Source organism: Streptomyces sp. CNB091, from assembly GCF_000377965.1.
Genome location: NZ_KB898998.1, coordinates 57,672 through 115,342 on the forward strand (window position 1 = coordinate 57,672; position 57,671 = coordinate 115,342).

At 71.7% G+C, this 57,671-nt stretch carries 49 protein-coding genes, 1 tRNA gene and 1 other RNA gene (2 of these 51 cut by a window edge); 38 read left to right on the forward strand and 13 right to left on the reverse strand.

Annotation, left to right across the window (positions count from 1 at the left end; genetic code table 11):
• From D581_RS0116990 to D581_RS1000000142125, 4 genes are all read left to right on the forward strand, one after another.
• Positions 1–1,636, forward strand: the 3' portion of a protein-coding gene (locus D581_RS0116990) for a serine/threonine-protein kinase (RefSeq protein WP_018958419.1). 65 nt of this gene lie to the left of the window's left edge; 1,636 of the gene's 1,701 nt are visible here — the last part of the coding sequence; the start codon falls outside the window, past its left edge; its stop codon occupies positions 1,634–1,636.
• Between the two features lie 271 nt (positions 1,637–1,907).
• Positions 1,908–3,152 carry a serine/threonine-protein kinase gene (locus D581_RS0116995; protein WP_018958420.1) on the forward strand — a complete coding sequence of 415 codons (1,245 nt, stop codon included), beginning with the start codon at positions 1,908–1,910 and terminating at the stop codon, positions 3,150–3,152.
• A gap of 113 nt (positions 3,153–3,265) precedes the next feature.
• Positions 3,266–4,372, forward strand: a complete 1,107-nt coding sequence (gene prfB, locus D581_RS0117000) for a peptide chain release factor 2 (RefSeq protein ID WP_026290588.1) — start codon at positions 3,266–3,268, stop codon at positions 4,370–4,372.
• 330 nt (positions 4,373–4,702) lie between these two features.
• Positions 4,703–5,485: a hypothetical protein gene (locus D581_RS1000000142125; protein WP_018958422.1), complete on the forward strand. Its 783-nt coding sequence runs from the start codon at positions 4,703–4,705 to the stop codon at positions 5,483–5,485.
• Between the two features lie 242 nt (positions 5,486–5,727).
• On the opposite strand, the gene D581_RS0117010 is transcribed toward D581_RS1000000142125, so the two are convergent.
• Positions 5,728–5,928 carry a hypothetical protein gene (locus tag D581_RS0117010; RefSeq protein ID WP_003968786.1) on the reverse strand — a complete coding sequence of 67 codons (201 nt, stop codon included), beginning with the start codon at positions 5,926–5,928 and terminating at the stop codon, positions 5,728–5,730.
• 259 nt (positions 5,929–6,187) lie between these two features.
• Between D581_RS0117010 and ftsE the strand changes: the two genes are divergently transcribed.
• The 5 genes from ftsE to ssrA all read left to right on the forward strand — a co-directional run bounded on the left by ftsE (position 6,188) and on the right by ssrA (position 10,141).
• The gene (ftsE, locus tag D581_RS0117015; RefSeq protein WP_003968787.1) at positions 6,188–6,877 is read left to right on the forward strand and encodes a cell division ATP-binding protein FtsE; all 690 of its coding nucleotides are present in this window, start codon (positions 6,188–6,190) and stop codon (positions 6,875–6,877) included.
• A gap of 54 nt (positions 6,878–6,931) precedes the next feature.
• Positions 6,932–7,849, forward strand: coding sequence for a permease-like cell division protein FtsX (gene ftsX, locus D581_RS0117020; protein WP_018958423.1), 918 nt, complete (start codon positions 6,932–6,934; stop codon positions 7,847–7,849).
• Between the two features lie 68 nt (positions 7,850–7,917).
• On the forward strand, positions 7,918–9,105 hold the full coding sequence (locus D581_RS0117025) for a S41 family peptidase (RefSeq protein WP_051114593.1): 1,188 nt from the start codon (positions 7,918–7,920) through the stop codon (positions 9,103–9,105).
• A gap of 18 nt (positions 9,106–9,123) precedes the next feature.
• Positions 9,124–9,612 (forward strand): SsrA-binding protein SmpB, encoded by a 489-nt coding sequence (gene smpB, locus D581_RS0117030; RefSeq protein WP_018958425.1) that lies wholly within the window; start codon positions 9,124–9,126, stop codon positions 9,610–9,612.
• A gap of 141 nt (positions 9,613–9,753) precedes the next feature.
• Positions 9,754–10,141: a transfer-messenger RNA gene (gene ssrA / locus D581_RS1000000139125) on the forward strand.
• A gap of 56 nt (positions 10,142–10,197) precedes the next feature.
• On the opposite strand, the gene D581_RS1000000142130 is transcribed toward ssrA, so the two are convergent.
• Together D581_RS1000000142130 and D581_RS0117040 are read right to left on the reverse strand one after the other, a co-directional pair.
• Entirely contained in the window at positions 10,198–11,292 is a 1,095-nt protein-coding gene (locus tag D581_RS1000000142130; RefSeq protein ID WP_018958426.1) for a protein kinase domain-containing protein, read from the reverse strand.
• Between the two features lie 51 nt (positions 11,293–11,343).
• Positions 11,344–12,801 (reverse strand): MFS transporter, encoded by a 1,458-nt coding sequence (locus D581_RS0117040; protein ID WP_486585842.1) that lies wholly within the window; start codon positions 12,799–12,801, stop codon positions 11,344–11,346.
• Positions 12,802–12,903: 102 nt separating this feature from the next.
• On the opposite strand from D581_RS0117040, the gene D581_RS0117045 reads away from it, so the two are divergent.
• The 7 genes from D581_RS0117045 to D581_RS0117075 all read left to right on the forward strand — a co-directional run bounded on the left by D581_RS0117045 (position 12,904) and on the right by D581_RS0117075 (position 21,759).
• Complete coding sequence (locus tag D581_RS0117045; protein ID WP_018958428.1) at positions 12,904–13,875, forward strand: LysR family transcriptional regulator; 972 nt, start codon at positions 12,904–12,906, stop codon at positions 13,873–13,875.
• A 161-nt stretch (positions 13,876–14,036) separates the two neighbouring features.
• Positions 14,037–14,768, forward strand: a complete 732-nt coding sequence (locus tag D581_RS0117050; protein WP_018958429.1) for a hypothetical protein — start codon at positions 14,037–14,039, stop codon at positions 14,766–14,768.
• Positions 14,769–16,991: a bifunctional polysaccharide deacetylase/glycosyltransferase family 2 protein gene (locus D581_RS0117055; RefSeq protein ID WP_018958430.1), complete on the forward strand. Its 2,223-nt coding sequence runs from the start codon at positions 14,769–14,771 to the stop codon at positions 16,989–16,991.
• Positions 16,988–18,196, forward strand: coding sequence for an acyltransferase family protein (locus D581_RS0117060; RefSeq protein ID WP_018958431.1), 1,209 nt, complete (start codon positions 16,988–16,990; stop codon positions 18,194–18,196). The genes D581_RS0117055 and D581_RS0117060 overlap by 4 nt, the downstream gene beginning before the upstream one ends.
• A gap of 156 nt (positions 18,197–18,352) precedes the next feature.
• Positions 18,353–19,684 carry an MFS transporter gene (locus D581_RS0117065; protein ID WP_018958432.1) on the forward strand — a complete coding sequence of 444 codons (1,332 nt, stop codon included), beginning with the start codon at positions 18,353–18,355 and terminating at the stop codon, positions 19,682–19,684.
• Between the two features lie 140 nt (positions 19,685–19,824).
• Positions 19,825–20,967 carry a uroporphyrinogen-III synthase gene (locus D581_RS0117070; RefSeq protein WP_018958433.1) on the forward strand — a complete coding sequence of 381 codons (1,143 nt, stop codon included), beginning with the start codon at positions 19,825–19,827 and terminating at the stop codon, positions 20,965–20,967.
• A gap of 228 nt (positions 20,968–21,195) precedes the next feature.
• Positions 21,196–21,759, forward strand: a complete 564-nt coding sequence (locus D581_RS0117075) for a GNAT family N-acetyltransferase (protein ID WP_018958434.1) — start codon at positions 21,196–21,198, stop codon at positions 21,757–21,759.
• Here D581_RS0117075 and D581_RS0117080 read toward each other — a convergent pair.
• On the reverse strand, positions 21,692–22,312 hold the full coding sequence (locus D581_RS0117080; protein WP_018958435.1) for a GNAT family N-acetyltransferase: 621 nt from the start codon (positions 22,310–22,312) through the stop codon (positions 21,692–21,694). The two genes, D581_RS0117075 and D581_RS0117080, sit on opposite strands and share 68 nt — an antisense overlap.
• 145 nt (positions 22,313–22,457) lie before the next feature.
• On the opposite strand from D581_RS0117080, the gene D581_RS0117085 reads away from it, so the two are divergent.
• From D581_RS0117085 to D581_RS0117100, 4 genes are all read left to right on the forward strand, one after another.
• Entirely contained in the window at positions 22,458–23,096 is a 639-nt protein-coding gene (locus D581_RS0117085; RefSeq protein WP_026290590.1) for a CGNR zinc finger domain-containing protein, read from the forward strand.
• 163 nt (positions 23,097–23,259) lie between these two features.
• Positions 23,260–25,641 (forward strand): UvrD-helicase domain-containing protein, encoded by a 2,382-nt coding sequence (locus D581_RS0117090; RefSeq protein ID WP_026290591.1) that lies wholly within the window; start codon positions 23,260–23,262, stop codon positions 25,639–25,641.
• Positions 25,642–26,165: 524 nt separating this feature from the next.
• Positions 26,166–27,602 (forward strand): NAD-dependent malic enzyme, encoded by a 1,437-nt coding sequence (locus D581_RS0117095; RefSeq protein WP_018958439.1) that lies wholly within the window; start codon positions 26,166–26,168, stop codon positions 27,600–27,602.
• A gap of 376 nt (positions 27,603–27,978) precedes the next feature.
• Entirely contained in the window at positions 27,979–28,260 is a 282-nt protein-coding gene (locus D581_RS0117100; RefSeq protein ID WP_003968811.1) for an HU family DNA-binding protein, read from the forward strand.
• A 138-nt stretch (positions 28,261–28,398) separates the two neighbouring features.
• Here the strand turns inward: D581_RS0117100 and D581_RS01000000137370 are convergent, their stop codons facing one another.
• Positions 28,399–28,929: a DUF2000 domain-containing protein gene (locus D581_RS01000000137370; protein ID WP_018958440.1), complete on the reverse strand. Its 531-nt coding sequence runs from the start codon at positions 28,927–28,929 to the stop codon at positions 28,399–28,401.
• Positions 28,930–28,978: 49 nt separating this feature from the next.
• On the opposite strand from D581_RS01000000137370, the gene D581_RS0117110 reads away from it, so the two are divergent.
• A complete protein-coding gene (locus D581_RS0117110) occupies positions 28,979–29,809 on the forward strand; it encodes a helix-turn-helix transcriptional regulator (protein ID WP_018958441.1) in 831 nt (276 codons plus the stop codon).
• 127 nt (positions 29,810–29,936) lie between these two features.
• Here D581_RS0117110 and murA read toward each other — a convergent pair whose 3' ends face one another.
• Positions 29,937–31,277 carry a UDP-N-acetylglucosamine 1-carboxyvinyltransferase gene (gene murA / locus D581_RS0117115; protein ID WP_018958442.1) on the reverse strand — a complete coding sequence of 447 codons (1,341 nt, stop codon included), beginning with the start codon at positions 31,275–31,277 and terminating at the stop codon, positions 29,937–29,939.
• A 287-nt stretch (positions 31,278–31,564) separates the two neighbouring features.
• Between murA and D581_RS0117120 the strand changes: the two genes are divergently transcribed.
• The 11 genes from D581_RS0117120 to D581_RS0117175 all read left to right on the forward strand — a co-directional run bounded on the left by D581_RS0117120 (position 31,565) and on the right by D581_RS0117175 (position 45,647).
• Positions 31,565–32,125, forward strand: a complete 561-nt coding sequence (locus D581_RS0117120) for a YqgE/AlgH family protein (RefSeq protein WP_018958443.1) — start codon at positions 31,565–31,567, stop codon at positions 32,123–32,125.
• A gap of 121 nt (positions 32,126–32,246) precedes the next feature.
• Entirely contained in the window at positions 32,247–32,543 is a 297-nt protein-coding gene (locus D581_RS0117125) for a DUF3039 domain-containing protein (RefSeq protein ID WP_006124925.1), read from the forward strand.
• A 239-nt stretch (positions 32,544–32,782) separates the two neighbouring features.
• The gene (locus D581_RS0117130; RefSeq protein WP_026290592.1) at positions 32,783–34,087 is read left to right on the forward strand and encodes an extracellular solute-binding protein; all 1,305 of its coding nucleotides are present in this window, start codon (positions 32,783–32,785) and stop codon (positions 34,085–34,087) included.
• Positions 34,088–34,089: 2 nt separating this feature from the next.
• Entirely contained in the window at positions 34,090–35,070 is a 981-nt protein-coding gene (locus D581_RS0117135) for a carbohydrate ABC transporter permease (protein ID WP_018958445.1), read from the forward strand.
• A 56-nt stretch (positions 35,071–35,126) separates the two neighbouring features.
• The gene (locus D581_RS0117140; RefSeq protein ID WP_026290593.1) at positions 35,127–35,969 is read left to right on the forward strand and encodes a carbohydrate ABC transporter permease; all 843 of its coding nucleotides are present in this window, start codon (positions 35,127–35,129) and stop codon (positions 35,967–35,969) included.
• Between the two features lie 4 nt (positions 35,970–35,973).
• On the forward strand, positions 35,974–37,644 hold the full coding sequence (locus D581_RS0117145) for a beta-N-acetylhexosaminidase (RefSeq protein ID WP_018958447.1): 1,671 nt from the start codon (positions 35,974–35,976) through the stop codon (positions 37,642–37,644).
• Positions 37,645–37,994: 350 nt separating this feature from the next.
• Positions 37,995–38,891, forward strand: coding sequence for an FAD binding domain-containing protein (locus D581_RS0117150; protein ID WP_018958448.1), 897 nt, complete (start codon positions 37,995–37,997; stop codon positions 38,889–38,891).
• Positions 38,888–40,684 (forward strand): 2Fe-2S iron-sulfur cluster-binding protein, encoded by a 1,797-nt coding sequence (locus tag D581_RS0117155; RefSeq protein ID WP_018958449.1) that lies wholly within the window; start codon positions 38,888–38,890, stop codon positions 40,682–40,684. Before D581_RS0117150 ends, D581_RS0117155 begins: the two co-directional genes overlap by 4 nt.
• Positions 40,685–40,757: 73 nt before the next feature.
• Positions 40,758–43,115: a molybdopterin cofactor-binding domain-containing protein gene (locus D581_RS0117165; RefSeq protein ID WP_018958450.1), complete on the forward strand. Its 2,358-nt coding sequence runs from the start codon at positions 40,758–40,760 to the stop codon at positions 43,113–43,115.
• 235 nt (positions 43,116–43,350) lie between these two features.
• Entirely contained in the window at positions 43,351–44,664 is a 1,314-nt protein-coding gene (locus D581_RS0117170) for a hypothetical protein (RefSeq protein WP_026290594.1), read from the forward strand.
• A 209-nt stretch (positions 44,665–44,873) separates the two neighbouring features.
• Positions 44,874–45,647 (forward strand): hypothetical protein, encoded by a 774-nt coding sequence (locus D581_RS0117175; protein ID WP_018958452.1) that lies wholly within the window; start codon positions 44,874–44,876, stop codon positions 45,645–45,647.
• A 60-nt stretch (positions 45,648–45,707) separates the two neighbouring features.
• Here the strand turns inward: D581_RS0117175 and D581_RS0117180 are convergent.
• Positions 45,708–45,782, reverse strand: a tRNA-Cys gene (locus tag D581_RS0117180).
• A gap of 240 nt (positions 45,783–46,022) precedes the next feature.
• Here D581_RS0117180 and D581_RS0117185 point away from each other — a divergent pair.
• From D581_RS0117185 to D581_RS0117200, 4 genes are all read left to right on the forward strand, one after another.
• Positions 46,023–47,528 (forward strand): MFS transporter, encoded by a 1,506-nt coding sequence (locus D581_RS0117185; RefSeq protein WP_018958453.1) that lies wholly within the window; start codon positions 46,023–46,025, stop codon positions 47,526–47,528.
• Between the two features lie 39 nt (positions 47,529–47,567).
• Positions 47,568–47,768 carry a ribbon-helix-helix protein, CopG family gene (locus D581_RS0117190; RefSeq protein WP_026290595.1) on the forward strand — a complete coding sequence of 67 codons (201 nt, stop codon included), beginning with the start codon at positions 47,568–47,570 and terminating at the stop codon, positions 47,766–47,768.
• Positions 47,765–48,154 (forward strand): type II toxin-antitoxin system death-on-curing family toxin, encoded by a 390-nt coding sequence (locus D581_RS0117195; protein WP_018958455.1) that lies wholly within the window; start codon positions 47,765–47,767, stop codon positions 48,152–48,154. Before D581_RS0117190 ends, D581_RS0117195 begins: the two co-directional genes overlap by 4 nt.
• 157 nt (positions 48,155–48,311) lie before the next feature.
• Positions 48,312–50,096, forward strand: a complete 1,785-nt coding sequence (locus D581_RS0117200; protein WP_018958456.1) for a DEAD/DEAH box helicase — start codon at positions 48,312–48,314, stop codon at positions 50,094–50,096.
• Between the two features lie 78 nt (positions 50,097–50,174).
• On the opposite strand, the gene D581_RS1000000141305 is transcribed toward D581_RS0117200, so the two are convergent.
• The 3 genes from D581_RS1000000141305 to D581_RS0117215 are packed head-to-tail and all read right to left on the reverse strand — an operon-like array spanning position 50,175 to position 53,626.
• Positions 50,175–50,873, reverse strand: a complete 699-nt coding sequence (locus D581_RS1000000141305; protein ID WP_158688609.1) for a hypothetical protein — start codon at positions 50,871–50,873, stop codon at positions 50,175–50,177.
• A 3-nt stretch (positions 50,874–50,876) separates the two neighbouring features.
• A complete protein-coding gene (locus D581_RS0117210) occupies positions 50,877–53,174 on the reverse strand; it encodes a DUF6571 family protein (RefSeq protein ID WP_018958458.1) in 2,298 nt (765 codons plus the stop codon).
• A complete protein-coding gene (locus D581_RS0117215) occupies positions 53,174–53,626 on the reverse strand; it encodes a hypothetical protein (protein WP_018958459.1) in 453 nt (150 codons plus the stop codon). Before D581_RS0117215 ends, D581_RS0117210 begins: the two co-directional genes overlap by 1 nt.
• A gap of 530 nt (positions 53,627–54,156) precedes the next feature.
• Here D581_RS0117215 and D581_RS0117220 point away from each other — a divergent pair.
• On the forward strand, positions 54,157–54,801 hold the full coding sequence (locus tag D581_RS0117220; protein ID WP_018958460.1) for an IclR family transcriptional regulator: 645 nt from the start codon (positions 54,157–54,159) through the stop codon (positions 54,799–54,801).
• Positions 54,802–54,986: 185 nt separating this feature from the next.
• Positions 54,987–55,775: a S16 family serine protease gene (locus D581_RS1000000140760; RefSeq protein WP_018958461.1), complete on the forward strand. Its 789-nt coding sequence runs from the start codon at positions 54,987–54,989 to the stop codon at positions 55,773–55,775.
• Here D581_RS1000000140760 and D581_RS0117230 read toward each other — a convergent pair.
• The 3 genes in view from D581_RS0117230 to D581_RS0117240 are tightly spaced (at most 55 nt apart) and all read right to left on the reverse strand, a layout consistent with a single transcriptional unit that may run on beyond the window.
• Positions 55,735–57,060 (reverse strand): MFS transporter, encoded by a 1,326-nt coding sequence (locus D581_RS0117230; protein ID WP_018958462.1) that lies wholly within the window; start codon positions 57,058–57,060, stop codon positions 55,735–55,737. The two genes, D581_RS1000000140760 and D581_RS0117230, sit on opposite strands and share 41 nt — an antisense overlap.
• Before the next feature lie 55 nt (positions 57,061–57,115).
• Complete coding sequence (locus tag D581_RS0117235; RefSeq protein ID WP_018958463.1) at positions 57,116–57,310, reverse strand: hypothetical protein; 195 nt, start codon at positions 57,308–57,310, stop codon at positions 57,116–57,118.
• 43 nt (positions 57,311–57,353) lie between these two features.
• Positions 57,354–57,671, reverse strand: the 3' portion of a protein-coding gene (locus D581_RS0117240) for a winged helix-turn-helix domain-containing protein (RefSeq protein WP_018958464.1). Its footprint extends 297 nt past the window's final position; 318 of the gene's 615 nt are visible here — the last part of the coding sequence; its start codon lies off the right edge, out of view; it ends in the stop codon at positions 57,354–57,356.

Below are 57,671 nucleotides of genomic sequence, written 5' to 3' on the forward strand. Positions count from 1 at the left end.
CTGGCGAGCCCGCCAGCGGGAGACCGCGGGCGCCGAGGCAGCCGTCGCGGGTCAGCCCGGCGAGACCGTGGCCATCAAGGTCCTCAAGGAGGAGCTGGCCAACGACGCCGACGTCGTGATGCGGTTCCTGCGGGAGCGCTCCGTCCTGCTGCGGCTCACGCACCCCAACATCGTGCGCACCCGGGACCTCGTCGTCGAGGGCGATCTCCTCGCCCTGGTGATGGACCTGATCGACGGCCCCGACCTGCACCGCTACCTCCGCGAGAACGGCCCGCTCACCCCGGTCGCCGCTTCCCTGCTCACCGCGCAGATCGCGGACGCGCTCGCCGCCAGCCACGCCGACGGCGTCGTCCACCGTGACCTCAAGCCGGCCAACGTGCTGGTCGACGAGCGCGACGGCCAGATGCACCCGATGCTCACCGACTTCGGCATCGCGCGCCTGGCCGACTCCCCGGGCCTGACCCGGACCCACGAGTTCGTCGGCACCCCCGCCTATGTGGCGCCGGAGTCCGCCGAAGGCCGCCCGCAGACCTCCGCCGTCGACATCTACGGCGCGGGCATCCTGCTGTACGAGCTGGTCACGGGCCGCCCGCCGTTCGCCGGGGGCACCGCCCTCGAAGTCCTGCACCGGCACCTCAGCGAGGAGCCCCGCCGCCCCTCCAACGTCCCGGCCCCGCTGTGGACGGTCATAGAGCGCTGCCTGAGCAAGGACCCGGACCGGCGGCCCAGCGCCGAGAACCTGGCCCGCGGTCTGCGTACGGTCGCCTCGGGCATCGGCGTCCACGCGAACTCCGCCCAGATCGCCGCCGCCGAAGGGGTGGGCGCCCTGCTCGCCCCCGACCCGGCGCCCACCGCCGTCACGGACACCCCGGGCGCGGCCGACCCCACGCAGGTGCTGCCGAGCAACGCGGGCTCCTACGACCCCGCCGCGCCCACCAGCGTCTTCCAGCAGACCGGCGGCCCGGGCGGCCAGGGCCCCGGCGGCGGCAACGCCGACCCGACGTCCGTCATGCCACCCGTGCCGCAGCGCCCCGACGGGCCCCCGCAGCCGGACGGGCCGCACCCCTGGCAGTCGCAGCTCCAGGCGGCCCGCGACCGCAACGAGCAGACCCAGGTCCAGTACCTGGACCCGAGCCAGGACCCGCTGCGCCGCCGCCCCCAGCGCCAGCAGCCGCCGCAGCAGCCCCATCAGCAGCAGCCGCCCCAGCGCCGCCAGCCGCCTCCGCAGCACCAGCAGTACCCGCCACAACACCAGCAGCAGCAACACCAGCCACAGCATCAGCCGCAGCGCTACCAGCAGCCGCAGCCGCCCCAGCAGCCCCAGCGGCAGCAGTACGCGCCCCCGCAGCCGCAGCAGCCCCAGCAGCCGGCCCCGCGCCCGCCGCGCGAGCCGCGTCCGCCGAGGCAGCGCGGCGCCAACCCGATGCGCATCCCCGGACTCGGCTGCCTCAAGGGCTGCCTGTTCACCGTGGTGCTCCTGATCGTCGCCGGCTGGCTCATCTGGGAGCTGACCCCGCTCCAGGACTGGGTCGCCCAGGGCAAGGGCTACTGGGAGGCGATCGGCGACGCGATCGGCACGGTCACCGGCTGGATCTCCGAGCTCGGCGACAGCACGGGCAACTCGGGCGGGACCTGACCTGAAACCGCCGGGCGGCGCCCGACGCGTAACGGTCGAGCGACATCCGAGGTGCAACGGTCGAGCGGCACCCGACCGCGTAACGGTCGGGCGAGGTCCGGCCCGTATCGGCCGGGCGAGGTCCGGCACGTAACCCTGTCCCTTTGTCGACTTCCCCGGGCCTATTTGGCCCGGAGAAGTGAAGGTCGGTGCCATCCAGGGCACGTGACACCCCGAACGCCGCGTAACTTTGTCGACCGGGGGTCCACCGCCAGCCGCTGAGGGAGCAGTCTTGGCACGGAATATCGGCAGCCGGTACACGGCCCACCAGATCCTGGGGCGCGGCAGCGCCGGCACGGTATGGCTCGGCGAAGGGCCCGAGGGCCCGGTCGCCATCAAGCTGCTCCGTGAGGACCTCGCGTCCGACCAGGAGCTCGTGGGCCGCTTCGTGCAGGAGCGCACAGCCCTGCTCGGACTCGTCCACCCGCACGTGGTCGCCGTCCGGGATCTCGTCGTGGACGGCAACGACCTGGCCCTGGTCATGACCCTCGTCCGCGGCACCGACCTGCGCACCCGCCTCGACCGCGAACGCCGCCTCGCCCCCGAGGCCGCCGTCGCGATCATCGCGGACGTCGCCGACGGGCTCGCCGCCGCGCACAAGGCCCACGTGGTCCACCGGGACGTCAAGCCGGAGAACATCCTGCTCGACATGGAGGGCCCGCTCGGCCCCGGCGGCGCGCACCCGGCCCTGCTCACCGACTTCGGCGTCGCCAAGCTGATCGACACCCCGCGCCGCACCAAGGCCACGAAGATCATCGGCACGCCGGACTACCTGGCCCCCGAGATCGTCGAGGGCCTCCCGCCGCGCGCCGCCGTCGACATCTACGCCCTGGCGACCGTGCTCTACGAGCTGCTCGCCGGATTCACCCCCTTCGGCGGCGGCCACCCGGGCGCGGTCCTGCGCCGGCACGTCACCGAGACCGTCGTCCCGCTCCCCGGCATCCCCGAGGAGCTCTGGCAGCTCCTGGTCCAGTGTCTGGCCAAGGCCCCCGCCTCCCGGCTGCGCGCCTCGGAGCTCGCCGTACGGCTGCGCGACCTGCTGCCCCTGCTGGCGGGGATACCCCCGCTGGAGGTGGACGAGCCGGGCCCGGAGGAGAGCGACCAGCAGCCCGCCGCCTACGACGAGCAGCAGTACACCCCGGCCGCCGAGGAGCCCCGCCGCCGCGGCGCGGTCCCGCTGGTGCCCGGCTCCGCTCCCGACTCCAACCGGGACACCCACACGAGCATGCGCGTCCCCGCCCCGGACGAACTGGCGGGCGGCCCCCTCGGGACGGCCCGCGCCCCCCGCGCCCCGGGCAGGCCCCGGCCCGGCTCCGCCCGCAACAAGTCGGCGGCCGTCCGCAAGCGCCGCATCACCCTCGGTGTCGCCGCCCTCGCCGTCTGTGCGGCAGCTGTGGTCGGCGGCTTGCTGGTCGGCGGCGACGAAGGGGGCCCGGCGCCCCAGGACAGCGAGAACTCGGCGCCGGCGACCCCGTAGGAGACGTGGGAAGGCCCTGGCAGAGCCGCCGGGAACCCTCGCCCCGGTCCGGGACCGGCAACCGGTTTCCGGGCGAGGGCCAGCTTCATCCGCCCAGCCGTTACGCTGGACCCGTGGCAGTCGTCGATATTTCCGAAGAGCTGAAGTCCCTCTCCTCGACCATGGGGTCGATCGAGGCCGTCCTGGACCTGGATGCGCTGAGGGCGGACATCGCCGCGCTCGAGGAGCAGGCTGCGGCGCCGTCCCTGTGGGACGACCCGGAGGCGGCCCAGAAGATCACCAGTAAGCTTTCCCACCTCCAGGCCGAGGTCCGCAAGGCCGAGACCCTGCGCGGCCGCATCGACGACCTCGAAGTCCTCTTCGAGCTCGCCGCCGACGAGAGCGACGCCGACGCCCAGGCGGAGGCCGAGACCGAGCTGGAGTCGGTGAAGAAGGCGCTGGACGAGATGGAGGTCCGCACGCTCCTCTCCGGCGAGTACGACGCGCGCGAGGCCCTGGTCACCATCCGGGCCGAGGCCGGCGGCGTCGACGCCGCCGACTTCGCCGAGAAGCTCCAGCGCATGTACATCCGCTGGGCCGAGCGGCACAACTACAAGACCGAGGTCTACGAGACCGCGTACGCGGAAGAGGCCGGCATCAAGTCGACCACCTTCGCCGTCCAGGTCCCGTACGCCTACGGCACGCTCTCCGTCGAGCAGGGCACCCACCGCCTGGTCCGCATCTCGCCCTTCGACAACCAGGGCCGCCGCCAGACGTCCTTCGCGGGCGTCGAGGTGCTCCCGGTCGTCGAGCAGACCGACCACATCGAGATCGACGAGTCCGAGCTGCGCGTGGACGTGTACCGCTCCTCGGGCCCCGGCGGACAGGGCGTCAACACCACGGACTCCGCGGTCCGTCTGACCCACCTGCCTTCCGGCATCGTCGTCTCCTGCCAGAACGAGCGCTCGCAGATCCAGAACAAGGCGTCCGCGATGAACGTCCTCCAGGCGAAGCTCCTTGAGCGCCGCCGCCAGGAGGAGCAGGCGAAGATGAACGCGCTCAAGGGCGACGGCGGCAACTCCTGGGGCAACCAGATGCGTTCGTACGTCCTGCACCCGTACCAGATGGTCAAGGACCTGCGTACGGAGTTCGAAATGGGCAACCCCGAAGCGGTCTTCAACGGCGAGATCGACGGCTTCGTCGAAGCGGGCATCCGCTGGCGCAAGCAGAGCGAGAAGTAGCCTCGGCGGTACGGAGATCGGGCCCGGACAGGTGACTGTCCGGGCCGCCCTTCGTTATGGAGGGCCGGTGCCCGACGCGTCACAGTCCGGCTTCCGAATAACCGTCAAGAACCCCCATATGGGTGCCTAGTGCACGGAACGGCCTTGACGTAGTCCTTAACTCTGGCCAGGGTGCTAGAGCAGCATGCGTATGTCTGGGACGGGTGTGAACCGGGGGGCTGGCGAGGTGACCACGACACGACGTGGACTCGCCGAGAGCGATTCCCCGCAGGGCCACGGCCCACATATGGCTGCTCCAATGACGAGATCGGCTACTGGGGGTAGCAACACATGACGAAGAAGACGCGTATTCGCGTCGCTCGGATCGCCGCTGGTGCGGTGATCGCTGCAGGTGCCTCGCTGACCGCGGCCGGTGCGGCGCAGGCGCTTGACTTCGGCGGCGACACCGAGGTCGCCGGCGTCCAGGTCCAGACAGGTCTGCTGGGCGGGGGCGACGACCCGACCGAGCCGGAAGACCCGAACAACCCGGGCGGCCCGCTCGACCCGACGGACCCGACGGACCCGACGGATCCCACGGACCCGACGGACCCGACGGATCCCACGGACCCGACGGACCCGACGGATCCCACGGACCCGACGGATCCCACGGACCCGACCGACCCGACGGATCCCACGGACCCGACGGACCCCACGGACCCGACCGACCCGACGGATCCCACGGACCCGACGGACCCCACGGACCCGACCGACCCCACGGACCCGACCGACCCCACGGACCCGACCGACCCCACGGACCCGAAGGACCCCACGGACCCGAAGGACCCCACGGACCCGAAGGACCCCACGGACCCGAAGGACCCGTCTTCCCCGGTCCCTGACGGTGGCGCCGGTGGCTGCGTCGTCGACTCCGACGGCGCCCAGTGCACCGATAACACGGACACCGACAGCGTCGGCAACAAGCCGGTCGAGCAGAGCAAGGGCAAGGAAGAGCTCGCCGAGACCGGTGCGGCCGAGACGACCTTCCTGGTCATCGGCGCCGCGACGATGATCGCGGGCGGCATCGGCTTCCGTATCCTGCCCCGCCTGGTCGGCGGCGGTCGCACGGTCGCCTAGTCCCGTAACGGACCGTGGTCGACCCATACCGGCGTGTAGAGGGCGCAGGTCCGGTCCGGTCGCGGCCCCGACGTGAGACGGCACAGATGCAGAAGGGCCCGGGAGGGCGTACAACGCCTCCCGGGCCCTTCTGTGCGTCCGAACCGCTCAGGCGGCCGTACGCATACGTCTGTCGGCCCCGAAGAGGCTGCGAGGGGCGGCCCGGAGGGTCGTGTGGGGCCGGAGGGCCGCGCGGGGCCGGATCAGGCCGCTTGGTGCGCCAGCAGCGCGAGCGCGGTCAGCAGCACCACCATCAGGGCGATCAGCATGGCCGGGCTCATCCCGGCCAGCGGGCCCTGGCCCTGCTCCTCCAGCATCTGCTGCCGCACGGCACGGCAGACACGGCACCGGCCCTCGCTGACGGGGGACGCGCAGTTCGCGCACACCAGTCGGTCATAGGTCATGCGCATTCCTCCTCCCGCGCGGCGGAGCCGCTTACCTGCTTCTCTCCGCACAACGCTCACGGAAACGCAACCGTTCCCCCCACCACTGTGCCAGCTCGCGGAGATTTCGGCGCGGCCCGCCGGACAAGGTCCGGCACGACCCGTTTCGTTCCAGGCGCTGATCCGCCATAAAACGCCCATTGGCGGACGCCGCCTGCACGCGTGAGCCCGGTTCGCGTATGGTCACGCTCACCTACTCCCGGCCGACCGTGGTGCATCCGTGATCCGATTCGACAACGTCTCCAAGACCTACCCGAAGCAGACCCGACCGGCTCTGCGCGATGTCTCGTTGGACATCGAGAAGGGTGAGTTCGTCTTCCTGGTGGGGTCCTCCGGCTCCGGCAAGTCGACCTTCATGCGACTGATCCTGCGCGAGGAGCGCGCCAGCACGGGCATGGTCCATGTGCTCGGCAAGGATCTCGCGCGGCTGTCCAACTGGAAGGTGCCGCAGATGCGTCGCCAGCTGGGGACGGTCTTCCAGGACTTCCGCCTGCTGCCGAACAAGACGGTCGCGGAGAACGTGGCCTTCGCGCAGGAGGTCATCGGCAAGCCCCGCGGCGAGATCCGCAAGGCCGTGCCCCAGGTCCTCGACCTCGTCGGCCTCGGCGGCAAGGAGGAGCGGATGCCCGGTGAGCTCTCCGGTGGTGAGCAGCAGCGCGTGGCCATCGCCCGCGCCTTCGTGAACCGCCCCATGCTGCTGATCGCGGACGAGCCGACCGGCAACCTCGACCCGCAGACCTCGGTGGGCATCATGAAGCTGCTGGACCGGATCAACCGGACCGGCACCACCGTGATCATGGCGACCCACGACCAGAACATCGTCGACCAGATGCGCAAGCGCGTCATCGAGCTCGAGCAGGGCCGTCTCGTACGCGACCAGGCACGCGGCGTCTACGGCTACCAGCACTGACCGAGGGGCTCCGGCCCCTCGTGCATTTCGAGCATCGAGTACTGAAAGGACGCCATGCGCGCCCAGTTCGTCCTGTCGGAGATCGGCGTCGGTCTCCGCCGCAACCTCACGATGACCTTCGCGGTCGTGGTCTCCGTCGCCCTCTCGCTCGCCCTGTTCGGCGGTGCGCTGCTGATGCGCGAGCAGGTCAGCACGATGAAGGACTACTGGTACGACAAGGTCAACGTCTCGATCTTCCTCTGCAACAAGAACGACGCCAAGGACATGCCCAAGTGCGCCAAGGGGGCTGTCACCAAGGAGCAGAAGGACCAGATCGAGGCCGACCTGAAGAAGATGGACGCCGTCGAGACGGTCCACTTCGAGACGGTCGACGAGGCGTACAAGCACTACCAGGAGCAGTTCGGCGACTCCCCGATGGCGGGCAACATCACGCCCGACCAGATGCAGGAGTCCTTCCGGGTCAAGCTGGACGACCCGCAGAAGTACAAGGTCGTCGCGACGGCCTTCGCCGGGCGGGACGGGGTGCAGTCCGTCCAGGACCAGCGGTCCATCCTGGACCAGCTCTTCGAGCTGATGAACGGCATGAACGCCGTCGCGGTCTACGTGATGATCCTGATGCTGGTCATCGCGCTGATCCTGATCGTCAACACCGTGCGCGTCTCCGCGTTCAGCCGGAGACGTGAAACGGGCATCATGCGCCTCGTGGGAGCCTCCGGCTTCTACATCCAGGCCCCCTTCATCATGGAAGCTGCCGTCGCCGGCCTGATCGGCGGCGTGCTGGCCTGCGCCATGCTGCTCGGCGGACGGTACTTCCTGATCGACGGCGGCCTCGCGCTCCAGGAGAAGCTGAACCTGATCAACTTCATCGGCTGGGACGCGGTCCTCACCAAGCTCCCGCTGGTGCTCGCGATCGGTCTGCTGATGCCCGCCGTCGCCGCTCTGTTCGCGCTGCGCAAGTACCTGAAGGTGTGACATGTGCCCCCTGGGGCGCACGGGCGAGTGCCCGTGCGCCCCAGGGGGCTTGTCCTAGACTCGGCGCCATGTCGGGTTGTTCGCACCGCTTCCGGCCCCGCGGCCTCTGCCGCGGGGCGGCCCTGACATTGGTCTTCGGGTGTGCTCTCGCCACCGCCGCCGCGACCGGATCCCTGCCGCAGGACCCTGATTCCGGTTCCGGTACGCAGACCCGTGCCGTCTCCTCCACCGTCGCCCCGGTCGACCGCGACGAGATCGAGGACGCAGCCGCCGAGGCCGCGGCGGACGGGAAGTCCGTGAAGGACGCCGCGGAGGAGGTCGTCAGCCGTAGTGGCGATCGCTGGGGCGCGGTCTACGACGAGCGGGAGTACGAGGAGTTCGAGCAGGCGCTGGACGGCTCCTACACCGGCGTCGGGCTCTCCGCCCGGCGCACCGACCGCGGTCACGTCACCGTGTCCCGCGTGCAGGCCGGCGGCCCCGCCGACCGGGCCGGCATCCGCGCCGGCGACCTGCTGCGCACCCTGGACGGCCGCGCGGTCGGTAAGCGCCCCGTCGCGGAGGTCGTCGCGTTACTGCGCGGCGACGGTACCGGGGCGGCCGAGGGCAGCAGGGTGGAGCTCGGCCTGGTGCGGGAGGGCCGGGGCTGGACCGAGACGCTCCGGCGGGCCCGGCTGACCACCGAGGCGGTCACCGTGCGGCAGCTGGGGGCCGAGCCGTCGTCGGCTGTCCTGATCAAGGTCGCCGCGTTCACCAAGGGCGCCGGGGCCGAGGTCCGGGAAGCGGTCCGTGAGGCTCCCGACGGGGCCGGAATCCTGCTCGACCTGCGTGCCAACTCCGGCGGACTCGTCACCGAGGCCGTCGTCGCCGCCTCCGCCTTCCTGGACGGCGGCCTGGTCGCGACGTACGACGTACGCGGGGAGGAGCAGGCCCTGTACGCCGATCCGGGCGGTGACATGGACCGCCCGCTCGTCGTCCTGGTCGACGGCGGCACGATGAGCGCCGCCGAGCTGCTGACCGGTGCGCTCCAGGACCGGAGCCGTGCGGTCACCGTGGGCTCGCCCACCTTCGGCAAGGGCTCCGTGCAGATGCCCAGTGAGCTGCCGGGCGGTTCGGTGGCCGAGCTGACCGTCGGCCACTACCGCACGCCGACCGGCCGGAACGTCGACGGCAGGGGCATCACACCCGACCTCGTGGTGGCGGAGAGGGCCCAGCAGCGGGCCGAGACGGTATTGAGTGGCCTCGGGGGTGGGTCGTAGTGCGAAAATGACCGCACTATGGCGAAGGAAAAAGACACCGGGCGCAAGATGATCGCGCAGAACAAGAAGGCGCGGCACGACTACACGATCCTCGACACCTACGAGTGCGGCCTCGTCCTCATGGGTACGGAGGTCAAGTCCCTGCGCATGGGACGGGCCTCCCTGGTCGACGGCTTCGTCCAGATCGACGACCACGAGGCCTGGCTCCACAACATCCACGTACCCGAGTACGTCCAGGGCACCTGGACCAACCACACGGCCAAGCGGAAGCGGAAGCTGCTGCTGCACCGGGCCGAGATCGACAAGCTGGAGTCGAAGTCGCAGGAGTCGGGCCACACGATCGTGCCGCTCGCGCTGTACTTCAAGGACGGCCGGGTCAAGGTCGAGATCGCGCTCGCGAAGGGCAAGAAGGAGTACGACAAGCGGCAGACGCTCCGCGAGAAGCAGGACACGCGGGAGACGAACCGCGCCATCTCGGCGGCCCGCCGGCGGCAGCGCAGCGCCTGAGCGGGGCCTGAGCGGGGCCCGAGCGGGACGTGCCCCGGCGGGGCCGGCGGCCGGGCAGGAATACAGTGGCATCGTCCGGCGTTGGTCACGTACGATGGGCCGTGCACCTCAGCGAAGGTGCGCGTTTTGAAAAATCAACATGGGGATGATCGGTTTCGACAGCGGATGTCGAAGCAGGGGAAGCGAGTCGAGGAAGCGGCAATGATCTCGTAAACCATATGTCGCAAACAATAATCGCCAATTCCAAGCGCGATTCCTCCGCCTTCGCCCTCGCTGCCTAATTAGCAGCTAAGCGAAGACTCTGCGGAGTGTCAGCCCGGGGGTGATCCCGACCCGGATCCTGGCATCAACTAGGGATCTAAACTTCTCGGTCCGGCCACGGGGCCGAGAAGGAAATCAAACAGTGGCTGGGCCTGTCGGAGGCTTGTTCGCGTGACCTCCGGGGCCGAGAAAAGCGCAGCGAACTGCACTCGGAGAAGCCCTGGTTCCGCACCGTTGGACGCGGGTTCGATTCCCGCCATCTCCACCACCCCATGTAAGCCTCCGCCCCGCGAGTTCACTCGCGGGGCGGAGGCTTTTCCTCTGTCAGTCCTCTGTCTGCTCGAAGCAGGGCAGGCGCCTGGTCAGCGCCGTTTCGTAAGCGCGGGTGTTCAGGACGGCCGGTCCGGTGTCCCATGCGGAGCCGTCCACCGGCGTCAGTGCCGTCAGGGACTGGGGCTCCCTCGCGGAGGGCTCCGAAGAGGGCGTCGCGTCCGGAGTGCCGGACGGGTCGGCCGTCGGCGTATCGGGTGTTTCCGACGGGGTGCTGGGCTCGGGGCTCGGACCGGTCGTGGGGCTCTCCACGGCCGTGCCCGTCGCCCCCGGGCGCTTGCCGGACGCGGTGTCGCCGTCGTCGGAGGCCAGCTGGGAGCCCAGGATCGCGCCCGTCACCAGCAGGACCACGGCGGCCGCGGTGCCCAGCGGCAGCAGGTACTTCGGGCGGGACCGCCCCGGGCCGGGAACCGTCGCGGGCGGTTGCGCCGGCGGCGGCTGCGGCGCGACGTAGTGCGGGCGCGCGGAGGGGGCGGCCCCGGGCGGCGGGGCCGCCGGCCGGGGAGGGGTCGTGGCGGTGCGGGCGCGGGACGTCGTCGTGACCACCGCCGGGCGCAACTGCCGTACCCAGCCGGTCAGCGACTCCGGACGGCGGGCCGGGGCGGCGTCGTACAGCTGGAGCAGGGCGGCCCGCCGGTCGGGCGGCAGGCCGGTGAGCTCGGGCAGCGCGGTGAACCGCTCGCGCAGCTGTTCCGGAGCCGTGGGCGGGGTCTCACCGCTGAGCAGGAAGTAGGCGATGGCGCCGAACGCGTACCGGTCGGCCGCCGGGGAACGCACGCCTTCGTGCACTTCCGGTGCCGCGAACCCCGGGGTGAACCAGACCTCGGTCGTGCGGTGTTCGGGGGCGAGCTTGCTCAGCCCGAAGTCGACCAGGGTGGCCTGTCCGTCGGCGTCGACCATCACATTGCCGGGCGACAGGTCGCCGTGCACCACCACGCGGCCCGACGGGGTGGCGGTGCCCGAGTGGAGACGGTCCAGCACCTCGGCCAGTTGCTCCAGGCAGCGGACGGCCTCGCGCCGCTCGGCGGGCGTCTCCAGGGTGCGGTCGGCCCGCCAGTCCCGTAGGTCCAGCCCCTCCACATGGTTCATCACCAGGTAGAGACAGCGGCCGGATCAGCCTCCCTCGGCCATCGGCCCAGGTCAACTCCCCTTTGGTGTTGTCGCCTTGGCCCGCGGCCCGGGGTGGGCCGAAGCCGTTGCGACCGCCCCCGCTCCCGCGATGACCAGGGCGAGGGCCGCCGCGGACATCGGGGCCGCGTAGCCGGTGACCGTGCCCGCGTGCTCGACCAGCCAGCCGCCGGCCGCCGCCCCGGCCGCGATGCCTCCCAGCAGCGCGGTCACCGCGAGCGTCATGCCCTCGTTCAGCTGCTCCGGGTGCGTGGACCGCTGGACCAGCGTCATGCCGGTGACCATCGTCGGCGCGGTCGCCGCCCCCGCCACCAGCAGGCAGAGCGCCAGGACCGGCAGGGAGGCGGAGACGGTGGCCGCCAGCAGCGGCAGGAACATCAGCGCAGTCATCCCGGCCAGGCACAGCAGGAGCCTGAGGCGGACGTTCCGGGCCGGCCGCAGCGCGCCGTATACCAGGCCCGCCGCGCAGGACCCGGCCGCCTGGAGCGCCAGGATCGCGCCCCCGGCGTGGGCGATGGAGACCACCTCCAGCGCCCCGAACACCGCCCCCGTGGCGAGGAAGACCGCCAGCAGCGCGGGCACCCCCGGTGTGCGCAGGGGCGAGGCCACGGTCCTCGTACGGGGGGTGACGGGCGGTTCCGTGGCGCGCTGGGCGGCGAAGACCAGGACGCCGCTCATCAGGAGCACCGCCCCCACCAGGGTGCCCGCCTCGGGGAACAGCGCCCCGCAGAGCGTCGCGGCGAGCACCGGGCCCAGCATGAAGCACAGCTCGTCGGCGGCCTGTTCGAAGGAGTTCGCGGTGTGCAGGGCCGCCGGGTCGCCCCGGTGCAGATGCGCCCAGCGGGCCCGCGACATCCCGCCGGTGTTCGGGGTCGTCGCCGTCGCGGCGTACGCGACGAACAGCGTCCAGGCCGGGGCCCCGTAGTGCACGCAGAGAACCAGGGCCAGTGATCCCAGCACGGCGAGCGCGGTGGCGGGCACCGCGATCCGCGCCTGTCCGTAGCGGTCCACGAGCCGGGCGGTGAAGGGCGCGACGACCGCCGTCGCGGCCAGCCCGGTCGCCGTGACGGCCCCGGCCAGGGTGTACGACCCCCGGGACCCGGCGATCATGATGACCGCGCTGACGCTGAACATCCCCATCGGCAGCCTGGCGATCAGGTTGCCCGCCGTGAACGCCCGCGCCCCTGGCGTGGCCAGCAGCCGGAGGTACGGGTTCGACGACCGCCGGCGCCCGGAGCCCCCGGTCCGCCCGGCGTCTCCGGTCCGCCCCGGCTCGGAGCGAGGGGCCGCGACCAACTGGCCGCCGGCGACGGTGAGCAGGGGAGTGAACGGCGGTGCGACGGCCCGGTCCGGGCGGGCGGCGGGGACGGGCCGGGGAGCGGACTGGGGGTGGGGCACAGCCGCCGGGCGGGGAGCGGACTCCGGTCGGGGAGCGGGCTCCTGGCGGGAGGCGGCGGGCGGTATCGGCATACGGACAGGCTGACCGTGGACCGATGCCCGGGTCCAACACCTTCTCCGCGCCGATTCACGCGTCTGTGTTGTGAATGGCGTCCCGCGCGGTAGATTCGCGCTGTGCCTCCCGCCGACATCGATCCCCGTCTCCTGCGCGCCTTCCTCGCCGTCGCCGACGAACTGCACTTCACCCGGGCCGCCGCCCGCCTCTTCGTCGCTCAGCAGGCGCTGAGCCGGGACGTCCGGCGGCTGGAGCGCGAGCTGGGTGCCGAGCTGTTCGTCCGTACGACCCGGCAGGTCGTGCTCACCCCGGACGGGGAACGTCTTCTTCCGTACGCCCGCCGGGTGCTCGACGCGCACGCCGAACTGTCCGGGGCCTTCAGCGGTGCGCCCGCCAGGCCGCTGCTCGTCGACCTGAACAGCGACGGCGCCACCGCCGCCCGGGTGCTGGCGCGCGCCCGCGAACTGCTGCCGGAGTGCGAGCTGATGGCCCGCTTCGAGTCCGGCCTCACCTGGGCCGCCGGCGAGATCCTGGCCGGCCGGCTCGACGCCTCCTTCGGCCGGGCCGCCGGCCTGGCCCCCGCGGTGCGCGCGGGACTTTCCGTCCACCCCGTGCGGTACGAGCCGATGGCCCTGATGCTCCCCGTCTCCCATCCCCTCGCCGGGCGGGAGGCCGTCGCCCTGGCCGAGCTGGCCGGAGAGACCGTCTACGCGGGGGCCGGCAACGAGCGGACGCGGGAGTGGACGGACCTCGCCGCGCTGCTGTTCGCCGAGTGGGGCATCACCATGGCCCCGCCCGTTCCGCTCGCCGTGGGCGTGGCCGAATTCCAGCGGGTCATGTCGAAGGGCGGGCACCCCGTGCTCGCCGTCGTCGACTTCCCGGCGATGCCCGGAACGGTGCTGCGCCCGCTCGTCGACCCGATTCCGCTTTCGCCGCTGGCGCTGGTCTGGCGCAAGGGGCTGAACCACCCCGGCGTGGATGCGCTGCGGAGCGCTACGGACCAGTTGGCCCTTGCTGAAGGATGGATGGTCCCACCCCCCGGCTCCTGGCTTCCCGAGGGCGATCGGTCACTGATGCGCAACCGTGCCTGACTAACTCCGCTCAGGGCCACTTGAGCGTCAACGTCGTGCGCTACATTCATCGTCCGGGTGCAGGAAGGCCGGGTTCATGGACGGGTGGGGGCCCAGTCCGACAGTAAAGAACCAGTCAATTTCGTGCGCCTGATTCCTGAGTGGGGGATGGGGCCGCACCTGTGGACGATTGGCGCGAAGGCCGGAGAACCTGGCACACGCACGAGCCCGACGACGCGACGATCCAGCTCGACGGGCTGGGCCGTCAGCTCGCCGAACTGCCCGGCGAACCCGCCCCGCCGGACGGCGCCGACGGTCCCGTGTTCGTGGACGAGAGCGGTCGCCGCGGCAAGACCTTCCGACGGCTCGGCTGGGTCCTGGCCTCGGTCTGCGTCGCCTACGCCGTGACGCTGGTCCTCGCCCTCCTCGGCGGCAGCTCCAGCGCCCCCTGGCTGCCCCTGTCCGAGACAGGGGAGAAGGCGGAGGCGGAGCAGGCCGAGGAGGCCCCGGTGCCCGACGACACCGCGGGCGGCCCGTTCGGGGACGACCCGGAGCCGGGGCCCAGCGCCTCGGGCCCCGCGGCGACCGAGGAGTCCGGCACGCCCGACGACGCGACCCCGTCGCCCACCTCCGTGCTGGTGCCCGCCGGATCGGCCGGCACTCCCTCCGTGTCGGTCTCCGCCGCCCCGTCCCGTACCACCGGCGCGGGCGGTACGGGCGGTACGGGCAGTACGGGCGGTACGGGCGGTACGGGCGGTACGGGCGGTGCCACGAAACCGGACCCCACGACCTCGACCGCCAAGCCACCGGCCGACCCCTCACCGCCGTCCCCCGAGCCGAAGCCGTCCGACCCGACGACGACCGCTCCCGCCGAGACTCCCGACCAGCCGGTGCAAGAAGAGAGCGCCCCGTAGATGAACTCCCCCGCCACGCGGGGCAGGAACGGCAGACCGAGGAGAGCGCCACGTGGCCGGAGCCGGTACAGGCTCCCCATCCGCTACCTCCTGCCGACGACGTTCCTCGTCGCCCTGCTCGCGATGCTGATGCTGCGCGGATACGTGCACAACGAGATCCTCGCCGACCACCGGGTCAGCGACGCCGACTCCCGGACCCGGGTGCCGAAGGACGTCCGCGACGGCGGGCCCGTCATCGACGCCCGCTCCGGTGACGCGAAGACCCTGCGCGTACCCGACCGCAGGATCGTCCTGACCTTCGACGACGGCCCGGACCCGGTCTGGACGCCGAAGGTGCTCGACAAGCTGAAGGAGTACGACGCCCACGGCGTCTTCTTCGTCACCGGCAACATGGCCGCCCGGTACCCCGGACTGGTCGAGCGGATGGTCGCCGAGGGGCACGAGATCGGGCTGCACACCTTCAACCACCCCGACCTCTCCTACCAGTCCACCGAACGCATCGACTGGGAGCTGTCGCAGAACCAGCTGGCGCTGGCGGGCGCGGCCGGCATCCGCACCTCGCTCTTCCGGCCGCCGTACTCCTCCTTCTCGTACGCCATGGACAACACGTCCTGGCCGGTCACGGAGTACATCGGCAGCCGCGGCTACCTCACCGTCGTCAACGACACCGACAGTGAGGACTGGAAGCGCCCCGGGGTCCGCGCCATCGTCGAGCGGGCCACGCCGAAGGACGGCAAGGGCGCGATCATCCTGATGCACGACTCCGGCGGCGACCGCTCGCAGACCGTGGCCGCGCTCGACGCCCTGCTGCCGGACCTCAAGGAGCGGGGCTACAGCTTCACCCGGCTCACCACCGCTCTCGACGCCCCCAGCGCGCACACCCCGGTCACCGGGTTCGCGCTGTGGAAGGGCAAGGCGTTCGTCGGCGCCGTCGCCGTGTCCGAGCGGATCACCGGCGTCCTGGTCGTCGGCCTCGCCGTCATCGGCGTCCTGGTCCTCGCCCGCTTCGGGCTGATGCTGCTGCTCTCCTTCCTGCACGCCCGCAAGGTCCGCCGCAGGAGCTTCAGCTGGGGCCCGCCCGTCACCCGCCCGGTCTCCGTCCTGGTCCCCGCGTACAACGAAAGCGCGTGCATCGAGGCGACCGTGCGCTCCCTGGCCGCCAGTGAGCACCGAATCGAGATCATCGTCATCGACGACGGCTCGACGGACGCCACCGCCGACCTCGTCGAGGCGATGCGGCTGCCCCGCGTACGGGTCGTGCGCCAGCGGAACGCGGGCAAACCCGCCGCCCTCAACAACGGCATCCGGCACGCCCGCTACGACATCGTCGTGATGATGGACGGCGACACCGTCTTCGAACCGTCCACCGTCCGCGAGCTGGTCCAGCCCTTCGGGGACCCCCGGGTCGGAGCCGTCGCAGGCAACGCCAAGGTCGGCAACCGCGACTCCCTCATCGGTGCCTGGCAGCACATCGAGTACGTGATGGGCTTCAACCTGGACCGCCGGATGTACGACGTCCTCGGCTGCATGCCTACCATCCCCGGGGCGGTCGGCGCGTTCCGCCGCGAGGCCCTGGACCGGGTCGGCGGAATGAGCGAGGACACCCTCGCCGAGGACACCGACGTCACCATGGCCCTGCACCGGGATGGCTGGCGCGTGGTCTACGCGGAGAACGCCCGCGCCTGGACCGAGGCCCCGGAGTCCGTGCAGCAGCTGTGGTCGCAGCGCTACCGGTGGAGTTACGGCACCATGCAGGCCATCTGGAAGCACCGTCGCGCGGTCGTCGAACGCGGACCCTCGGGCCGCTTCGGACGGGTCGGGCTGCCGTTCGTCTCCCTCTTCATGGTGTTCGCCCCGCTCCTCGCGCCCCTGATCGACGTGTTCCTGCTGTACGGGCTGGTCTTCGGCCCGACCGGCAAGACCGTCGCCGCGTGGTTCGGCGTCCTGGTCGTCCAGGCGGTCTGCGCCGCCTACGCGTTCCGGCTGGACAAGGAGCGCATGACGCACCTGATCTCGCTGCCGCTCCAGCAGATCCTCTACCGCCAGCTCATGTACGTCGTCCTGCTCCAGTCCTGGATCACCGCGCTCACCGGCGGCCGGCTGCGGTGGCAGAAGCTGCGGCGCACGGGCGCGGTGGAGGCTCCCGGCGGCTCGTCCGGTCGGCGGCCCGCCGACACCGGGGCCGTCAGCGCCGGCAGCCCGGACCGGAGGCCCTACGTATGACCGCCCCGCCCCTGCCGATGACCGTCACCCCGGACCACGCGGCCCCGCCGGACCACGCGGTTCCGCCGGATCACGCGGTTCCGCCGCCGCCCGCCCCCGTAGAACCCGCCCGCGACCGGTACTTCGACCTGCTGCGGGCTCTTGCCCTCTTCCGCGTCGTCCTCTACCACCTGACCGGCTGGGCCTGGCTGCCCGTCGTCTTCCCGTCGATGGGCGTCATGTTCGCCCTGGCCGGGACGCTGATGGCGCGCTCGCTGAAGCGGCCGGCCGTCCAGGTGATCCGGGGCCGCGTCCGCCGGCTCCTGCCGCCGCTGTGGCTGCTCGGCGCGATCGGCGTCACCGGCATGGCCGCCCAGGGCTGGGGCCCGGACGCCGAGGGCCACCCCGGCTGGTGGTGGCAGCACCTCGTGTACTGGGTGCTGCCGCTCAGCGATCCGCCCTACGCGTACGACGTGGCGGGCATCGACGGATTCCTCGGGGCGAGCTGGCCGGAGGAGCTGGCCGGGCCGCTCTGGTACATCCGGGCCTACCTGTGGTTCGTCCTGTTCTCCCCGCTGCTCCTGCGCGGCCTGCGCAGGCTGCTCTGGCCGACGCTGCTCGCGCCGCTCGCCCTGGCCGTAGTCATGCGGCTGGAGATGTTCTCCACCACCGAACGCCTCGACTCCGCGATCACCGACTTCTCCACCTTCGGCGCCTGCTGGGTCCTCGGCATGGCCCACCAGGAGGGCGTCCTGAAACGGCTGCCCGCCTACGTCGTGCCGTCGATCGCCCCGCTCCTCGCGGGCGCGGGGCTGTGGTGGGCGAGCCACGAGGGCTTCCGCAGCGGCTTCGACCTGGACTCCATCCCGCTCGCCCAGGCCCTGTGGTCCTTCGGCTGCGTCCTGCTCCTGCTGCACCTCAGCCCCACCTGGACCGCGTGGCCGAAGCGGCTGCGGCCCTTCGCCCGGCCCGTCGCCCTGCTCAACTCGCGGGCGGTGACCGTCTACCTCTGGCACAACGTCTGCATCCTGACGGCCGCCACGCTCTACGACCGGCTCTGGTCCGTGGACGCTCTCAGCGAGAACGTGCCCTGGCTGCTGGAGAGCTGGGTGCCCATGCTGCTGATCGCCTGGGCCCTCATCGCGCTCTGCGTCCTCGCCTTCGGCTGGGCCGAGGACGTCGCCGCCAGGCGCCGGCCGCGGCTCTGGCCGGACGGCGGGCGGTAGCGGACACCGCATCTCACCGGGTCGTTCCCGGCCCGGTGAGAGCAAGGTTGCCCACCGGTCACCTCACGGCACCACGCCGAAACGCGGGCTCCCTAGCGTCGGGACGACACCCCGAAGCGACGGGGACACCACCCCGACCCCCTGTGGAGGCGCGTGATGGCAGGCCGCTGGATCGAGACCTGGGAGCCGGAGGACGAGACGTTCTGGCGGGAGAAGGGCGCACGCGTCGCCCGCCGCAACCTGTGGTTCTCCGTGCTCTCCGAGCACATCGGATTCTCCATCTGGACCCTCTGGTCGGTGATGGTCCTGTTCATGGGACCGGAGTACGGCATCGACCCGGCCGGGAAGTTCTTCCTCATCTCGACCGCCACCCTCGTCGGCGCCCTGGTGCGGGTGCCGTACACCTTCGCCGTCGCCCGGTTCGGCGGCCGCAACTGGACGGTCTTCAGCGCGGTGAGCCTGCTCGTCCCGACCCTGGCCGCGTTCTGGGTGATGGAGCCCGGCACCTCGTACGCCACCTTCGTCGTGGTCGCGGCGCTGACCGGGATCGGCGGCGGTAACTTCGCCTCGTCGATGACCAACATCAACGCCTTCTTCCCGCTGCGCGAGAAGGGCTGGGCGCTCGGCCTGAACGCGGGCGGCGGCAACATCGGCGTCCCCGTCGTCCAGCTCGTCGGCCTGCTCGTCATCGGCACGCTGGGGGCCGCGCACCCCCGGATCGTCCTCGGCGTGTACCTCCCGCTGATCGTCCTGGCCGCCGTCTGCGCCGCCCTGTACATGGACAACCTCCGGCCCGTGAAGAACGACACCGGGGCCGCGCTGGAAGCCGCCCGCGACCCGCACACCTGGATCATGGCGGTCCTCTACATCGGCACCTTCGGCTCGTTCATCGGCTACAGCTTCGCCTTCGGCCTGGTGCTCCAGACCCAGTTCGGCCGGACCCCGCTCCAGGCCGCCTCGCTCACCTTCATCGGCCCGCTGCTGGGCTCCCTGATCCGGCCCGTCGGGGGCCGGCTCGCCGACCGGTACGGCGGCGCGCGCATCACCCTGGCCACCTTCGCCGCGATGGCCGCCGCCACCGGCGTCGTCATCCACGCCTCGGGGAACGCCTCGCTGCCCGTCTTCCTCACCGGCTTCACCGCCCTGTTCGTCCTGACGGGCCTCGGCAACGGATCGACGTACAAGATGATCCCCGGCATCTTCCACGCCAAGGCCCTCGCCCGGGGGCTCGACGCGGAGTCCGCCGCCGCCCACGGACGACGGCTCTCCGGCGCGGCCATGGGCCTCATCGGGGCCGTCGGCGCGCTCGGCGGCCTGGCCATCAACCTCGCCTTCCGCCAGTCCTTCCAGGCCTCCGGCGCCGGAACCGCGGCCTTCTGGTCCTTCCTCGCCTTCTACGGGGTGTGCACCACGCTCACCTGGGCGGTATACCTTCGCCGTCCCGCGCCCGTGCCCACACGGGGCCGGCTCGGCTACGCGGAGGTGTAGAGGGCCACCGAACCGCATCCCGGCGTCGTACGACGTAACGGCCGGGAAATACGGGGGAACCGAGCCTGTCACGCGTCATTGACAGTCTCGGGCCTTCGCACCTCGCGTACCAGCGGAACCACGGGAGCCGGGAACACGCCATGCAGGACGACGACACAACGCACGGCCCCCTCGCGGGCTTCACCGTCGGGGTGACCGCCGCCCGCCGCGCCGAGGAGCTCGCCACCCTCCTCAAACGCCGCGGGGCCGCCGTCCTGCACGCCCCCGCCCTGCGGATCGTGCAGCTCGCCGACGACAGTGAACTCCTCGCCGCCACCAAGCAGCTGATCGGCCACGCCCCCGACGTGGCGGTCGCCACCACCGCGATCGGTTTCCGCGGCTGGATCGAGGCGGCCGACGGCTGGGGCGTCGGCGACGCCCTGCTGAAGACGTTGAGCGGGGTCGAACTCCTCGCCCGGGGCCCCAAGGTCAAGGGCGCCATCCGGGCCGCCGGGCTGACCGAGGCCTGGTCGCCCGGGTCCGAATCGATGGCCGAGGTCCTCGACCGGCTCCTGGCCGAAGGCGTCGCCGGCCGCCGGATCGCCCTCCAGCTGCACGGCGAACCGCTGCCCGGCTTCGTCGAGTCCCTGACCGCCGCCGGCGCCGACGTCGTCGTCGTCCCCGTCTACCGCTGGATGCCCCCGCAGGACATCGCCCCGCTCGACCGGATGCTCGACGTCACGGCCGCCCGGGGCCTGGACGCGATCACCTTCACCAGCGCCCCCGCCGCCGCCTCGTTCCTGGGCCGCGCCGAGACCCGCGGGCTGCTCCCGGAGATCCTCGGCGCCCTCCGCGACGACGTGCTGGTCGCCTGCGTCGGACCGGTCACCGCCCTCCCGCTCCAGGCCCGGGGCATCGACACCCTCCAGCCGGAACGCTTCCGGCTCGGCCCCCTCGTCCAGCTGATGTGCGCCCGGCTCCCGCTCGCCGCCCGCACCCTGCCCGTCGCCGGCCACCGGGTCGAGATCCGGGGCCACGCCGTCCTCGTCGACGACGAGCTGCGCGCGGTGCCGCCCGCGGGCATGGCCCTCCTGCACGCGCTGGCCCGCCGCCCCGGCTGGGTGGTGGCCCGTGCCGACCTGCTGCGGGTCCTGCCCGGCAGCGGCAGCGACGAGCACGCGGTGGAGACCGCGATGGCCCGGCTGCGCACGGCGCTGGGCGCGCCCCGGCTGATCCAGACGGTCGTCAAGCGCGGCTACCGGCTGGCGCTGGACCCGTCGGCGGACACGAAGTACGACCGCTGAGGGGCCCGCTGCCGAGGGCCCGGAGCGACGTCGTACGGACGGCCGGTGAAGGGCCCGCTGCCGAGGGCGGCGCGGTACCTCGCCGCGTTGCCGAAACGCCCTGCCCTGGCCCGGAACACCGCCGTACGGCCGCTGAGGGGCCTGCTGCCGACGGCCCGGAACGCCGCCGTACGGCCACCGAGGGCCCCGGAGCGTCACCGCCGACGGGGCAGCGCTTAGCGTGACCCGATGACCGATCACCTCCACCGGATCGCCCCGGACGTGGCCTTCCGCCCCGTCGCGATCACCGACGCGCCCGCCTTCGCCGCGGCCCTCACCCGCAACCGCGCGTACATGCGCCCCTGGGAACCCGTACGCCCCGAGACCTTCTACACCGCCGAGGGCCAGACCGCCCGGCTCAGGGCCCTGCTGGCCGACCGGGACGCCGGGCGGTCCATGCCCTGGGCGCTCGCGGACGACGACGGCCGGGTGATCGGCGCCTTCACGCTCTCCGGAATCGAGCGGGGCCCCTACCGCAACGCCCGCCTCGGCTACTGGGTCGACGCGGACCACGCCGGACGCGGTCTCGCCACCGCCGCCGTCGGCGCGGTCTGCGACGCCGCCCGCGACCGGCTGGGCCTGCACCGCGTCGAGGCGGCGACCGTCACCGACAACGCCCCTTCCCAACGGGTGCTCGCCAAGGCCGGGTTCGAGCGGATCGGCACCGCGCCGGGGTATCTGCACATCAACGGGCGCTGGCGCGACCACCACCTGTTCCAGCGGCTTCTGCACGACGACCCGCCGGCCGGATGAGCGCCGCCGAGGGGGCCTCGCGCGCATGCACATGGCCGTCCAGCGGATAGTCGGGCGGCAGCGCCGGGATCACCCGCGCCAGCGCGTAACCGCACTTCTCCGCCACCCGGCACGAGGCCTCGTTGTCCACCTGGTGAAGCAACTCCAGCCTGGTCAGGCCCTGTTCGGCGAACTCCGTGAACGCCCAGTCGGTCAGCGCCGTCAGGGCCCGTGACGCCACGCCCCGGCCGCGCGCCGCGGCCGTCGTCCAGTAGCCCACCTCCGCGCGGTCGTTGCCCGGGTCCGGCCGCTTCAGCACGATGTTGCCGAGCGGTTCGCCGTCCCGCCCGCCCTCGGTCACGGCGAAGGCGAAGCGGGTGCCCGTCGCCCACCCCGTGCGCTGCGCCTCCAGCCAGCCGGCCGCCGAGTCCGCCCCGGAGACCTGGGTGGCCAGCCACCGCCGCATCGCCGGGTCCTCGTACGCCTCCAGCAGCGCCGGCAGGTCCTCCTCGCGCCACCGGCGCAGCCGCAGCCCACCGGGGCCGAGCACGGCGCTGCCGTCCCGGTGGTCCATGGGTGTCTCCCCCTCGTGATCCATGGCCGCCACGGTACGGGGGCGGGTCCCGCACCGAGGTGGCGGCGGGGGTTCCGGCCGGGCCCGGACCGGGGCACTCTGGGGGGTGGCCGTTCGACCGGTGACCCAAGGTGGTGACAGGAGCATGGCAGCGGGCAGAGGTGCGCGGATGTGGCGGTTCGGCACGGGCCGGGTCTGCCTCGACCTGGTGGCCACGGAGCCAGCGGGCGGGGCGCCCGGGGGCTGCGAACAGCTCGACGGGCCCGCGCGTCTGGCTCGGTGGCTGACCGACGCCCGGCTCGTCCCGCCGGGCACCGTACTGACGGCGCTGGACGACACCTGGGTGGCCCGCTTCCATGAACTGCGCTCCGCCGTCAGCCGCCTGATGGCGGCTCAGCTAGGCGGCCCCGAGGCCGACGGGGCGCTGGAGCGGGTCAACTCCCTGGCCTCCGGTGCGCCCCCGGGGCCCCGGGCGGTGCGCGGTGCGGACGGCGGCCTGGTGCGGGCCCTGAGCACGGCGCCCGACTGCGCGGGGCTCCTCGCCGTCGTCGCCCGGGACGCCGTGGACCTGCTCACCGACCCGGCCGCGCGGGCGGCCCTGCGCCGCTGCCAGGGCGAGGACTGCCACCGGCTCTACCTGGACACCTCGCGCGGGGGACGGCGCCGCTGGTGCTCCGGCGAGGTCTGCGGCAACCGCGAACGGGTCGCCCGCCACCGGCGCAGGACCATGGAAGCGGCCGACGGGCGCGGTCCGGGGAAGGAGATTCCGCCCGGCGTCGAGTGAACCGGGCCCCGTCGGACATGACGCGCGATCGGCCCCGCCCGACGCGACGGGAGATCGGCCCCGGTCGACGCGACGCGCGGTCGGCCCCGGTCGACAGGTGCGCTCGGGGCCCCCTTCGCTATAGGGTTGACGGCTGCCCAGTGCACGTCAGAAGGGGGCCTCGGTGGCCGCGCAGGATGCCGCTGTCGAATCGCTGCGGGACCGGGAAATCGGTGTCGAGCAGAAGCATCTCGACCGTGTTTATCACCGCCTCGAAGAGAAGATCCACGAGGCGGAATTTCTTATGGACGACGCCGTCAAGCGCGGCCAGGTCGGTACCCCCGGCGCGCTCGCGGAGCGGGACGCCCAGGTGTTCCGGGCGGGGATCCACCTCAACCGGCTGAACAGCGAGTTCGAGGACTTCCTCTTCGGGAGGATCGACCTGCTGCTCGGCAAGGACGGGGAGCGCGGCCCGGACGGCGCGTTCACCTCCGTCGAGCCGGCCGACGACACCGTACGGGAGGACGCCACAGCCGATATCGCGGAGACGCTCCACATCGGCCGGATCGGGGTCCTGGACTCCGACTACGCTCCGCTGGTGATCGACTGGCGCGCCCCGGCCGCCGCGCCGTTCTACCGCTCCACCCCGAAGGAGCCGGGCCGCGTCGTACGCCGCCGGGTCATCCGCTCCAAGGGCCGCAAGGTCCTCGGGGTCGAGGACGACCTGATGCGCCCGGAGCTGACGGCGTTCCTGGACGGCGAGAAGCTGCCGGTGATCGGGGACGGCGCGCTGATGGCCGCGCTCGGCCAGGCCCGCAGCCACACCATGCGGGACATCGTCTCCTCCATCCAGGCCGAACAGGACCTGGTCATCCGGGCCCCCGCCGCCTCCGTCACCGAGGTCACCGGCGGCCCCGGCACCGGCAAGACCGCGGTCGCCCTGCACCGGGCGGCGTATCTGCTCTACCAGGACCGGCGGCGGTACGCGGGCGGCATCCTGATCGTCTCGCCCACCCCGCTCCTCGTCGCGTACACCGAAGGGGTGCTGCCCTCGCTCGGCGAGGAGGGCCAGGTCGCGATCCGCGCGGTCGGCTCGCTGTCCGACGACGCGGCGGGCCTCCAGGGCGCGACCACCTATGACGAACCGGCCGTGGCCCGGATCAAGGGCTCCTCCCGGATGCTCCACGTGCTGCGCAAGGCCGCCCGGGGCGCGCTGGAACAGGGCCGGCCCGCGGCGCCGCGCGAAGAGGCGGGCCAGCTCTCCTTCGGCGAGGAGCCCGAGCAGGGCGCTGCGGCGACGACCCCGAACCGGCTGCGCGTCGTCGCCTTCGGGGCCCGGGTCGAGCTGGAGGCCGACGAGCTCCAGCGCATCCGGCACAACGTGCTGGGCGGCACCGCCCCAGTCAACCTGCTGCGCCCGCGTGCCCGGAAGCTGCTGCTGGACGCCCTGTGGAGCAAGTCCTCCGGACGGGGCAGGTACACCGACCCCCAGCTGGTGGCGGAGCTGCGCTCGTCGTTCGACGAGGACGTCTCCACCGAGACCCCGTTCCTGGAGTTCCTCGACGCCTGGTGGCCCGAACTGACGCCGTGCCGGGTGCTGGCCGCGATGGCCGACGAGCGACGCCTCGGCCGCTGGTCCCGGCGCATCCTCAACCAGGGTGAGGTGCGCCGCCTGGCCCGGTCGCTGAAGCGCCTCGACGCGGACGGCAGCGGGCCGCTCTCCGTCCACGACGTGGCGCTCCTGGACGAGCTCCAGGCGCTGCTCGGCACCCCGAACCGGCCCCGCCGCAAGCGCGAGGCGGACCCGCTGGACCAGCTCACCGGTCTGGAGGAGCTGATGCCGCAGCGCGAGGAGACCCAGTGGGAGCGGGCCGAGCGGCTCGCGGCGGAGCGCACCGAGTACGCGCATGTCATCGTCGACGAGGCGCAGGACCTCACGCCGATGCAGTGGCGCATGGTCGGCCGCCGGGGCCGCCACGCCACCTGGACGATCGTCGGCGACCCGGCCCAGTCCTCCTGGTCCGACCCGGACGAGGCGGGCGCAGCCCGGGACGAGGCGCTCGGCTCCCGGCCGCGCCGCCGCTTCACCCTCACCGTCAACTACCGCAACCCGGCGGAGATCGCGGAGCTGGCCGCGAAGGTGCTGGCGCTGGCGATGCCCGGCACGGAGTCCCCGGCGGCGGTGCGCTCGACCGGGGTGGTGCCGCGCTTCGAGCCCGTGCGCGGCGGGGACCTGGCCGGCACGGTCCGCGAGGAGGCCGCGCGGCTGCTCGCGGAGGTGGACGGCACGGTCGGCGTGGTCGTCGCGATGGACCGGCGCGCCCAGGCCCGCGAGTGGCTCGCGGAGCTGGGGGAGCGGGTGGTGGCGCTGGGCAGCCTGGAGGCCAAGGGGCTGGAGTACGACGCCACGGTGGTCGTCTCGCCCGCGGAGATCGCGGACGAGTCCCCGGCCGGTCTGCGGGTGCTGTACGTGGCGCTGACCCGGGCGACCCAGCAGCTCACGGTGGTCTCGGGGGAGCGGGACATGCCGGACGAGGACGGGGTGCCGGACCTGTTGAGGGACTGACGCCGAAGGCGCTCGGCGAGTCAACCCCGCGCGCGGGAATCACTTCTCGGGGGTCTTTGTTACCTTGGTAGTGGCACCGGCTCGATCCAAGCCCCCGGGCCCAACCTTCGTCGCTTCGAGCGACCACTTGCCGCGAGGCGAGCATGGCGGGCCGGTGCCACCCAACCGAAGAAGACAGACCCGCGTCACCTGCTGGTGGCGCGGGTCTGTTCTTGTTTCCCCGCGCGCTGCCCCCGCGCGCTGCCCCCGTCGCTTCCGCTGCTCCCGTCGCTCCCGTCGCTCCCGTTTGCCGGGCTCTCTTCCTGTTTCCCGGGCTCCGTTCCCTGTTTCACGGGCCATCCGGCAGGTTCGGTCCCGTTGGGGGTTCCGCCGAACGGGTAGTTTCTCGTATGGTGGAAACTACTTTCCGAAAGGCGGCAGTCATTACCGGCTACCAGCCGGTAGGTGCGACGATCGGGGAGCGTGTCCGGAACGCGGGTTCCGGATGTGCGGCAATGAAGCTAAGGAAAGCGAAGGACTCGGCCATGGCAACGGCGCCCAGCGTCTCGTACTCGATGACGGTCAGGCTGGAGGTGCCCGCGAGCGGCACCGCGGTCTCCCAGCTCACCACGGCCGTGGAGTCCTCCGGGGGCTCGGTCACCGGCCTCGACGTGACCGCCTCAGGTCACGAGATGCTGCGGATCGACGTCACCATCGCCGCCAGCTCGACCTCGCACGCGGACGAGATCGTCGAAGGCCTGCGCGACATCGTGGGTGTCACGCTGGGCAAGGTCTCCGACCGTACGTTCCTCATGCACCTCGGCGGCAAGATCGAGATGGCGTCCAAGCACCCCATCCGCAACCGTGACGACCTGTCGATGATCTACACCCCCGGCGTCGCCCGGGTCTGCATGGCCATCGCCGAGAACCCCGAGGACGCGCGCCGCCTCACCATCAAGCGCAACTCCGTCGCAGTTGTGACGGACGGCTCCGCGGTGCTCGGCCTCGGCAACATCGGCCCGATGGCCGCGCTGCCCGTCATGGAGGGCAAGGCGGCCCTCTTCAAGCGCTTCGCCGGCATCGACGCCTGGCCGATCTGCCTGGACACCCAGGACACCGACGAGATCGTCGCCATCGTCAAGGCCATCGCCCCCGGCTTCGCGGGCATCAACCTGGAGGACATCTCCGCGCCGCGCTGCTTCGAGATCGAGGCCCGGCTGCGCGAGGCCCTCGACATCCCCGTCTTCCACGACGACCAGCACGGCACCGCGATCGTCGTGCTGGCCTCCCTGACCAACGCCCTGCGCGTGGTGGGCAAGAACATCGGGGACGTACGGGTCGTCATGTCCGGCGCGGGAGCGGCCGGCACGGCCATCCTGAAGCTGCTCATCGCCGCCGGCGTCAAGCACGCCGTCGTCGCCGACATCCACGGTGTGGTGCACGCCGGACGCGAGGACCTGGTCGCGGCCGACCCCGACTCCCCGCTGCGCTGGATCGCCGACAACACCAACCCGGAGGGTGTCACCGGCACCCTCAAGGAGGCCGTGGTCGGCGCCGACGTCTTCATCGGCGTCTCCGCCCCGAACGTGCTGAACGGCGACGACGTCGCCGCGATGGCGGACGGCGCGATCGTGTTCGCGCTCGCGAACCCGGACCCCGAGGTCGACCCCGCGGTCGCCCGTCAGACGGCGGCGGTCGTCGCCACCGGCCGCTCGGACTTCCCCAACCAGATCAACAACGTGCTGGTCTTCCCGGGTGTTTTCCGCGGCCTGCTGGACGCCCAGTCCCGCACCGTCAACACGGAGATGATGCTCGCCGCGGCCGGCGCCCTGGCCGACGTGGTCGCCGAGGACGAGATCAACGCGAACTACATCATCCCCTCGGTCTTCAACGACAAGGTGGCGGGCGCGGTCGCCGGAGCCGTCCGGGCCGCCGCGAAGGCCGCCGCGGGCGCCGGGACAGCCCCCTCCGCCTCCGTCTGACCCCACCGTTTCGGGGGCCCCTCACGGGGCACTCGCAGGACACCCCGGGCCGCACCCGCCCGTGCCGTACGGCGCGTCGCGGGTCGCGGCGCCCCAAACGCCCCTTTAGGGTGGGCGGGCAGTGGGCCCCGCGGGGCCCGGCATCCGCTGCGGTCCGCTCGGCCAAGTCGACGGAGCGTCACCACGAGCGAACCGTGGCGCTTTTCATTGACCCCGAAGGGTTCCGGATTGGCTTTCCCGCCGCTGGTGGGGGCAGGATGCGTAATCGGGCGAGAGGGTCTGACATCAGACCCGGGTCCGGGGACTGTCAGAGGGCCCTGGCAGCATCGGCTTCGATCTCACGCCTCACAGGCAAGAAGAACACGGGAGTAACAACATGAACCGCAGTGAGCTGGTGGCCGCCCTGGCCGACCGCGCCGAGGTGACTCGCAAGGACGCCGACGCCGTGCTGGCCGCGCTCGCCGAGACCGTCGGTGAGATCGTCGCCAAGGGCGACGAGAAGGTCACCATCCCCGGCTTCCTGACCTTCGAGCGCACCCACCGTGCCGCTCGCACCGCTCGCAACCCGCAGACCGGCGACCCGATCAACATCCCCGCCGGCTACAGCGTGAAGGTCTCCGCGGGCTCGAAGCTCAAGGAAGCCGCCAAGGGCAAGTAACCCTCAACGGCGCAACAGAGGGCGGCCACTCCCGACCAGGAGTGGCCGCCCTCGCGCATGCCCGAGGCACATGCGCCCCGCAGGAGCCCCCGCACCGTGCCCGGGGCACGCGAGGGCTCCCACGAGCGTGCGGAGGACTCAGGGGTGCATCCGGGCCCCCTTGAGGACCTTGTCCACGGCGTTGCGCGGCCCGTACACGGCGAGGCCCACCAGATCCAGGGCATCCCGCCCCACCGCCCGTACGGCCGCCCGGTTGTCCCGGTCGTTCCCCGTGCCGAAGAGGTCCGCGGTGAACACGGCCGTCGCCAGCGACCGGGACAGCGCCCTGGCGTGCGCGGTGGTCACCGTCTCCTTCGCCCCCTCGAAGACCAGCACGGGCTGCCGGAGCATCGGCAGATACGTGGTGGAGTCGGCGTCCTCGTAGGGTTCGCCGATCACCTCGGGCACCGCCGTCCCCAGGCCGCTGACCAGAAAGGCGGTCACGTTCAGGCGCTGCCAGGACTCCAGGTCGTCACGGAGCAGCACAGCGACCTTCGTGTCGAAGCGGACGGGTACGCTCCCGGCCGCCGTGGTCCCGCGCTCGGTCCCGCGCTCGGTTCCGCGCTCGGTCTCGCTCCGGGTCTCGCTCTGGGTCCCGCTCCGGGTTTCGGTCTCGTGCGTGATTCTCATGGTTCGAGACTGGCCGGTGGACCCGGGCGCGGTCTTGTACGTTCTTGGCGTGGCGCCGCGGCAGGAGATCAGGGACGTCGCGGCCTGGCGTCCGGCCGTCGCCGGCGTCGTGGAGGTCTTCCACGCCCGCTTCACCGAGCACGCCTACCCCATGCACGTCCACGACGCCTGGACGCTCCTGATCGTCGACGACGGCGCCGTCCGCTACGACCTGGACCGCCACGAGCGCTCCACCCCGGACGGCACGGTGAGCCTGCTGCCGCCCGGCGTCCCGCACAACGGCTCACCCGCGACCACCGACGGCTTCCGCAAACGGGTGCTCTACCTGGACATGACGCACCTCGACGCGGGCCTCGTCGGTCCCGCCGTGGACGCCCCGGATCTCGCCGACCCGCTCCTGCGCACCCGCGTCGGCCGGCTGCACACCGCCCTCGCGGACCCGGGCGACGCGTTCGAGGCGGAGAGCCGCCTGGCGTTCGTCGGCGAGCGGCTGCGGGGGCACCTGCGCCCCGGGGGCCTCCCGACGGGCCCGCCGCCCGGGCGGGGCGTCGCACGGGATCTGCGCGAGCTCCTCGACGAGCGGCTGCGCGAGGGCGTCACCCTGGCCGGGGCCGCCCGGCTGCTGCACGCGCACCCCACCCATCTCGTACGGGCCTTCAGCGCGGCGTACGCCATCGCGCCGCACCAGTACGTGACGTCCCGCCGCGTCGACCGGGCCCGCCGTCTGCTGCTCGACGGGATGCCGCCCGGCGAGGCGGCCGCCGCCGTCGGCTTCCACGACCAGTCCCACCTCACCCGGCACTTCAAGCGGATCGCCGGCACCACCCCGGGGCGCTATGCCCGCCATGCCCGCTCACGCGGCCTTCAGGGGCCCTTCTGACGCCCGACAGCCCGCCGCCCCGGCTCCGAGTACGGAACCGGGGCGGCGGGCCGCTCACGCGGGAACCGCGCGGTGCGCAGTGCTGTGTGCGGCAGCACTGTGCGGCCTTCACGGCGCACGGGGACGGTCAGACGAGCGAACCGCCCGGCAGTTCGACCTTCGCGCCGAGCTTCTCCAGCTTCTCCATGAAGTTCTCGTAACCGCGGTTGATCAGGTCGATGCCGTGCACCCGGGAGGTGCCCTGCGCCGCCAGTGCCGCGATCAGGTACGAGAAGCCGCCCCGGAGGTCCGGGATGACCAGGTCGGCGCCCTGGAGCCTGGTCGGTCCGGAGACGACCGCCGAGTGCAGGAAGTTGCGCTGGCCGAAGCGGCAGTCCGAGCCGCCGAGGCACTCGCGGTACAGCTGGATGTGCGCGCCCATCTGGTTGAGCGCTGAGGTGAAGCCGAGCCGCGACTCGTACACCGTCTCGTGGACGATCGACAGGCCCGCGGCCTGCGTCAGCGCGACCACCAGGGGCTGCTGCCAGTCCGTCTGGAAGCCGGGGTGCACGTCCGTCTCCAGCGCGATGGCGTTCAGCGCGCCGCCCGGGTGCCAGAAGCGGATGCCCTCGTCGTCGATCTCGAAGGCCCCGCCGACCCGGCGGAAGGTGTTCAGGAAGGTCATCATCGAGCGCTGCTGCGCGCCGCGCACATAGATGTTGCCCTCGGTCGCCAGCGCCGCCGACGCCCAGGAAGCCGCCTCCAGGCGGTCCGGGATCGCCCGGTGGGTGTAACCGTCGAGCTTGTCGACACCGGTGATCCGGATGGTCCGGTCGGTGTCCACGGAGATGATCGCGCCCATCTTCTGCAGTACGCAGATGAGGTCCTCGATCTCCGGCTCGACGGCCGCGTTGGACAGCTCGGTGACGCCCTCGGCGAGGACGGCGGTGAGCAGCACCTGCTCGGTGGAGCCCACCGAGGGGTACGGCAGCCGGATCTTGGTGCCGCGCAGCCGCTGCGGGGCCTCCAGGTACTGGCCGTCCGCCCGCTTCTCGATGGTCGCGCCGAACTGGCGCAGCACCTCGAAGTGGAAGTCGATCGGCCGGCCGCCGATGTCGCAGCCGCCCAGGCCCGGGATGAAGGCGTGGCCGAGGCGATGCAGCAGTGGGCCGCAGAACAGGATCGGAATGCGCGAAGACCCCGCGTGGGCATCGATGTCGGCGACGTTCGCCGACTCGACGTGCGAGGGGTCGAGGATCAGTTCGCCGGGCTCGTCGCCGGGCCGGACGGTGACGCCGTGGAGCTGGAGGAGCCCCCGGACCACCCGTACGTCACGGATGTCGGGAACGTTGCGGAGGCGGCTGGGCCCGCTGCCGAGCAGCGCGGCGACCATGGCCTTCGGCACCAGGTTCTTGGCGCCTCGGACGCGGATCTCGCCCTCCAGCGGGGTTCCGCCGTGGACAAGCAGGACATCGTCTGTGCCGGTCATGTATCTCGCGTTCCGGAGTGGTCGGGCAGGGGGCCAAAGAAAAGGGTAATGGCCTCCTACCCCCCTTCCGTAAGGCGAAGGGGGGTGTACGAACGTCATGAAACGGCCACAACACCCTCCGCGCACCCGATCTTGCGGAGGGTTACCGTCCGGATGGCCCACCGCGCCGCCGCCCCACGGTGCGCTCCCCGTGCCTCCGTGCGCCCTGAGCTGCGCTCGCTCTCCTGAGGGCGGCATCACGGTCACTCACCCCCCGTGGAGGGTGAAGATGCGGGATCATTCCTGCCATGACGGAGGTGTCCTCGCTCACAGGGCGGCTGCTCGTGGCCGCGCCCGCCCTCACGGACCCGAATTTCGACCGGGCGGTGGTGCTGCTCCTCGACCACGACGAGGAGGGCTCCCTCGGCGTGGTCCTCAACCGCCCGACCCCGGTCGGCGTCGGCGACATCCTCGCGTCCTGGGCGAGTCTGACCGGCGAGCCGGACGTCGTCTTCCAGGGCGGCCCGGTCTCGCTCGACTCCGCGCTCGGCGTGGCGGTGATCCCCGGCGACGAGGGCCCGCTCGGCTGGCGGCGGGTGCACGGGGCGATCGGCCTGGTCGATCTGGAGACCCCGCCGGAGCTGCTTGGCCCCGCCCTCGGTTCGCTGCGGATCTTCGCCGGATACGCGGGCTGGGGCCCCGGTCAACTGGAGGGCGAGCTGAACGAGGGCGCGTGGTACGTGGTCGAGTCGGAGCCCGGCGACGTCTCCTCCCCGCGCCCCGAACGGCTCTGGCGCGCGGTGCTCCGCCGCCAGCGCAGCGAGCTCGCGATGATCGCCACGTATCCGGACGACCCTTCGCTCAACTGAGCGACGAACCGTCGCTCGCGCAGGGGGCGGCCCGTCGTTCACCTGAGGGACGAACCTCCGCTCGACCGGGGGTGACCCTTCCCTCAACCGGAGGCCGCCTCTTTCAGTACCCTTGGCGGTTATGAGCACTCTTGAGCCCGATCGCGGGGCAGGTACGGGGACCCTCGTCGAGCCGACGCCGCAGGTGTCGAGGGGCGACGGCGACCACGAGCGCTACGCCCATTACGTCCAGAAGGACAAGATCATGGCGAGTGCCCTGGAGGGCACTCCCGTGGTCGCGTTGTGCGGGAAGGTCTGGGTGCCGGGGCGCGACCCCAAGAAGTACCCGGTCTGTCCCATGTGCAAGGAGATCTACGAGTCCATGGGCGCCGGCGGCGACAAGGACAAGGGCAAGGGCGGCGGCAAGGACAAGAAGTAGGTCCGGAGCTCACTTGCCGGAAGGCCCCCGGGGCGTGCGACACCGCACGCCCCGGGGGCCTTCCGCCTTCCCGGTCACCCTCGGTGACCGAGCGCTCGCGTTGCACGGGCTGCACCCGCTGGTCACAGAGTGGTCGAGACCACTTGTCGTCGCCGGAACGCGGATCTACTCTCCTGCCAGTTGTGCAGAACGAAACGCACGTTGCACATGATGCAACGCATGACCGGTAGGGGTTCCGGATGAAGCTTTCTGCCCGAATTGCCGCCCCGGCTGCGGCGCTTGTGCTGGCCGGCCTCACCGCCACCGCCTGCGCGCCGCAGACCTCCGACACCAGTGCGAAGGGTGACGAGAAGAGCGGCACGCTCCGTGTCTGGCTCTTCCAGGAGGTCGGCAACAAGCCCAAGGAGAAGGTCGTCGACTCGGCCGTCGCCGCGTTCGAGAAGGCCCACAAGGGCGCGAAGGTCGAGGTCGAGTACATACCGGTCGACACCCGCGCACAGCGGATCAAGGCCGCGTTCAACGACCCCAAGAGCGCCCCGGACCTCATCGAGTACGGCAACTCCGACACCGCCGGATACGTCAAGGACGGCGGACTCGCTGACATCACCGAGGAGTTCGGCGCCTGGGACGAGGCCAAGGACACCGACCCCATCGCCAAGCAGTCGGTCACCGTCGGCGACAAGATCTACGGCGCGCCCTTCTTCGTCGGCGTCCGGGCCCTCTACTACCGCACCGACGTCTTCGAGGACCTCGGCATCGAGGCCCCCAAGTCGCAGGCCGAGCTGATCTCCACCGCCAAGAAGATCCGCAAGGCCAAGCCCGACCTCTACGGCCTCGCGGTCGGCGGCGCGTACACCTACGGCGCGATGCCCTTCATCTGGGCCAACGGCGGCGAGCTCGCGGGCGAGACCGGCGGGACGTACAAGTCGGGCATCAACAGCGAGAAGTCCCGCAAGGGCATCGAGGCCTACACCTCCCTCTTCGGCGACGACAACTGCCCGGCCGCCAAGTGCGCCTCCATGGGCGGCAACGCCACCGTGACCGCCTTCGCCTCCGGCAAGGCGGCCATGGCCATCGGCGGCGACTTCAGCCACGCGGCCGTCGAGGCGGGCGCGGTCAAGGGCAAGTACGCCGTCGTCCCGCTGCCCGGCGTCGCCAAGAACTCCATCGCCCCCGCCTTCGCCGGCGGCAACAACCTCGGCATCCTCAAGAGCAGTTCGCACCGCACCCTCGCCGTCGACCTGATGAAGTCGCTCAGCGGCAAGAAGGCCCAGGCCGAGATGTTCGACGCGATGGGCTTCCTGCCCACCTACACCGACGTCCTGGACAACGCCGCGAAGAAGGAGCCCTTCGTCGCCCCGTTCGTCGAGACCCTGGGCGCGGGCGCCAAGTTCGTCCCCGCCTCGCCCGCCTGGGGCCAGATCGACGCCTCGCTGGTCCTGCCGACGATGTTCCAGGAGATCGTCTCCGGCCGTAAGGACGTGGCCGAGGCCTCGGACGACGCGGCGAAGAAGATGGACACGGCCTTCACCGACGCGGGCTGACGATGACCACGCACACCACCCCGCTCAAGGCGCCGCCCGCGGCCGGGAAGGGCGGCGGCACCCCGGCCGCCCGCCCGCCCCGGCGCGGCCGGTCCGTCTCGCCCGCGAACCGCGCCGGCTGGACCCCGTGGCTCTACCTTCTGCCGGCGCTCGTCCTGCTCGCCGGGCTGCTGGTCTACCCGATCTACCAACTCGGCCTGATCTCGTTCCTGGAGTACACCCAGGCCCAGGTCAGCGGCGGCGAGCCCACCACCTTCCAGGGCTTCGGCAACTACGCCACCCTCTTCAACGACAGCCAGTTCTGGCAGGTCCTCCTCGCCACCGTGGTCTTCGCCGCGGCCTGCGTGGTGTCCACCCTGATCGTCGGCTGCGCACTGGCCGTCCTGCTCACCCGCGTCCGCGCCGTGCCCCGGCTCGCGCTGATGATGGCCGCGCTCGGCGCCTGGGCCACCCCCGCGATCACCGGCTCCACCGTCTGGGTCTTCCTCTTCGACCCCGACTTCGGACCGGTCAACAAGATGCTGGGACTCGGCGACTTCTCCTGGATGTACGGGCGCTACAGCGCCTTCGCCGTGGTGCTCTTCGCGGTCCTGTGGTGCTCGTTCCCGTTCGTGATGGTCACCGTGTACGCGGGCATCCGGGCCATCCCGACCGAAGTGCTGGAGGCCGCCTCGCTGGACGGCGCGTCCCAGTGGCGGATCTGGCGCACCATCATGGCGCCGATGCTCAAGCCCATCCTGATCGTCGTCACCATCCAGTCGATCATCTGGGACTTCAAGGTCTTCACCCAGATCTACGTCATGACCAGCGGCGGCGGCATCGCCGGCCAGAACCTGGTGCTCAACGTGTACGCGTACCAGAAGGCGTTCGCGTCCTCGCAGTACAGCCTCGGATCCGCGATCGGCGTCGTGATGCTGGTGATCCTGCTGGCCGTCACGCTGGTCTATCTGCGCCTGGTGAGGCGCCAGGGGGAGGAACTGTGAGCGCGACGACCGACAGTCCCGTACGCGGTCCCGCGAAGGGCACGCGCGGCGGCGGCATCGCCAGGCTGCTGCGCGTCAAGCGGCCCGGCAGGCTGGCCGCTGAGGCCGCCGCCCTGCTGATCGCGGTGGCGGTCGCCTTCCCCCTCTACTGGATGGTGCTCTCCGCCTTCAAACCGGCCGGGGAGATCCAGTCCACCGAGGCCCGCCCCTGGACGCTGTCCCCCTCGCTCGACTCGTTCCGCCGGGTCTTCGAACAGCAGGACTTCGGCCGCTACTTCCTCAACAGCCTGCTGGTGGCGGGCACGGTCGTCATCCTCTCCGCGCTGATCGCCTTCCTCGCCGCCACCGCCGTGACCCGCTTCCGCTTCAAGTTCCGCACCACGCTGCTGATCATGTTCCTGGTCGCGCAGATGGTGCCGGTGGAGGCGCTGACCATCCCGCTGTTCTTCCTGATGCGGGACTTCGGCCAGCTGAACACGCTCGGCTCGCTGATCCTGCCGCACCTCGCCTTCTCGCTGCCGTTCGCCATCTGGATGCTGCGCGGCTTCGTCAAGGCCGTCCCCGAAGCCCTGGAGGAGGCCGCCTACATCGACGGGGCCAGCCGCACCCGCTTCCTCTGGCAGATCCTCTTCCCGCTGGTCTTCCCGGGCCTCGTGGCGACCAGCGTCTTCTCCTTCATCACCACCTGGAACGACTTCCTGTTCGCGAAGTCGTTCATCATCAGCGACACCTCCCAGTCGACGCTGCCCATGGCGTTGCTGGTCTTCTTCAAACCGGACGAGAACGACTGGGGAGGGATCATGGCAGCCTCGACGGTGATGACCATTCCCGTACTGGTCTTCTTCGTACTCGTACAGCGACGCCTCGTCTCCGGACTGGGCGGAGCGGTAAAGGACTGATGGCATGACACCCGAGGACTCCCTCTCCACGGGCGCCGTGGACGCCGCGGCTCTCGGCCTGATCCCGGCCCCGCGCACCCTGACGGCGGCCCCCTCCGGGCGGCCGTACCCGCTGGGCCACGAGACCCCGCTGAGCGCCGCGCCGGGCACGGAGGGCGTCGCCCGCTGGCTGCGCACCACGCTCGGCGCGGCCACCGGACTGCCCCTGGCCGAGGGCACGGGCGAGCGCGGCATCGTGCTCGCCCTCGACGAGGAACTGGCCCCCGAGGCCTACCGTCTCGCCGTCGGAACCGATGCCGTACGCCTCACGGGCGGCAGCGCCGCGGGCGTCTTCCGGGGAGCGCAGACCCTCCGTCAGCTCCTCGGCCCGGACGCCTTCCGGCGCGCGCCCCTCGCCGCGAGCCGCGCCTGGGAGGTCCCGGCGGTCGTCGTCGAGGACGAACCCCGCTTCGGCTGGCGCGGCATGATGCTCGACGTCTGCCGGCACTTCCTGCCCAAGGACGACGTCCTGCGCTACCTGGACCTGCTGGCCGCCCACAAGCTGAACGTCTTCCACTTCCACCTCACCGACGACCAGGGCTGGCGCATCGAGATCAAGCGCTACCCCCGGCTGACCGAGGTCGGCTCCTGGCGATCACGCACCAAATACGGCCACCGGGCCTCCGACCTGTGGGACGAGACCCCCTACGGCGGCTTCTACACCCAGGACGACATCCGCGAGATCGTCGCCTACGCCGCCGAGCGGCACATCCGGGTCGTCCCCGAGATCGACATCCCGGGCCACTCGCAGGCGGCCATCAGCGCCTACCCCGAACTGGGCAACACCGACGTCATCGACACCACCGCCCTGACCGTCTGGGACACCTGGGGCGTCAACCCGAACGTACTCGCCCCCACCGACGACACCCTGCGCTTCTTCGAAGGCGTCCTGGAGGAGGTGCTCGAACTCTTCCCCGCCGAGACCTCCCCGTTCGTCCACATGGGCGGCGACGAGTGCCCCAAGGGGCAGTGGAAGGAGTCCCCGCTCGCCCAGGCCCGGATCGCCGAACTCGGCGTGAAGGACGAGGACGGGCTCCAGTCCTGGTTCATCCGGCACTTCGACGCCTGGCTCACCGGGCGGGGCCGCCGCCTCATCGGCTGGGACGAGATCCTCGAAGGGGGCCTCGCCGAAGGGGCCGTGGTCTCCTCCTGGCGCGGTTACGGCGGCGGCATCGCGGCCGCCGAGGCCGGCCACGACGTCGTGATGTGCCCCGAGCAGCAGGTGTATCTGGACCACCGTCAGGACGGCGGCCCCGACGAGCCGATGCCCATCGGGTATGTCCGCAGCCTGGAGGACGTCTACCGCTTCGAGCCCGTCCCGCCGGGCCTCAGCGAGGAGGCGGCCGGTCACATCCTGGGCACCCAGGCCAACGTCTGGACCGAGGTCATGCAGAACCGGGCCCGCGTCGACTACCAGGTCTTCCCGCGCCTCGCCGCCTTCGCCGAGGTCGCCTGGTCCGTCCTGCCCGCCCCGGCCGACCGGGACTTCGCGGCGTTCGACGCCCGGATGACGGCCCATTACGCCCGGCTCGACGCCCTCGGCGTGGACTACCGCCCGCCGGGCGGCCCATATCCCCGGCAGCAGCGCCCCGGCGTCCTCGGCTTCCCGCGCGAGGGAGCTCCGCCCGTGGTGTGACCCCGCACCGCACCGCCCGGCCGCGGCCGTCCTCCGGGACCGCCGCGGCCGGCGCGCGTCCGGGCCCCACAGCCCTGACGGCACACGCCCAAGACCCCGCCCCACGCATCGAAGTGAGGACGCGAACCGCAATAAGTCGTACAAGCCTCGCTGAAGAGTGCCAATTCACCCTCCCCGCCGAAGAAGGACGAAACCCGGCCATCTCGCAGGTCAGGGACGGATCCACCCTTCGCGGACCCTCGCGACGGTCCGATCCGAAGATGTGCCAGAGTTGCCACGTCCGGGCTGTGAACACGTACCGTACGGCGGAACAGGCGGGACAGCCGGGAGACCGGGAAGGGGCAGCTGGGTTGACCACGCACGCACCGCAGGCGATGCAGACGGTGACGCTGCCGGCCTCGTTGGACGAGGCCGTGGCGGCACTCGGCGCCATGCCCGCAGCCGTTCCGGTCGCGGGGGGCACGGACCTGATGGCGGCCGTCAACAAGGGGCTCCTGCGCCCCTCGGGGCTGGTCGGCCTCGGCCGGATCAGCGAGCTGCGCGGCTGGCACTACCAGGACGGCCACGCCCTCCTCGGCGCCGGCCTCACCCACGCCCGCATGGGGCGGCCCGACTTCGCCGCCCTGATCCCCGCCCTCGCCGCCTCCGCCCGCGCCGCGGGACCACCGCAGATCCGCAACGCCGGCACGCTCGGCGGCAACATCGTCACCTCCGCGCCCACCGGCGACGCCCTGCCGGTGCTGGCCGCGCTGGAGGCCGAGCTGGTCATCGCGGGCCCCGACGGAGCCCGCCGCGAGATCCCCGTCTCCCACCTGCTGGCGGGCCGTGAACTGCTGGAGCCCGCGGAGCTGATCGGCTTCGTCCGCGTACCGCTGCTGCACGCCCCGCAGGTGTTCCTGAAGGCCACCGGCCGCACCGGCCCGGGCCGCGCCACCGCCTCGGTCGCCATCGTCCTGGACCCGGCCCGCCGGGGCGTGCGCTGCGCGGTCGGCGCCATCGCCCCGATGCCGCTGCGCCCGCTGGAGGCGGAGCGCTGGATCGCCTCGCTGATCGACTGGGACGGCGAGCGGGGCCTGGCCCCCGACGCGCTGGCCGCCTTCGGCGAGTACGTCGCCGCGGCCTGCATCCCCGACCACGCACCACCCGCCGACGGAACAGAGGCCCCGCCGCTGTCCCCGGCCGTACTGCACCTGCGGCGCACCGTCGCCGCGCTCGCCCGACGCGCGCTGGGGAGGGCACTGTCGTGAGCAATGAGGAATTCCCCGACCAGCACGGGCGGCAGGGCCACCCCGAGGGCCCGGACCCCCGTTACGGCGGCTGGGAGCCGACGCCGCAGGGCGACGGGTTCGACGCCGACGCCACCGCGTTCGTCCACCTCCCGCCGGAGGACCTGGCGAACATTCCCCTGGCCGCTCCCGGCCAGGGGTACGTCCCGCCGATGATCCTGCCGCTGACCCCGGCCGCGGGTCTGGACCCGGCGGCGACGGGCAGCTGGGTGCTCCAGACGCCGAGCCAGCAGGCACAGGCCGAGCAGCGCGCCCAGGAGGCCGCCGCCGCCCGGGAGTCCGCCGCCCAGGGGCCCGGCGCGGTCCACTGGCCGGACCCGAACCAGCAGGGCGGGCAGGGCGGCTACCCGGGCCCGTACCAGGACACGTCGCACGCCACGGCCCAGTGGAACTTCACCGAGGCGTTCGGCGGGCCGCCGACCCCGCAGACGGCGGCGGCCCCGGAGGGCGGACACCCCGGCCACGACGACCGGGCGGACCACGCCGGCCGGGCGGACCACGGTGACCACGGTGACCACGGTGACCACGCCGGTCAGGTGGACCACACCGGCCAGTCCGGTCACACCGGCCAGTCCGGTCACACCGGCCAGTCCGGTCACACCGGCCAGTCCGGCCAGTCCGGTCAGTCCGGCCAGTCCGGCCAGTCCGGTCAGTCCGGTCAGTCCGGTCACACCGGCCAGTGGACGATTCCGGTGGCGGACGGGGACCTCCCGGACGAATCGGGCGAGTTCCTGGCTTCGGCGCAGGCGCCGCAGTGGTACGCGGACAGCGCCCGCCCGGCCACGCTCCCCGGCGGCGCCCCCGCCCCCTGGGCCACCCCGGAGCCGGAGCCGGAGCCGGTGGCCGACGCCGTACCCGTGGCGGAGCAGGTCCCGGAAGCGGAACCGGCGACGGACGGACCGGCGCGGGACGAACCGGCACAGCGAACAGCCCGGGCGGCGGACGCGGAGCCCGCCACCGAAACCGAGGCCCCCGCCGCCGAGGAGCCCGAGACGGCGCCCGCTCCCGAGGCCGAAGCGGACACGGCCCCGGACACGGCCCCGGACACAGTCCCGGACGGAGCCCCGGACGCGGCGCAGGACGCGACTTTGGACGACGCGGCCCCGGAAGCCGACGTCATCTCCGCCTCGGCCCCCGCCCCCGCCCTCCTCGACGCACCGAGCGAGCACCCGTCCGCGTCCTACCTGCTCCATGTGAACGGCGTGGACCGCCCGGTCAGCGACGCCTGGATCGGCGAGTCCCTGCTCTACGTGCTCCGCGAGCGCCTCGGTCTGGCCGGGGCCAAGGACGGCTGCTCGCAGGGCGAGTGCGGCGCCTGCAACGTCCAGGTCGACGGCCGGCTGGTCGCCTCCTGCCTGGTCCCCGCGGCCACGGCGGCGGGCAGCGAGGTGCGTACGGTCGAGGGCCTCGCCGTGGACGGCGAGCCGTCCGACGTCCAGCGCGCCCTGTCCGCCTGCGGAGCCGTCCAGTGCGGCTTCTGCATCCCCGGCATGGCGATGACCGTCCACGACCTCCTGGAGGGCAACCACGCCCCCAGCGAGCTGGAGACCCGCCAGGCACTCTGCGGCAACCTCTGCCGCTGTTCCGGCTACCGGGGCGTGCTCGACGCCGTCGCGGACGTCGTCGCGGCCCGCGAGGCGAGCGCCGATGCGGCCACGGCGGCCCAGGACGAGGCCCGCATCCCGCACCAGGCAGAGCCGGGCGCCGGCGGCGTGCAGCAGGGACCCCACCCGCACGAGGGAGGGGCGCTGTGAGGCACGCCCGCGGCCCCGCCGCACAGCAGCGGCACACGCAACACCAGCACCAGGCGATCGACAAGGAGGCGGCGTGAGCAGCGACGCGGCCACTGCGGCCAACGCGACCAGCACCAGCCTGCCCAGGATCGACGCGCTGAGCGGCGGACCCGGAGGCGGACCGGACCAGGAGCTGCCCCGGATGGGCCTGGGGGCGTCGCTCCCCGCCGCCGACGCCCGCGCGAAGACCGAGGGCACCTTCCCGTACGCGGCGGACCTCTGGGCCGAGGGCCTGCTGTGGGCGGCCGTGCTGCGCTCCCCGCACCCGCACGCGCGGATCCTGTCCATCGACACCTCGGGCGCCGAGGAGATGCCCGGGGTGCGCGCGGTCGTCACGCACGAGGACGTGCCGGGGGACAGCAACTACGGCCGCCACGTCGTGGACCGCCCGGTGTTCGCGTCCGACCTGGTCCGCCACCACGGCGAGCCGATCGCCGCCGTCGCCGCCGACCACCCGGACACCGCACGGCTGGCCGCCGCCGCCATCGCCGTACGGTACGAGGTGCTGGAGCCGGTCACGGACCCGGAGAAGGCGTTCGCGGCGGAGCCCCTGCACCCCGACGGCAACCTGATCCGCCACATCCCGCTGCGCTACGGCGACGCGGAGGCGACGGGCGAGGTCGTCGTCGAGGGCCTCTACCGCATCGGCCGCCAGGACCCGGCCCCGATCGGCGCGGAGGCCGGCCTCGCCGTGCCCCGCCCGGACGGCGGCGTGGAGATCTACACCGCCTCCACCGACCCGCACACCGACCGCGACCTGATCGCCGCCTGCTTCGGCCTGGAACCGGACCGGGTCAAGGTCGTCGTGACCGGGGTGCCGGGCGCGACCGGCGACCGCGAGGACCCGGGCTTCCAGATCCCCCTCGGCCTCCTCGCGCTGCGCACCGGCTGCCCGGTGAAGCTCGCCGCGAGCCGCGAGGAGTCCTTCCTCGGCCACACCCACCGCCACCCCACGCTCCTGCGCTACCGCCACCACGCGGACGCGGAGGGCCGGCTGGTCAAGGTGGAGGCCCAGATCCTCCTGGACGCGGGCGCGTACGCCGACGCCTCCTCGGAGTCCCTGGCGGCCGCCGTGGCCTTCGCCTGCGGGCCGTACGTCGTCCCGCACGCCTTCATCGAGGGCTGGGCGGTCCGGACGAACAACCCGCCGTCGGGCCACGTGCGCGGCGAGGGCGCGATGCAGGTCTGCGCGGCGTACGAGGGCCAGATGGACAAGCTGGCCGCGAAGCTGGGCATCGACCCGGCCGAACTGCGCCTGCGCAACACGCTCTCCACGGGCGACATCCTGCCCACGGGCCAGACGGTGACCTGCCCGGCCCCGGTGGCCGAACTGCTCCAGGCGGTCCGCGACTTCCCCCTCCCCTCCCTCCCCAAGGACGCCCCGGAGGACGACTGGCTGCTGCCGGGCGGCCCCGAGGGCGCGGGGGAGCCCGGCGCGGTGCGCCGGGGCGTGGGCTACGGCCTGGGCATGGTCCACATGCTGGGGGCCGAGGGCAAGGACGAGGTCTCGACCGCCACGGTCCGGGTGCACGACGGCGTGGCCACGGTGATCTGCGCGGCCGTGGAGACGGGCCAGGGCTTCACCACGCTGGCCCGCCAGATCGTCCAGGAGACCCTGGGCATCGAAGAGGTCCACGTGGCCGCCGTCGACACCGACCAGCCCCCGGCGGGCCCGGCGACGCACGGCCGCCACACCTGGGTGTCGGGCGGGGCGGTGGAGCGCGCGGCGAAGATGGTCCGCACCCAGCTGCTCCAGCCGCTGGCCCACAAGTTCGGCATGTCCACGGAACTGCTCCAGATCGCCGACGGCAAGATCACGTCGTACGACGGTGTGCTGTCCACGACGGTCACCGAGGAGTTGGACGGCAAGGAACTCTGGGCCACCGCCCAGTGCCGTCCCCACCCCACGGAACCGCTGGACGAGTCCGGCCAGGGCGACGCGTTCGTCGGCCTCGCGTTCTGCGCGGTACGGGCGGTGGTCGACGTCGACATCGAGCTCGGCTCCGTCCGCGTGGTCGAGATGGCGGTCGCCCAGGACGTCGGCCGCGTCCTGAACCCGGCCCAGCTGGCGATCCGCATCGAGGCGGGCATCACCCAGGGCATCGGCGCGGCCCTCACGGAGAACCTCCGCACCGCCCGCGGCCTCATCCGCCACCCCGACCTGACCGGCTACGCGCTCCCGACCTCGCTGGACGCCCCGGACATCCGCATCGTGAAACTGGTCGAGGAACGCGACGTGGTGGCCCCCTTCGGCGCGAAGCCGGCCTCGGCCGTCCCGGTCGTCACGGCCCCCGCGGCGGTCGCCTCGGCAGTCCGCTCGGCGACGGGCCGCCCGGTGAACCGCCTGCCGATCAGGCCGCAGGCGGCGGTGGCGACGCCTCCCAAGGGTTGACGCGTACCCCGGCGACGGCCCCGCTCAGCAGGCGCCGTCGCCACGGTGGCGGTGAGGTCGTACCGGGGCCCGACGAGAGCGACGAACACGACCCCGACGCGGCCGTGGCCCGGGAGAAATAGGCCCCTCCCCGTAATTCCTGGCTAGTTCGGGTCTCACTCCGGCACCCCCTGTGGCCGCTACATTCACCTCTGTTCGGTCCGGGCCGTCACGACCAGGGGGGAATCAGACAGTCATGCGTCCCACAGAAACCAGGAGTCTCACCGGCAGATCACTCATGGCGGTGACCGTCCACGCGGTCGCCGCCTTGGGCCTCGCCGCCTCACCCGCTACCGCGGTACCGACCGCCACGGCGGCACCCCAGCTCGGCGGCGCCTGCACCGCGGCCGACCTCGGCACCCGCCATCCGTACATCAAGAACACCGAAGTGTCCCCGACGATCACCCACTTCAAGGGCTGGTACGTCACCGAGGGCAGCACCGGCAACCACACCGTCGTCACCAGCACCGAGACGGTCATCACGGTCTCCGTCGGCCTCACCGGCGGCGTCGAGGGCGGTTTCGCCGTCGCGACCCTCGAAGCGGCCAAAGCGAGCCTCGGTCTGGAGGTGAAGGTCGACTACGCCTCCACCAGCAGCGAGTCGAACACGGTTGTGTGGAGCTTCAACCAGCCCGGCTACTACGGCGTCTACAAGGGCACGAAGAAGGTCACCGGTACCTACGGAAGCCTCAACTGCAACCGCTCCCAGCAGAGCGACGGAAGCTGGGCGCTGAAGTGGGCCGAGGGGCCCGGCGGTGGCAGCTTCACCACCTACACCACCCTTGAGGAAGGCGCGGTGCGCTGCCAGGACACGGTGCCCGCGGGCAGCATCATGGCCAAGGCGCAGGGGCTCCTCGACTGCGGCTCGCCCGCCGCGAAGGCCGAGCGCCCAGCGGGCGCGGTGGCACCGACGGCGAAGCCTGCGCAGAAGCAGGACCAGGACCGGGAGCAGGACCAGGAGCACAAGCAGGAACAGGACCGCCTCGCGCAGCCTCCGGCCCGCACCGGCGGCACGCCCGCCGAACAGCCCGGGGCCACCGATAGCGGCGCGCGGGCCGCTCTCGACTGCCAGACCCAGGTCTACAAGATCGCCGTGCCCGGAAAGCCCCTGTCCTGGGGTGCGCCGGTCCTGGCAAGCGACGGTGTCCGCCTGCGACCCTCGACGATCTTCAGCGCCCACCTGGACCACTGGCGCCTGTGCAACGTGACGGAGAGCAACGGGGTCATCGAGGCGACCCTGTGGAACTGGGGCAACGGCGGGTGCGCGACCATCACCGCGCCGGACGCGGCCACCGACCGGGCGGTCCTGAGGACGGTCACGTGCGCGGAGGACGATCTCCAGCGGTTCTTCATCTACCGCGACGTACCCGGCAGTTCGAAGATCGGTGTGCAGAACAAGTACACCGGGTCCATGATGGGCCACGACCGGTACGCGGACGGGGAGTTCGTCCGCCAGTACTCCAGCGGCAGGCAGGACGGTACGGGTACGTACTTCCTGGACGCCGTCTGACGGCCCACGCGCGTTGAGCGGCCCCGCACGCGAACCCTCGGCTTCCGGGTTCCGTGCGGGGCCTTCGCGTCCCCGCCGGAGCGAGAGGCTCTCCGAGCGACGGGGGCACCCGGACACTTCCGGGCCGGCCCGGATAGCCGGAGAATGCCGCGAAGGGCCGAACCCGGCCAAAGGTTCGTACCGTTGTCCGAACAAGGGAGAGCCCGCACGTGATCACTGAACCGGAACTGGTGGGCGGGCCCGGGGCGGATGCGCCCCCGGACGTGGTGAGCGGGTTCGATCCGGGGCAGGAGCTCCCGGCCGGCGGCCGGCGCCGGGCGCGGCCGCTGCTGTGGGCCGTCGCCGGAGCGGTGGTGGCGTCGGCGGTGTGGGCGACGGCGGTCTTCGCGTACGGGATCGGCGGCGACCGGAAACCCGACCCGCGCGGCTACCGCGTGGAGTCCGACTCCTGCGCGGCGGTGGAGCTGAAGGCGCTCGGCAAGGCGGTGGGGGAGCCGGCGGCCGAGCCGTCGACCGAAATGGACGGCATCGAGCACCCCGCCCTCCATCGCATCCGCTGCACCGTCGACTTCACGGCGGCGGCGGTTCGAGCGCCGGACGGCGATGAGGCCTCGGGCTGGTCCACCGGCTATCAGGCGTCCCTCACGGCCGAGTTGCACAAGGAGACCGACCCGCGCCCCGAGTTCGAGGCGAGCAGCACGCTGACGGAGATCGACGGCACGGGCGTGGACCGGGTGGAGCGCGTACCGGACCTCGGCGACCTGGCATATCTGCTGATCATGGAGGACGCATCCCTGCGCGTGCGGGTGGTGGAAGGCGGTTTCGTCGCGACGCTCGCCCTGTCCTCCTGGATGTCTCCTCCGGACATCGACAACGGAACGGACAGTCTGCCCGACGTGGTGGACCAGCCGGAGATGCTCGTCTACCGGGCCGATCTGATCAGCGACACCCGTGAGGTGATGAAAGCCCTGAAGGCCGGCTGACCGACCGCCCGGCGCAAGCCGAACCGGCCGCTCCCTGTCGTGGGGACGGCCGGTTCGCGATGGAGACCGTGACCGGATTCGAACCGGTGTAACTCGAGTTGCAGTCGAGCCCCTGAGCCTCTCGGGCACACGGTCGGGTGTGGTGCGTGGTGCTGCGGTGCGTGGTGCTGCGGTGCGGTGTCGTGCTCCTTGCTGTCCATGACGGTACGGGTCTCCGCCCGCCGCCTCAAGGCATCCGACGGGCCCGCAACGCGACTGCCATACGCCGTTCACACCCGGGTCCGGGCCCGGGGCCCGGGACCTACGACCAAGGGCCGAGTGCGGTGCCGCACATGGACAGGGTTCAAACCGCTCCATGCCCCTTACGCTGGGCCCATGACCGCCCTCGAACCGCGTGACGGCACCGATGCCGCACGCCTCGCGCCGCCCGCGACCGACGATCACTCCTCGGACCCGCTGTCCGACATCCCCCTCGCAGCCGTCGAAGGGGTCCTCGGGCGCACCTACCGGGCGCTCAGCATCGGCATCGTCTCCGTGGTGTTCCTCATCGCGTTCGAGGCCACGGCGGTCGGCACGGCCATGCCGGTCGCCGCGCGTGAGCTGAACGGGATCCCTCTCTACGCCTTCGCCTTCTCCGCGTACTTCACCACCAGCCTGTTCGCCATGGTCCTCTCCGGGCAGTGGGCCGACCGGCGCGGGCCGCTCCAGCCGCTCGCCACCGGGATCACCGCGTTCGGCGTCGGCCTGCTGCTCTCCGGGGCGGCCACCAGCATGTGGGTCTTCATCGCGGGCCGGGCGGTCCAGGGACTCGGCGGCGGGCTGGTGATCGTCGCCCTGTACGTGGTCATCGGGCGGGCCTACCCCGAGCGCATCCGGCCCGCGATCCTGGCGGCCTTCGCCGCGAGCTGGGTGATCCCCTCCGTCGTCGGGCCGCTCGCCTCCGGGACGGTGACCGAGCACCTCGGCTGGCGCTGGGTCTTCGTCGGCATCCCGGCCCTCATCGTGATCCCGCTCGTCCTGGCCCTCCCGGCGATCCGGCGGACGGCCTCCGGGCCCGCGGACCCGGCCGCCGCCACGGAGCCGTACGACCGCCGCCGGATCCGGCTCGCGCTGGGGATCTCGGCCGGGGCGGGGCTGCTCCAGTACGCGGGGCAGGAGCTGAACTGGCTCGCCCTTCTGCCGGCCGCCCTCGGCACCGCCCTGCTGGTGCCCGCCATCCGCGGACTGCTGCCCACCGGGACCGTGCGGGCGGGGCGCGGGCTGCCCTCGGTGGTCCTGCTGCGCGGGGTCGCCGCCGGGTCGTTCGTCGCCGCCGAGTCCTTCGTACCGCTGATGCTGGTCACCCAGCGCGGGCTCTCCCCGACGATGGCCGGGCTCTCGCTGGCCGTGGGCGGGGCGACCTGGGCTCTCGGTTCGTTCGTACAGTCCCGGCCCCGCATGGAGCCCCACCGGGAGCGGCTGATGGTCAGCGGCATGGTGCTGGTCGCCGCCTCGATCGCGGTGGCGCCCTCCGTGCTGATCGAGGGGGTCCCGGTCTGGACCGTCGCCGTCGCCTGGGCCTTCGGCTGCTTCGGGATGGGCATGGTGATCGCCTCCACCAGCGTGCTGCTGCTGAAGCTGTCGGCCCCGGAGGAGGCGGGCTCCAACTCCGCCGCCCTCCAGATCTCCGACGGGCTCTCCAACGTGCTGCTCCTGGCCGGCGGCGGCGCGGCCTTCGCCGCGCTCGGCGGCGGGGCGGTGGGCGCGGCCGCGCACGGGGCGGTGGAGGCCGGAGCCGCCGGCTCGCACCCGGGCGCGTTCGCCGCCGTGTTCCTTCCGATGGCGGGCGTGGCGTTGGTGGGGGCCTGGGTGGCTACCCGGGTCGTCGTGCGGGAGACGTAGCGGTACCACTCTGACCCCATCCGCTGGTACCGTTCTGGTATGGCTATGAACCTGCGTCTCCGTGACGACCAGACCGAAGCCCTCAAGCAGCGTGCCGAGCAGGAGGGCACCAGCATGCACGCCATACTGCTCCAGGCCGTGGACGACTACCTCGCCAGGACCGCGCAGCAGGCCATCGTCCGCAAGACGGCCAAGGAGCAGGCGGCCAAGTGGAGCGAGCTGATGGAGCGACTGAAGTGAGCTGTGTCTATCTGAGCTCCGAGGACATCCTCGTGATCGCCGAGCACGCCTGCGACGACATGCAGATCGTCCTTCGGGACGCAGGACTGCTGGAGTCGGCGGCACACCGCCCCTCCGCCGCCATGTTCGGCGAGGAGGCCTATCCCGAGCTGATCGACAAGGCGGCGGCACTCCTCCAGTCCCTGGCGGTCAACCACCCCCTTTTCGACGGCAACAAAAGGACTGCCTGGCTGTCCTGTGTCACGTTTCTGGCCATGAACGGCGTCGAGCTGCGTCCGGACATCGACGCGGCGGAACGGCTGGTCATCGATGTCGCCACGGGGTCGACGGACGAGATCAAGGCGATCTCCCAGGGGCTGCGGGATCTGGTCCTCGACGCGATGTGAGCACGGTCTCGTCGGGCCCCGGCGCGGCTCGTTCGTACCGGGTTTCAACCGGGCCCCCGGTAGGGTGGCCCGGTTGTCGTATCGCGGGCCGTGCCGATCAGGGCCGGGTCCGGTGCGGACAGCGCCCCACGTACCCGAGAGCCCCGAACCGGAGACCGTGACTACTACCACCGCCTCCCACCACCTCTCACCCGCCTTTCCCGGCCGCGCCCCCTGGGGCACCGCCGGCAAGCTGCGAGCCTGGCAGCAGGGCGCCATGGAGAGGTACATCCAGGAGCAGCCGCGCGACTTCCTCGCCGTCGCGACGCCCGGCGCCGGCAAGACCACGTTCGCGCTGACCCTCGCGTCGTGGCTGCTGCACCACCATGTCGTGCAGCAGATCACCGTCGTCGCCCCGACCGAGCACCTCAAGAAGCAGTGGGCGGAGGCGGCCGCCCGGATAGGGATCAAGCTCGACCCCGACTACAGCGCCGGCCCACTGAGCAAGGAGTACCACGGGGTCGCCGTGACGTACGCCGGTGTCGGGGTCCGTCCGATGCTGCACCGCAACCGCTGCGAGCAGCGCAAGACGCTCGTGATCCTCGACGAGATCCACCACGCCGGTGACTCGAAGTCCTGGGGCGAGGCCTGCCAGGAGGCGTTCGACCCGGCGACCCGGCGGCTCGCGCTGACCGGTACGCCGTTCCGTTCGGACACCAACCCGATCCCGTTCGTGGCGTACGAGGAGGGCAACGACGGCATCCGCCGCTCCTCCGCCGACTACACCTACGGCTACGGCAACGCGCTCGCCGACGGTGTCGTCCGCCCGGTCATCTTCCTCAGCTACAGCGGCAACATGCGCTGGCGCACCAAGGCCGGCGACGAGATCGCCGCGCGGCTCGGCGAGCCGATGACCAAGGACGCCATCGGGCAGGCCTGGCGCACCGCGCTGGCGCCCACCGGCGAGTGGATCCCCAACGTGCTCACCGCCGCCGACAAGCGGCTCACCGAGGTCCGCAAGGGCATTCCCGACGCGGGTGGCCTCGTCATCGCGACCGACCAGGAGTCGGCGCGCGCGTACGCCAAGATCCTCAAGAAGGTCACCGGCGAGACGCCGACCGTGGTCCTCTCCGACGAGAAGGCCGCCTCGAAGAAGATCGACAAGTTCAGCGCGGACGAGTCGCGCTGGATGGTCGCCGTGCGCATGGTGTCCGAGGGTGTCGACGTGCCCCGCCTCGCTGTCGGCGTCTACGCGACGACCATCTCCACGCCGCTCTTCTTCGCCCAGGCCGTCGGCCGCTTCGTGCGGTCCCGCAGGCGCGGCGAGACGGCCTCCGTCTTCGTACCGACGATCCCGATGCTCCTCGACTTCGCCAACGAGATGGAGGTCGAGCGCGACCACGTGCTCGACAAGCCGAAGAAGGGCAGCGACGAGGAGAACCCGTTCTCGGAGGAGGACAAGCTCCTCGCGGACGCGGAGAGGCTGGAGGACGAGGAGACCGAGGAGCAGCTGCCCTTCGAGGCGCTGGAGTCCGACGCCGTCTTCGACCGGGTGCTGTACGACGGCGCCGAGTTCGGCATGCAGGCCCACCCCGGCTCCGAGGAGGAACAGGACTACCTGGGCATCCCCGGGCTCCTCGAACCCGACCAGGTCCAGCTTCTCCTCCAGAAGCGGCAGACCCGGCAGATCGCGCACAGCCGCCAGAAGCCGGCCGAGGAGGCCGACCTCCTGGAGAAGCCGGCCGACGCCCGGCCCGTGGTCACCCACAAGCAGCTGCTGAGCCTGCGCAAGCAGCTCAACACCACGGTCTCCGCCTACACGCACCAGAGCGGCAAGCCCCACGGTGTGATCCACAACGAACTGCGCCGCGTCTGCGGCGGCCCGCCGAGTGCGGAGGCCACGGCACACCAGATCCAGCAGCGGATCGCGAAGGTCCAGGAGTGGGCGACGCGGATGACGTGACCCGCAGGACGTAAACGAGGAGGGCGGGCGCGTACGGATACGCGTTCCGCCCTCCCCATTCTTGTCCTCGGCGGGCCCTCAGCCGTTCGCGGGTTCGGGGACCCGGGCGGGAAGTGCGGCCTCGTCCGCACAGCCGAGTTCCTCGGCCAGGCCACGGGCGACGTCGTTGAGGACGGTCATCCGGTCCTTGACCGTGCTGCTGGGGTGGGTCTGGTTGGTCGGGACGTAGAGGGTTGCTTTGACGTAGGGGAAGTTTCCATCGGGCCCCTTCGTCGCGCAGGCGAAGAATAGGGTCGCGTAGGTGCTGCCTGGCGTGGAGTTCACCGAAGCGAACTCTCCAAGGGGAAAGAAAAACTCTCTGTTCCCGGCCGCTGATACTTCTTCCGGCACGGTCGAACGGGGTTCGATGTTGATGTCGAGGAGCGGGAAATCGTTCTTCCCGTCGGCTCTGTACACCGTGCATTGATTGCGCAGAAGGTACTCCGCGTGAAGCCGCTTCGCAGCCAAGGGCAGAGAGAATCGGTATGGTTCGCCATTCCGCCGTTCGCCTGAAAGCTCCGTGTACCGCTCTGTCCCTCCGATTCGTTTCAGTGCAGTCCTGGCCGAAGGCTTCAACGTGCTGTCGCATACCTGCGACGGGGAACGTACAGCCTCTTCCGACGCGCCGCTTTCGTCGCCGCCGCATCCGGCGGCCCCTATGACGAGCACCGCCCCGTACGCCGCCCAGCGCCAGACCTTGCCCACCGAAATGTTCCCCTTCGCGGTTCTTGTCGTCATGGCTCAGTCCTTGTAGGCGGGGCGACCACGGGTGTCACCCTGGCCCGAGCCTGTGTCGTAGGCGTTCTTGACGTCCTGGGTCCAGTCCGTCCGGTCGGTGGACTCGTCCATCCGGGGATTCTCCTTGAGGTAACTCTCATAGGCTGCCCCCAGTTCGGCGGCCCCCTTCCCGTAGAACTCCTGACTGGTGAGCTGTGCCTGTTCTCTCGGATCCTTCTCGGCCCCGTCGATCCCCTTGTCGATCTCGTGCCCGATGAAGGTGTTCACCACGTTGCCGATCGTGTCCGCGGCCAGCGGTGCGACCACGAGCGCCGCCGCCGTCGAACCGGGCACGGGGATGGCGGCGATACCGCCTCCCACCACGACTCCGGCACCCAGCTTGACCCAGTCGCCGGAGCGGCCCAGCGACTTGTTCTGCTCCTCGGCGTCCCCCTTGAACGTCTCCTCCGCCTGCTGTACGCGGGAGTGGTCGAGGATGCCGCGCGCCTCGGCTCCCGTGGTCAGGGCGTCGTGCGCGTTGTCGATGTTCTGTGAACTCGTGGCGGGGTTGGCGTCCAACGCGCTCAGTGTGTAGAGGTGCTGCGCCGTTGTGACGACACCGTGTGAGGTTTCGTTCTGGCCGAGAACGCTCAGGAAGTTGATGGCGCCCTGATTGCCGAAGTCGGCCCGTCCCGCGTACTTCGCGGGGAAGGTGTCCGGGTCCTTCGCGCTGTCGCCGATACCCGTCAGGCTGTAGTTGATGTCGTCGATGTACGCCGCCCCCATCTTGCCGAGGCTGTCGGCCAGTTGCGACTGCTCATGGAGCATCTTCGGCCCGTCCTCGCTCCCGTACAGGAACGCGACCTGTTCCATGACCCCTGCCGTCTCCGCGGTGCGCAGATCGCGGTTGCCGGGGATCAACGGATCCTTGGCGGTCATCGGATCGCCGTCGTAGACGTATCCCGTGGTGGCGGCCTCCAGCGCGTGGCCGAGGGAGTCGTGACCCGCGATGACCTTGTTGTCGCCGCCCATGATGGAGGCGTCGGACAGCCAGATGCGTTCCTTCGTCAGGTACTTGAGGTTCTCGTTCACCTCCGATTCCTTGTCGACCCCCGCTCCGGCGCCTTCCGGCTGGGCGAAGAACTGCGTCGCGGCACCGGGGTTGTGGCCGAGGGCCTCCAGGAAGCCGGTCATCGGGTCGCGGCCCCGGTCGTCCTTGCTGTAGAAGTTCAGGTCGCCGTTGTTCCAGTTGTTGATCCATGGACTCATGTGCTCGACGTTGCGTTCCTTGTCGAACGCCACGAGCTTCTCGCCGTAGTCGTTGAGGAACTGGTCGTCGTAGTCGCCGAACCGCATGAGATTGCTCATGACGGCGAATCCACGGGGATTGTTCGCGTGGTCGGTGCCGAGTTCCTCCGGGCCCAGCTTGACCATCTTCTGCTCCCAGGACCGCATGGCCGCGCTGTCCGAGAGTGTGGCGGTGCCCAGCGCGACACCCAGATTCTTCTGGAGGAGTTTGGCCTGTTCCAGCCGCTTGGGGTCGGCCCCATAGCCCTGGTACGGGTCGGCGACTCCGGCGTAGAACTTCAGCAGCCCGTCGGGCGTCGTGGAAGTGGCGAGCTTCTCCGCGAACAACGGGTCCTTGCCGTACTTGGCGAGTGTGGCGTTGACCGTGTTCAGTTCCGTCGTCGTGAGGTCGGTCGTGTCCTTCTTGAGGATCTTGGCGAGTGCCGCTGCCTCGGCGACGGCCTTCGCCGCGGAGTCCCGGTCCGGGTAGTCGGCGCCGGAGAACCCGTGCTCGGCCTGGTTCACGATGAGCCGCAGCGCCTCGGACGCGGTGGTGTCGCTGCGCGTGGCCTTCTGCAGGATTGCCTGGACCCGGTCCCGCAGGCCGTCCACGTCGTTCTGGCTGTGCTCGGGGAGCGTGGTGCCCTGGGCGGCGCGGTCCGGGTGGATGTTCATGGTGACGGTGAACGATCCGTCGCCCGTGTCCCTGACCGTCAGGTTCTTCTTCCCGCTCTGCGAGATCACCTCGTTGAGCTCGTCGCGGAAGGCGACCAGCTCGTCCCGGGTGTCTCCGAGGATGCGGGCGACCGTGCGGGCCTGGGTGTGGGCGTCGGCGAACTCGCCCGCGGTCTTGTCCACGAAGGACCGGGTGACGGTGGCGTTCTCGCCGGCCCACCGGGCCTTCGCCGCCTTGCCGCCCAGGTTGTCCTTGGCGTCGCTCTTGAGGGTCGCCAACTTCTTGACCATCTGCTCCCAGTCGGTGATCGCCTCACCGAGCTGCGAGAAGTTGCCGAAGCGGAGGGCGTCGAGGTCCATCAGGCGCCCTTCCTCTCGTTGAAGCCCGCGTCGAGCGTGGCGATGCTGCTGACGGTTCCCGCGATGTGGACCTCGTCGCCCGCGTGGGCGCCCTTGGTGAAGTCGAGGTGGTTGGAGATGTGCGCGGTGGCGTCCAACAACGACCTGGACTGGTCGATCCAGCGCGATGCCACGTGGTCCAGCGCGCCGCCGAGTGCGAACCCCTGGGTCTTCAGCCCTCCGGCCGCCTTCTGAGAAGCGGCGCGGGCGTGTTCGCTCACCCGGCCGAAGTTCTGATGCAGCTCGAAAGCCGCGTCTCCGATCGCGGCCAGGTCTGTCTGGTTGACCGCGAGGTCCCCTTGCCGACTGCCGCCCCCGCCACTCGGTTCCGGCGGTAACTGGTTCAGCCGCATCCGCTGCGACCGTTGGTCGGCCGCGTCGGCCTTCAGCTGCTCCCACTCGTCCCACGCCATGGATCTGAACGCCTCCCGCGAGCCCGGCCGCCCGTTGCCGGCGGCTGTGTGTCAGGAAAGCTACCCATCAGGCGCGTCGCGCGGCCGCCCGTTCCGTTGTTCGTCACACATTCCGAACAGACGGTGCTTCCGGCATGCGGTGACCAAGGGAGAGGCGCAAGGAATCGTGTACCAATACTTCACGCAGTGTTAACGCCTGTTCACCCCTGAGTGTGCCCTGTCGTGCACCAGTCGTGACACGTGAACGCGCGTAGATGTTCGCTTTCCGGACGCCGCCCCGCTGACCGGCCCTTATGCGCGGGCCGTTGCGTGGCCCCGCGTCCGGAGACCGGATTCTGGACGAGGACTTCCGCTGAGCGGACTGGATCGCTACTGTCCCCGCCATATGAACGCCCCGTGGCAACGCCGCCGCGGAGCGCAGCCGGTGCCTTGCCAGGCCGGCGGCCTCTCCGTGCGTCGCCGCTGGGACCGGCGGCGCAACCCCGCCGGAGCAGGACCGTCGTCGCTCACCCCGAAGAGGAGAGGGCGTCGTGACAGCGGAGACCTCCCAGACGCTCGACCGAGGACTGCGCGTCCTCAAACTGCTCGCCGACACCGATCACGGCCTGACCGTCACGGAGTTGTCCAACAAGCTCGGTGTCAACCGGACCGTCGTCTACCGATTGCTCGCCACCCTGGAGCAGCACGCCCTGGTCCGCCGTGACCTGGGCGGCCGCGCCCGGGTCGGCCTGGGTGTGCTGCGGCTCGGCCGCCAGGTGCATCCGCTCGTCCGGGAAGCCGCGCTGCCCGCGCTGCGCTCCCTGGCCGAGGACATAGGGGCCACCGCCCATCTCACGCTCGTCGACGGCAGCGACGCCCTCGCGGTCGCCGTCGTCGAGCCCACCTGGACCGACTACCACGTCGCCTACCGGGCCGGCTTCCGGCATCCGCTGGACCGGGGCGCGGCGGGCCGCGCCATCCTGTCCGCCCGGCAGACCACGGAGGCCGGACACCCCGGGTACACCCTCACCCACGGCGAGCTCGAGGCCGGGGCCAGCGGGGCGGCCGCGCCTCTGGTCGGCGTCTCGGGCGTGGAGGGCAGCGTCGGTGTCGTCATGCTCGCCGACGCCGTACCGGAACGGGTCGGGCCCCGTGTGCTCGACGCCGCCCGGGAGGTGGCCGACGCGCTGCGGTAGGCCCAGGTGGCCGGGAGGTGGCCGACGGGCTGCCGAAAAGTGGGCGCGTACCGGCCGGGGAGGTGGCCGACGTGCTGCGGTAGGCCGTACCGGCCGGGGAGCGCCCGGGTCCGCTCCCGCGGAGATGGCGGGGGCGGCGTACGCCTGGCGCGTTCCGGCCGGAGGGCGGCGGTTAGATTGGGTGCGTGCTCACTCGTCTCACGCGCCCCCGCGTCCTCGCCCTCTGCGCGCTGCCCGTCCTCGCCCTCTTCGGTACGGCGGCCCTCGCCCCGCTGCCGTTCACCCTGGCCCGGCCCGGACTGACCGCGGACGTGCTCGGCAAGGACGACGGGCGGCCGGTGATCACCATCACCGGCGCCGAGACCCGGCCCACCGACGGGCAGCTGAGGATGACGACGATCCTCGCCACCGGGCCGAAGGCGGACGTCCGTATCGGCGAGGTGGTCGACGGCTGGTTCCGGACCGACCGGGCGGTCATGCCGCGTGACTCCGTCTACCCCACCGGGGGCTCCGAGAAGGAGATCGAGAAGCACAACCTCGACGACATGAGGCAGTCGCAGAACGTCGCCGTCGACGCCGCCCTGAACTACCTGGACCGCGAGCCCGGTTCGATGCGCGTCGAGGTGGACCTCGGCGACGTCGGCGGCCCGAGCGCCGGCCTTTTCCTCTCCCTCGGCATCATCGACAAGCTCGACGGCAACGGCTCCGGTGGCGACCTCACCGGCGGCCGCACCATCGCCGGTACGGGGACGATCGACGCGGACGGCAAGGTCGGCGCGGTCGGCGGCGTGTCGATGAAGGCCCAGGGCGCCCACCGCGACGGGGCGAGCGTCTTCCTCGTGCCGAAGGCCGAGTGCGCTCAGGCGGAGGCCGAGGCGCCCGACGGGCTGCGGATCGTGCCCGTCTCCACGCTGAAGGACGCGGTCGGCTCGCTCAGGGCCCTGGCGACGGGTGGGAAGGTGCCGAGCTGCTGACCTGCGGCGGCACCGGCTGCACGGGTGGCGCCGGCTGTACGGGCTCCGTCACCGGCCCGTCGTCCAGCGTCCGCCAGGACGGGAACACCAGCGGGCTCAGCGTGGCCAGGAAGTAGACCCCGCCCATCAGCAGCAGCGCCCCCGTCGCGCCCGTGCCCTCCACCAGCAGCCCGGCCGCCAGCCCGCCCAGCGGCATCGCGAACTCGCTGCCCGCCGTCAGCACCCCCGACACCCGGCTGCGCAGCCGGTCCGGCACCCGCTCGTAGACCACCGTCGTCAGGATCGGGTTCAGCACGCCGCCCGCGATCCCGCCGAGCAGCATCGTCACCGCGAGCGGCAGCGTCGTCCCGGTCACCGCGGCGACCAGGAACCTCGGCGCGCCGCACAGGATGACGCACACCGTGAACACCGTCCGCCGTGAGAACCGGTGCCCCACCGCCCCGTACAGCAGCGCCCCGATCAGCCCGCCCGCCCCGAACAGCGCGGTGAGCAGCCCGATGGCGGTGGCGCCGCCCAGCTCGGCCTCGGCGTGCACGGGGAGCAGGACGGCGTACCAGCCCTGGTCGGTGCCGTTCATGAACATCACCATGACCACGATCGCCAGCAGCAGCCGGTTGCCCAGCAAGTGGGCGTATCCCTCGCGGAGTTCGGAGCCGTACGTGCGCAGCGATACCGGGGCTTCGGCCTTCCTCGGTTCGGCCGCGCGGATTCCCCGTACCCCCGCGGCGATCAGCAGTGCGGACAGCCCGAACGTCGCCGCGTCGAGCAGCAGGACCGTCTCCGCGCCGACGAAGGCGATGAGGACTCCGGCCAGTGCCGCGCCGACCATCCGGGCCCCGCGCGAGACCGCGTCGAAGAGGCTGGCGGCCCGGGGGAGCGTGGTGCCGGCGTGCTCGGCCAGGTCCGGGATCAGTACGTAGCGCGCGGTGTTGCCCGGGGTGTGGGCGAACCCGTTGACCGCCATCAGCGCGCACAGCATCCAGAAGTCGAGGACGCCGGCGAAGTGCAGCAGCGGGATCGTCGCGATCGCCGACGCGCACACCGCGTCGGAGGCGATGGCGACCCGGCGGCGGCCGATCCGGTCGATGACCGGTCCGCCGATCAGGGCGGCGACGACGATCGGCAGGGTCGCGCAGAAGGCGACGAGCCCGGCCCGGCCCGCGCTGCCGGTGGTCTCCAGGACGAACCAGGGGACGCCGATCAGGGTCAGTGAAGTGCCCGCGGTGGAAATGGCGTTGGCCGCGAGCGTGGCGGCGAGCGGGGTGCGGTTCCTGCGATGCCCCATGGCGCTGTCTCTCCCCGAGTCGATGGTTACGCCGGGTCTCTCCCCGAGTCGATGGTTACGCCGGATGGAAGGCGGCGGTGCGGGGCGCGGTCGCGTCCCGGCTCTGGGTCGTCAGGCGCAGCCCCACCTCGACGAGGGTCCAGCCGATCCGGGTGCGCAGGCTGGTGCGGGGGAGACGGAACGCCGTTGCCGCGTGGTGGAGTTCAGCGGCTCGGGCGGCGTGCAGGAGGTGGTGGACGTCGGCGTGCATAAAACGGTTCCCCTCGGGTGGTGGGCTGTTGGCGGCGTGGCGCTCATTCGGAGGGGCGCGGGAAGGCGTGCAGGTGGGTCCGGACGACGGCCGAGCCCTCGGTGTCGTCGGGGACGGCGCCCCGGTAGCTCTCCATCAGTTCGTGGACCTTCCGGGACAACTCCAGGGCGAGTGCCGGGGTGAGGCGGAGTGTGAAGTCGCTCATGTCCCAGCTGCGCTGCCACTCCTCCGACCAGTCGCCCACGGTGCCCAGCCAGGTGTTCAGCTCCTGGGCGTGGGACGTGGCCGTCTCGTACAGGACGAAGTCGATGGCCCCGCGCACCTCCGGGTCGGCATGCGTCCGGAAGTCCGTGGTCTCGAA

Coding starts and splice junctions, on each gene's coding strand:
- D581_RS1000000141305 (WP_158688609.1), bottom strand. CDS start 50,873: ATGACGACAAGAACCGCGAAGGGGAACATTTCGGTGGGCAAGGTCTGG.
- D581_RS0117060 (WP_018958431.1), top strand. CDS start 16,988: ATGACCGCCCCGCCCCTGCCGATGACCGTCACCCCGGACCACGCGGCC.
- D581_RS0117085 (WP_026290590.1), top strand. CDS start 22,458: ATGGCAGCGGGCAGAGGTGCGCGGATGTGGCGGTTCGGCACGGGCCGG.
- D581_RS0117010 (WP_003968786.1), bottom strand. CDS start 5,928: ATGACCTATGACCGACTGGTGTGCGCGAACTGCGCGTCCCCCGTCAGC.
- D581_RS0117170 (WP_026290594.1), top strand. CDS start 43,351: ATGCGTCCCACAGAAACCAGGAGTCTCACCGGCAGATCACTCATGGCG.
- D581_RS0117185 (WP_018958453.1), top strand. CDS start 46,023: ATGACCGCCCTCGAACCGCGTGACGGCACCGATGCCGCACGCCTCGCG.
- D581_RS1000000142125 (WP_018958422.1), top strand. CDS start 4,703: ATGACGAAGAAGACGCGTATTCGCGTCGCTCGGATCGCCGCTGGTGCG.
- murA (WP_018958442.1), bottom strand. CDS start 31,277: ATGACCGGCACAGACGATGTCCTGCTTGTCCACGGCGGAACCCCGCTG.
- D581_RS0117120 (WP_018958443.1), top strand. CDS start 31,565: ATGACGGAGGTGTCCTCGCTCACAGGGCGGCTGCTCGTGGCCGCGCCC.
- D581_RS0117080 (WP_018958435.1), bottom strand. CDS start 22,312: ATGGACCACCGGGACGGCAGCGCCGTGCTCGGCCCCGGTGGGCTGCGG.
- D581_RS0117075 (WP_018958434.1), top strand. CDS start 21,196: ATGACCGATCACCTCCACCGGATCGCCCCGGACGTGGCCTTCCGCCCC.
- ftsX (WP_018958423.1), top strand. CDS start 6,932: ATGCGCGCCCAGTTCGTCCTGTCGGAGATCGGCGTCGGTCTCCGCCGC.
- D581_RS0117130 (WP_026290592.1), top strand. CDS start 32,783: ATGAAGCTTTCTGCCCGAATTGCCGCCCCGGCTGCGGCGCTTGTGCTG.
- D581_RS0117040 (WP_486585842.1), bottom strand. CDS start 12,801: ATGCCGATACCGCCCGCCGCCTCCCGCCAGGAGCCCGCTCCCCGACCG.
- D581_RS0117145 (WP_018958447.1), top strand. CDS start 35,974: ATGACACCCGAGGACTCCCTCTCCACGGGCGCCGTGGACGCCGCGGCT.
- D581_RS0117210 (WP_018958458.1), bottom strand. CDS start 53,174: ATGGACCTCGACGCCCTCCGCTTCGGCAACTTCTCGCAGCTCGGTGAG.
- D581_RS0117070 (WP_018958433.1), top strand. CDS start 19,825: ATGCAGGACGACGACACAACGCACGGCCCCCTCGCGGGCTTCACCGTC.
- D581_RS0117135 (WP_018958445.1), top strand. CDS start 34,090: ATGACCACGCACACCACCCCGCTCAAGGCGCCGCCCGCGGCCGGGAAG.
- D581_RS01000000137370 (WP_018958440.1), bottom strand. CDS start 28,929: ATGAGAATCACGCACGAGACCGAAACCCGGAGCGGGACCCAGAGCGAG.
- D581_RS0117055 (WP_018958430.1), top strand. CDS start 14,769: ATGAACTCCCCCGCCACGCGGGGCAGGAACGGCAGACCGAGGAGAGCG.
- D581_RS0117095 (WP_018958439.1), top strand. CDS start 26,166: ATGGCAACGGCGCCCAGCGTCTCGTACTCGATGACGGTCAGGCTGGAG.
- D581_RS0117190 (WP_026290595.1), top strand. CDS start 47,568: ATGGCTATGAACCTGCGTCTCCGTGACGACCAGACCGAAGCCCTCAAG.
- D581_RS0117230 (WP_018958462.1), bottom strand. CDS start 57,060: ATGGGGCATCGCAGGAACCGCACCCCGCTCGCCGCCACGCTCGCGGCC.
- D581_RS0117065 (WP_018958432.1), top strand. CDS start 18,353: ATGGCAGGCCGCTGGATCGAGACCTGGGAGCCGGAGGACGAGACGTTC.
- D581_RS0117125 (WP_006124925.1), top strand. CDS start 32,247: ATGAGCACTCTTGAGCCCGATCGCGGGGCAGGTACGGGGACCCTCGTC.
- D581_RS0117215 (WP_018958459.1), bottom strand. CDS start 53,626: ATGGCGTGGGACGAGTGGGAGCAGCTGAAGGCCGACGCGGCCGACCAA.
- D581_RS1000000142130 (WP_018958426.1), bottom strand. CDS start 11,292: ATGAACCATGTGGAGGGGCTGGACCTACGGGACTGGCGGGCCGACCGC.
- D581_RS0117235 (WP_018958463.1), bottom strand. CDS start 57,310: ATGCACGCCGACGTCCACCACCTCCTGCACGCCGCCCGAGCCGCTGAA.
- D581_RS0117025 (WP_051114593.1), top strand. CDS start 7,918: ATGTCGGGTTGTTCGCACCGCTTCCGGCCCCGCGGCCTCTGCCGCGGG.
- D581_RS0117100 (WP_003968811.1), top strand. CDS start 27,979: ATGAACCGCAGTGAGCTGGTGGCCGCCCTGGCCGACCGCGCCGAGGTG.
- smpB (WP_018958425.1), top strand. CDS start 9,124: ATGGCGAAGGAAAAAGACACCGGGCGCAAGATGATCGCGCAGAACAAG.